This window comes from Streptomyces celluloflavus, from assembly GCA_000720995.1.
Classification (GTDB): domain Bacteria; phylum Actinomycetota; class Actinomycetes; order Streptomycetales; family Streptomycetaceae; genus Streptomyces; species Streptomyces celluloflavus.
This window is the reverse complement of sequence record JOEL01000007.1, coordinates 1-57,671: the sequence shown is the minus strand read 5'-3', so window position 1 is coordinate 57,671 and position 57,671 is coordinate 1. Positions and strand designations below refer to the sequence as shown.

Sequence of the window (57,671 nt, the reverse complement as noted above, 5' to 3'; positions counted from 1 at the left end):
GGCCGACTATCCGGGCTGGCCCGCGGCCCCGCTGGCGGCCCGATGACGGCTCCCGCGGTGATCGCGGGAGCGCCGGCCGAAGCGGTCGACCACCGAAGCCAGGACCTGAGGGGGCGCGTATGACGAGTGCACGGGAGCAGTACGGCGAACCGGCGCAGGAGCGCGGTGCGGCCGCGCTCGCCGCGGCGTCCGGCCGGGTGGCCGTGACGGCCGAGGGCCTGCCCGAGTGGCTGGCGCCGGTGGCCCGCGCGGCCGCCACCATCGAACCGCGCCAGCTCAGCCGCTTCCTGCCGCCCGAGAGCGGCGGCCGGCAGTCCGCGGTGCTGATCCTTTTCGGCCATGGTGCGCGCGGCCCCGAGCTGCTCCTCATGGAGCGCGCCGGCACCCTGCGTTCGCACGCCGGCCAGCCCTCCTTCCCCGGCGGCGCCCTCGACCCGGAGGACGGCGACCCCGAAGCCGGCGGCCCGGTGCGGGCGGCGCTGCGCGAGGCCCAGGAGGAGACCGGGCTCGATCCGTCCGGTGTCCAGGTCTTCGGTGTGCTGCCGCGGCTCTACATCCCCGTCAGCGGCTTCGTGGTGACGCCCGTACTGGGCTGGTGGCGCGAGCCCAGCACGGTGGGCGCGGTCGACGAGGCGGAGACCGCCCGGGTGTTCACGGTTTCCGTGGCGGATCTCACGGATCCCGCTCACCGAGTGACCACCCGTCACCCCAGCGGCCACGTCGGGCCAGCTTTTCTGGTCGAGGATGCCCTGGTCTGGGGTTTCACGGCCGGCGTGATCGACCGGATCCTGCACTACGCGGGGTGGGAGATTCCATGGGACCGCGCCAAGCAGGTCCCGCTCGACTGGCGGTCGTGAGAGCGTGTCGATCGTGAACGTCCTGGACATCCTGCTGCTGCTCGCGGCCGTGTGGTTCGCCGTCGTCGGCTATCGGCAAGGTTTCGTCGTCGGCATCCTGTCCGTGATCGGCTTCCTCGGCGGCGGCTTGATCGCGGTCTATCTGCTGCCCGTGATCTGGAACAAGGTCACCGAGGACGCCACACCCGGTACCTTCGCGGCCATCGGCGCGGTCGCCATCGTGATCGTCTGCGCGTCCGTGGGCCAGGCGCTCACCACGCACCTGGGCAACAAGCTGCGGCGCCACATCACCTGGTCACCGGCGCGCGCGCTGGACGCGACCGGCGGCGCGCTGGTCAACGTGCTGGCGATGCTGCTGGTCGCCTGGCTGATCGGCTCGGCCCTGGCGGGCACGTCCCTGCCGACGCTGGGCAAGGAGGTGCGGAACTCCAAGGTGCTGCTGGGCGTGTCCCGGGTGATGCCGCCGCAGGCCGGCACCTGGTTCGCGGACTTCTCCGCCGTCCTCGCGCAGAACGGCTTCCCGCAGGTCTTCACGCCGTTCTCCAACGAGCCGATCACCTCGGTGCCGCCGCCCGACCCCAAGCTGGCCAACAGCCCGGTCGCGGCGCAGGCCAGGGGCAGCATTGTCAAGATCGTCGGTACGGCTCCCAGCTGCGGCAAGGTCCTCGAAGGCAGCGGTTTCGTCTTCGCGCCGCACCGTGTGATGACCAACGCCCACGTCGTCGGCGGTGTCAACGAACCGACCGTCCAGGTGGGCGGCGAGGGCCGCACCTACGACGCCAAGGTCGTGCTCTACGACTGGGAGCGCGATATCGCGGTGCTCGACGTGCCCAAGCTGACCGCCCCGGCGCTGCGGTTCGCCGCCACGGACGCGGGCAGCGGCAAGGGCGCCATCGTCGCCGGCTTCCCGGAGAACGGCGGCTACGACGTCCGCCCCGCCCGTATCCGCGGCCGTATCCAGCCCAACGGACCGGACATCTACCGCCGGGGCACGGTCAGCCGCGACGTCTACTCCCTCTACGCCACCGTCCGCCCGGGTAACTCCGGCGGCCCGCTGCTGACCCCCGACGGCGAGGTCTACGGAGTCGTCTTCGCCAAGTCCCTGGACGACGCCAACACCGGCTACGCGCTGACCGTCGACGAGGTCCACCAGGACATCGTCAAGGGGCGGACAGCCGTGCGGCGGGTCGACACCCAGGGCTGCGCGATCTGAGCGCCGGGCGGTGCGGAGGTCGCGAAGACCGGCCCGCGCCGCCCGTGCGGATCAGCCGCGGGGATGGCGCAGGCGCGCGCTCATCCAGCGCGCTCTGCGGCGCAAGATACGCGGGATGCCCATCGGGTGCGCGGAGTCGGGGGAGTCGCCGGACCCGAGGTCCGAGGTGTCCCTCTCCCGAGTGCCCACGGCAGCGGCACTGCTGCGGCGGTTGCGTGCCACGTCACGGTAGTCGTGCGTCCAGCCCATACCCTCGACTCTGCCCGTGGCCCAAGGTCCGTAACCGCCTCGGGAGCCGCCAATTGGCCTATGCGCCAGGCAATTGGCTGTTCGTCAGACGAACGTTCGGAGCATCACCCAAGGCCGCCGGCCCGCCGGGCTCACCGGTCCGGTTCGGGGTCCTTGAGCCAGTTGACGAGCTCGGCGGAGAACGCCTCCGGATCTTCCTCGTGCGGGAAGTGGCCGAGTCCGTCGAACAGGCGCCAGCGGTACGGGGCCTCGACGTACTCACCGGAGCCGGCCGCGCTGCGGGTGCGCATGACCGGGTCGAGCGAGCCGTGCAGATGCAGCGTCGGCACCCGCACCGGCATCTTCATCCGCCGGTTGAACTGGATGCCGTCGGGACGGGCCATCGACCGGACCATCCAGCGGTATGGCTCGATCGAGCAGTGCGCCGTGGAGGGGATGCTCATCGCGCGCCGGTAGACCTCGATCGCGTCGTCGTCCGGCAGCTGCGGCCCCGACCAGTCGCGGATCATCCGCCCCACCAGCGCCGCGTCGTCCGCCGTCAGCCGGCGCTCCGGCAGCCAGGGCCGCTGGAAGTTCCAGACGTGCGAGCTCTGCACGCTCTGTTTGACGTCGGCGAGCATCGCCGAGCGCCAGCGCCGTGGGTGCGGCATCGAGGACACCGCCAGTCGGCGCACCAGCTTCGGCCGCATCACCGCCGCCGTCCAGGCGAGATAGCCGCCCAGATCGTGCCCGACGAGTGCCGCGTCCGGCTCGCCCAGGGAGCGTATGACGCCGGTGATGTCGAGGGCGAGGTTCGCCGGGTCGTAGCCGCGCGGGGTGCGGTCGCTGCCGCCGACGCCCCGCAGGTCCATCGCGACCGCGCGGAAGCCGGCGTCGGCGAGCGCGGGCAGCTGGTGGCGCCAGGTCCACCAGAACTGCGGGAAGCCGTGCAGCAGCAGCACCAGCGGGCCGTCGCCCATCTCGGCGATGTGGAAGCGCGCGCCGTTCGCCGCGACGTCCCGATGCGACCAGGGGCCGTCGATCCGTACGACCGAGGCGGTGCTGTCGGGGACTGTCATACCGACGAGCGTGTCACAGACTCCAGGACCGGGTGGTCCACGGGCTCCGCCCGCGGGTGCGGCCTGGCCTTCTGGAGCACGGCGGCCGTCTCCTTGGCGGAGCTGATGGTCTTCTCCGGCTTCTTGATCTTCTTGAGCTTGGCGAGCGCGATGAGCACCAGTACCGCGGCGATCACCAGGAAGGCGCCGCCCACGATGAGGAAGGACCAGGCGAGCCCGAGCCCGAGATTGTGGATGCCGTACGCCGCCGCGAAGCTCAGCACCGGCAGTGCGAACATCCCCAGCACCCCGGCCACGATGAAGGCGGCGCTGCCGATACCCGCCCGCTTGGCGTCCTTGCGGATCTCCGCCTTGGCCAGCGCGATCTCGTCGTGCACCAGCGCGGACATCTCGGCGGTGGCCGAAGCCACCAGCTGCCCGAGGCTGCGGTCCGCGCCGTCGTCGGCTGTGCTCATCGCCGTCTCCCTCATCTCTTCACCGGATGCAAAGCCTCTCAGATCATGCCGGACCATCGTCCCCGGCATGGGTGCTGGAGGCCACTTCGGCAAGGCGCCGGTGTTCGGCGGCCTTCGCTTCGAGGATCGCGGCCATCCGCAGGTGGTACTCCGGCTTGTCGAGTTCGTAGATGTCGGGGATGCCGTCCAGGTCCTCGTCCCGCTCCTCGTCCTCGCAGAGCCTCTTGTACTTGGTGTTGCGGATCTTGAGGAGGATCCCGGCGAACACCGCGGCGATCAGCGAGCCGAGCAGCACCGACGCCTTGATCTCGTCGGCCAGTGCCGGATCGTCGGAGAAGGCCAGTTCGCCGATGAGCAGCGAGACGGTGAAACCTATGCCGGCCAGTGAGGCGACGGCGAAGACGTCCGGCCAGCGGAGGTCGGGGTTGAGCTTCGCCCTGGTGAAGCGGGCGGTGAACCAGGTACCGCCGAAGATGCCCAGGGCCTTGCCGACGATCAGGCCGAGGACGACGCCGAGCGTCTCGGGCCGGGTGAAGACGTCGTGCACCGCGCCGTCGGATATGGAGACGCCCGCGGAGAAGAGGGCGAACAGCGGCACCGCGAGGCCGGCCGAGAGCGGGCGGACCAGGTGCTCGATGTGCTCGCCGGGGGAGTGCGCCTCGCCGTCGCGGCGGGTGCAGCGGAGCATCAGGCCCATCGCGACGCCCGCGATCGTGGCGTGCACCCCGCTGTTCTCCATCAGGCCCCAGATGACCAGGGCCAGCGGGACGTAGATGTACCAGCCGCGGACGCCCTTGCGGAGCAGTACGTAGAAGATCACCAGGCCGACGACGGCGAAGCCGAGCGCCAGGAAATTGATCTTCGAGGTGAAGAAGACCGCGATGATCAGTATCGCGAAGAGGTCGTCGACGACCGCGAGCGTGAGCAGGAAGGCGCGCAGCGCGGACGGCAGCGAGGTGCCGATGACGGCAAGGACGGCGAGCGCGAAGGCGATATCGGTGGCGGTGGGGACCGCCCAGCCCTGGAGCGAGCCGCCGCCGAAGGTGTTGACGGCGGCGTAGACGAGCGCGGGCATCGCCATACCGCAGATCGCGGCGATCACCGGGAGGGCGGCGGCCTTGGGGTCGCGCAGCTCGCCGGCGACCAGTTCGCGCTTGAGCTCGATGCCGGCGACGAAGAAGAAGACGGCCAGCAGGCCGTTGGCGGCCCAGTGCTGCACGGAGAGGTCCAGCCCCACGGAGGCGGGGCCGAGGTGGAAGCCGCGTATCGCCTCGTAGCTGCCGGAGAAGGTGTTTGCCCAGATCAGGGCCACGACTGCGGCGATGAGGAGAAGGACCCCGCCGACGGTTTCGGCGCGTAGTGCGTCGGCGATGAATGTCCGCTCGGGCAGGGACATCCGTCCGAGGAAGAGAGAACGACGGTTGGTGGGCGCGCTCACGCGGTGACCTCCGGCCCTTCGGCAGCTGTGTACGGCTGTTGCAGTTGCCGACCAGACTTCCCGGCGCACCCAGAGTTTCTTAGCGTGTCATTGACGCGGTGATTACTTTACCTGGCGTGCGCAAGGGGCTATCCGGTGCCCATAACTTTACGGGCATATCGGGCGCAAGGCCGCTGGGGTGACAGGCCGGGCGGGGAGCCCGGGTGCCGGGCGCGGTGGGACGCCCGGCCTGGGCTGCCGGGAACGCCGGAGGGGGCACCGGCCGCAACGGCCGATGCCCCCTCGCGTACGGACCCGCTCAGTCCTCGCCGGGCGTGCTCGGCAGCTTCGCCTGGATCAGGTCCATGACGGAGGAGTCGGTGAGCGTGGAGACGTCGCCGAGATCGCGGTTCTCGGCCACATCGCGCAGCAGCCGCCGCATGATCTTGCCGGAACGCGTCTTGGGCAGCTCCGCGACCGGCATGATCCGCTTGGGCTTGGCGATCGGGCCGAGCTGCTGGGCGACGTGCGCGCGCAGCTCGTCGACCAGGCCCGCGCCCTCCTCGACGCCGCCGCGCAGGATCACGAAGGCGCAGATGGCCTGGGTGGTCTGCGGATCGGTCGCGCCGACGACGGCGGCCTCGGCCACCTTCGGGTGCGAGACCAGCGCCGACTCGACCTCGGTGGTGGAGATGTTGTGGCCGGACACCAGCATCACGTCGTCCACCCGGCCGAGCAGCCAGATGTCGCCGTCGGAGTCCTTCTTCGCGCCGTCACCGGCGAAGTACTTGCCCTCGAAGCGGGACCAGTACGTGTCGATGTAGCGCTGGTCGTCGCCCCAGATGGTGCGCAGCATGGACGGCCAGGGCTCGGTCAGCACGAGGTAGCCGCCGGCGCCGTCGGGGACCTCCCGGGCGTCGTCGTCCACCACGGTCGCGGCGATACCGGGCAGCGCGACCTGCGCCGAACCGGGCTTGGTCGCCGTCACACCCGGCAGCGGGCTGAGCATCATCGCGCCGGTCTCGGTCTGCCACCAGGTGTCGACGATCGGCGTCCGGTCGGCCCCGATGTGCTTGCGGTACCAGATCCACGCCTCGGGGTTGATCGGCTCGCCGACCGACCCGAGCAGGCGCAGCGAGGACAGGTCGTACTTCGCCGGGATGTCGTCGCCCCACTTCATGCAGGCGCGGATCGCGGTCGGCGCGGTGTAGAGGATCGTGACACCGTACTTCTGCACGATCTCCCACCAGCGGCCCTGGTGCGGGGTGTCCGGGGTGCCCTCGTAGAGCACCTCGGTCGCGCCGTTGGAGAGCGGGCCGTAGGTGATGTACGAGTGGCCGGTCACCCAGCCGACGTCGGCGGTGCACCAGAAGACGTCGGTCTCCGGCTTGAGGTCGAAGACCGCGTGGTGGGTGTACGACACCTGGGTGAGGTAGCCGCCGGTGGTGTGCAGGATGCCCTTGGGCTTACCCGTCGTCCCGGAGGTGTAGAGGATGAAGAGCGGGTGCTCGGCGTCGAACGCCTCGGGCGTGTGCGTCGGGCTCTGCCGCTCGACGAGCTCGTGCCACCACACGTCCCGGCCCTCGGTCCAGGTGCCACCGGCCTCGGCCAGGTCCTGGCCGGTGCGGCGTACGACGAGAACGCTGCGGACGTTCTCCGTACCCGGCTTGGTCAGCGCCTCGTCGACGGCGGGCTTGAGGGCGGACGGCTTGCCGCGGCGGTAGCCGCCGTCGGCGGTGATCACGACGCGGGCGTCGGCGTCGTTGATCCGGGTCGCCAGCGCTTCCGCGGAGAAGCCGCCGAAGACGAGGGAGTGCGGGGCGCCCAGCCGGGCGCAGGCCAGCATGGCGATGACCGTCTCCGGGATCATCGGCATGTAGATGGCGACCCGGTCGCCGGTGTGCACACCCAGCTCGATCAGCGCGTTCGCGGCCCGGGAGACCTCGCGCTGGAGCTCGGCGTAGGTGATCGCCCGGGAGTCACCGGACTCGCCCTCGAAGTGGATGGCGACCCGGTCGCCCAGGCCGTTCTCCACATGCCGGTCCACGCAGTTGTACGCGACATTGAGTTTGCCGTCGGCGAACCACTTCGCGAAGGGCGCGTTGGACCAGTCGAGTGTCTGGGTGGGCGGGGTCTGCCAGGTCAGGCGTTTCGCCTGCTCGGCCCAGAATCCCAGCCGGTCCTCCGCGGCCTGCTCGTACGCGGCTGCCGTGACGTTGGCGTTCGCGGCCAGATCGGCGGGCGGGTCGAACCGCCGCTCCTCTTTGAGCAGGTTGGCCAGGCTTTCGTTGCTCACGACATCTCCCATTCCCAGGGCATCCCATGTGTCCCAGGTCATAGCTCATCAGCCCATGGCACGCATGACAAGGGGTGTCCGGGAAAATTGGTGTAGACCTGTCTGGATTCGCAGGTCAGGCGGTCACCGGTGCGGACTCGGCGCGGACCGCGGAGAACCGGCCGGTGCTCTCGTCCAGCACGTACGCCTGGGCCTCCGCGACGTGGAAGTACATGCCGTGCAGCGTGAGGGAACCCTCGGCGACCCGGCGGGCCACGCAGGCGTGCGCCCTCAAGTGGTCGAGCTGCTGCATGACGTTGACGAGTGCGAGCCGCTCGTGGTCGTCGGTCACCGGCCGCTCGGCGAGGGCGACCTCGCCCCGTCCCAGCCGCCCGATCCGCTGCATACGGGCCAGACTCGGCCGGCCGTGCCGCAGCCAGCGGGCGAGCGGGGTGGCGGTGGCCGGTGCGCCCGGGTCGGCGCCGGTCGCCGCGGAGCCGAGCAGCACCTGCATCGCGCCGCACCCCGAATGGCCGCACACCGTGATCGAACCGACCCTCAGCACCTCCACCGCGTACTCGACCGCCGCGCCGACGGAGTCGCAGGAGGCGTCCGAACCGGGCGGCGGCATCATATTGCCGACATTGCGGACGGTGAAGAGATCGCCCGGACCACTGGACGTGATCATGCTCGTGACCAGCCGGGAGTCGGCGCAGGTGAGAAAGAGCTGGGTGGGCCGCTGGCCCTCGCGCGCCAGCCGGGCCAGTTCCTCGCGGACCAGCGGGGCGGTGTGACGCTGGAACGCGCTCACCCCGCCGAGCAGTTGGCTGCCGCTGCTCTCGGGCGCGGCGGCGAGGGCCGGGGTGGGGTCGGCGCCGTGGTGATTGCGCCACGGTGTCCACGGCAGGCAGACGGGGGGATCGGCCGGTTCGATGATCGGCCGGCCCGAACGGCCGCCCAGCGTCACCCGGCCGCCGCGCGCCCGGTACCCGGCCGACCAGGACCGGAGCGCCTCGTAGGCGGCGTGATCCATGAACGAACCGCACAACTCGACGACGACATCGGACCGTTCCGGCACCAGCGCCAGCGCCCGGGTCAGCCGTCGCACCGCCAGAAACGTCAACTGCCCACTGACGCGCACCCGGTGGCCGTCGGACTCCTCGGTGACGGTGACCCGGGTGTGCGTCAGCCGGCGCAGCGCCAGGAAGACCGCGACCGCGATGCCGGTCACGACACCCTGGAGGGCACCGAAGACGACGACCCCGCCCAAGGTGGCGGCGTACACCGGGAATTCACGGTGCTGCTGGACGTGCCGGATGTGCGCGAAGCTCACCATCCGTACGCCGACGGCCATCACCAGTGCGGCGAGCGCGGCCAGCGGGATCAGCTCCAGCATCCCGGCCAGCAGCCCGGCGCAGAGCAGCACCCATGCGCCGTGCAGCACGGTGGCGCGCCGGGTGACCGCCCCGGCCCGCACATTCGCCGAACCGCGCAGCGCGCTGCCGGAGACCGGCAGGCCGCCCAGCAGCCCGGACACGATGTTGGACACGCCCTGGCCGGCCAGTTCGCGGTCGAGGTCCGCCCGGCCGGCCGGAGCGTCCGGCCGCTCGGCGGCGAGCCGGTCCACCGCCACCGCCGACAGCAGCGACTCCAGGCCGGCGACGAGGGTGACGGTCAGCACCGCGGCGGCGAGGGCCGGCGCCGAGGCGTCCGGCAGCGCGGGCAGTTCCGGCGCCTGCCAGGGCGGCAGCGCGACGCGCGGCACCGCCGCGCCCGCGCTGACGGCCGTCGCGGCGAGGACGGCGGCCAGGGGGGCCGGGACCGTCCGCAGCAGGCGCCCGGCGCGGCCCGGCAGATGGCGCCAGCCGGTCAGTACGGCGACGGTGAGGGCGCCGATCAGTACCGCGGCGGCGTGCGGATGCTCCAACTGGCGGGGCGGCGCGGCGACACTCTCGAGCACGGAGCTGTCCGGGCTGCCGCCGAGCACCACATGGAGCTGCCCGACCGCGATGGTGACGCCGATGCCGGCGAGCATGCCGTGCACGATCGCGGGGCTGGCGGCCGGCGCGGAGCGGGCCACCCGCAGCGCTCCCAGGGCGAGTTGGGTGATACCGGCCAGGACCGTGATCGCGCAGGTGGCGCGCCAGCCGTAGCGCTGTACGAGGTCGGCGGTGACGACCAGGAGTCCGGTGGCCGCCCCGCTGACCTGGAGCGGAGCGCCGCCGAGCAGCCCGCCGACGATCCCGCCGACGGCCGCGGCGACGAGCCCGGCCCGGAGCGGGGCACCGGTGGCGAGGGCGATCCCGAGCGAGAGCGGGACGGCGAGCAGAAAGATGACGACCGACGCGGAGAGATCCCGGCGCCATACCGGGCGAGAGACGCCTCTCGTACGCGGTGCCGGGCGCGATTCCGTACGCGGCTTTGTGAGGGGCACGCGACGGGGCGCCGAACGCCTCGGCTGCGGCGGTGACTTCTCGGTCTGCGACATTCCCGTCTCCTCCGGGGCGACGCGGTCGCGCGGGGCGCGATCGTGGGGCGGCGGTGTACTGCGGCGGGACGCGAGCCACCGACGCCCGTCGCGGTCCGTGACGGTCAGGTGACTCTCCAGCATTGGTAAACGGATCGTAATGACACGTAAAGGCGAAGAGAAGTTCTTTCGGGCAGGCGGGCCGTTCATTCCACCTATCGGGTGAATATGATGACTAATGGCTTGTCGTTTTAATCCCTCTTCTTGGTGTATGGGATCTTGTGGGCAGTTTTTCCGATTGATCCCTTCGGAGGGTGCTCACGGCACCAGGAATGAGGTGGCTGATGACAGCCGCACCGACGATCACGGCGCGGATCGCCGCCGCGATGGCGCTGGCCGCCGTCGCCGGCTGCGCCGGGGCCGCGCAGGACGAACCGGCCCAGCACACCAGGAAGGGGCGGGCCGCGCCCAACGCCGCGCAGAAGATCAGACTCATCGGCGACGGCTCGACCGCCTACACCGGAGCGCAGCCGCACCAGCCCAGGCCCGTACGGCTCAGACCGGGTGAACGGCCCCCGCAATTCGTGGTGTTCTCCTGGGACGGCGCGGGCGAGGACAAGCAGAAGCTCTTCTCGCACTTCCGCGAGGTCGGCAAGAAGTACGACGCGACCATGACGTACTTCCTCAGCGGCGTCTATCTGCTCCCGGAGACCAAGAAGGAGCTCTACAACCCGCCGCAGCACGCGGCCGGCGCGTCGGACATCGGCTTCAACGACCTCAAGGGAATCAAGGACACCGTCACGCAGGTCCGCGGTGCCTGGGAGGACGGCAACGAGATCGGCACCCACTTCAACGGGCACTTCTGCGGCCCCGACCGCGGTGTCGGCACCTGGTCCACGGAGGAGTGGAAGAGCGAGATCCAGCAGGCCGAGTGGTTCGTGAAGAACTGGAAGACCAACTCCGGCATCCAGGGCGAGAAGCCGCTGCCCTTCGACTACGGCAAGGAGCTGGTCGGCGGCCGTGCGCCGTGCCTGGAGGGGCAGCGCAACCTCATCCCCGCCGCCAAGGAGATGGGCTTCCGCTACGACACCAGCTCGCCCGGCGGCCTCCAGATCTGGCCGCAGCAGATCGACGGCGTCTGGGACTTCCCGCTCCAGCAGATCCCGGTCCCGGGGCGGGCCTTCGAGACCCTCTCGATGGACTACAACTTCCTCGCCAACCAGTCGGGCACCTCCAGCGGCGACCCGTCGATGCACGAAGCGTGGGGACAGCAGATGCGCGACGGCCTGCTGCAGGGCTTCGAGCGCGCGTACAACGGCAACCGCGCGCCGATGTTCGTCGGCGACCACTTCGAGTCCTGGAACGGCGGCGCCTATATGAAGGCCGTCGAGGACACCATCAGGACCGTCTGCCCGCAGCGGGACGTACGGTGCGTCAGCTTCAAGCAGCTGAGTGACTGGCTGGACGTCCAGGACCCGAAGGTGCTCGCCAAGCTGCGGGCGCTGCCGGTGGGCGAGGCGCCGAAGGACGGCTGGGCGTCCTACCTCTCCGACGCACCGGCCGCCGCTTCCGCCCCGTCCGCACCGGCGGCGCCCCGTCCGGAGGGGGGTGAGCGGGCCGGTTCGGACGACTAAATCACGCGGGCTGGGGAGCGGCCGCTCCCTCGAAGAGCACGAAGGCGGGGTCGACCTGGGCCGCCAGGTCGGCGCCCGTCTTCGCGTTGCCCCAGCTCTCCGCGTTCTTCAGGTGGAAGTGCACCATCTGGCGGGTGTAGCGCTCCCAGTCGCGGCGCTCGTACGCGGCGTCGGCGGTGGTGTGCAGCGTCTCCAGGGCCCGCCGGTTGGTCTCCTCCAGATCCGCGAACCGGGCCGGGCGGCCCTTCTCCATCGCCCGCACCCAGTCGGAGTACCCGACGGTCACCAGCAGGTCGTCGCCCACCTCGGCACGGAGGAACGCGAGATCGTCCGGGCCCTGCACCTTGTTGCCCACGACCTTCAGGGTGATGCCGAAGTCCCGGGCGTACTCCTTGTACTGGCGGTAGACGGCGATGCCCTTACGGGTGGGCTCGGCGACCAGGAAGGTCAGGTCGAAGCGGGTGAACATCCCGGAGGCGAAGGAGTCCGAGCCGGCCGTCATGTCGACGACGACGTACTCCTCGCGGCCGTCCACGAGGTGGTTCAGGCACAGCTCGACCGCGCCGACCTTGGAGTGGTAGCAGGCCACCCCCAGATCGGACTCGGTGAACGGGCCGGTCGCCATCAGCTGCACGGAGGTGTCGTCGAGGGGCACGGTCCTGGCGCAGGCGTCGTAGACGGGGTTGCGCCCGCCGACCCGCAGCAGCCGCGAGCCCTCGCCGGGCGGGGTGGTCTTGATCATCGTCTCGGCGGACGGGATGCGCGGATTGCTGCCGCGCAGGTAGTTCTTGATCAGCGGGAGATGGGCGCCCATCGCGGGGAGCGCGGCGGCGTCCTTCTCGGCCAGGCCGAGGGCGGCGCCCAGGTGCTGGTTGATATCGGCGTCCACCGCGATGACGGGGACGCGGGCCGCGGCGAGATGCCGGATGAACAGGGAGGACAGGGTGGTCTTGCCGCTGCCGCCCTTGCCTACGAAAGCGATCTTCATGTTCACCAAGGGTAATCGTCATATTGCATGCGGTGAGACGTTTCCGTGAGGAAGACCACTCCTTCGGGGGGTTCCGCCCGGTGGTGCGTAGGGTCGTGCCCATGGCTGCACTCTCCCGGGGGACGACCCCCGCACCCCCGAACGCGAGTGGAGATCCGCTCGCGGCCCTGGCGGCACTCCCCGGGGTCGCCGACTCCGTGGACGCCGTCCGCAAGGGCGTCGACCGGATCTACGGGCACCGGATCATGCGGCGCCGCAGCAGCGAGGTCAGCGCCGAGGCGGCGCTGCGCGGAGCGCGCGGTTCCGCGGCGCTGGCGGGGGCCGACTGGGCGCTCGAAGAGGTGCGGCGGCGCACCGACTTCGGCGTCGACGGCGAGCCGCGGACGGTCGGCGCGGCGCTGCGCCTGACGGCCGAGGCCGGGCAACTGCTCGGCGTGTGGCGGCAGTCGCCGCTGCGGGTGCTGGCGCGGCTCCATCTGGTGGCGGCCGGCGGCGGCGCGGCGGACGACACGGTGGGGCGTCCGCGGCTGGCGGCCGAGCCGGTGGACGAGCCGCTGGTCGAGCTGGCGCTGCCGACCGCCGGCGAGGTGGCCGGGCGGCTGGACGGGCTGGCCCGGATGCTGCTGGCGGGCACCTCCGCACCGGCCCTGGTGACCGCCGCGGTGGTGCACGGCGAACTGCTCGCGCTGCGGCCGTTCGGCTCGTACAACGGACTGGTCGCGCGGGCGGCGGAGCGGATCGTGCTGGTCGGCAGCGGACTGGACCCGAAGTCCATCTGCCCGGCGGAGGTCGGGCACGCCGAACAGGGGAGCGCGGCCTACGTGGCCGCCCTGGAGGGCTACGTCTCGGGGACGCCGGAGGGCGTCGCGGCGTGGATCGCGCACTGCGGACGCTCGGTCGAGCTGGGGTCACGGGAGAGCACCGCGGTCTGCGAGGCGCTGCAACGCGGCACGGCCTGACCGGCCGAGGGCGCGGGACTCGGACCCGCGCCCTCAACTCACCTGACTCCGAACGGGGTTGCGGCGGTACCTGATGCTGATAGGTACCGCCGCTGGCATGTCCACCGGGTTACCATGCGTGCACGGTGTTTGCCCATCAGGTCGGAATTCTCGGTCCGGTTACCTGGTGCGGCTGGCCCGTAATCGACGGGTCGGCGTCGCGTGGGTGCCCGATATTCATACTTCGGTCCGTGGGCCTTACTGCGTGATGGGTAATCCTCTCGGATGTCCTTGGTCTCGCGGGCCGTCAACTCCTTTGTACTACCAATACGGGGCAAGCGGAACCCCGCGCCTCAGATCTTTACTTGTGCCTTCAAACGCGGGCAATCCGGGCGAGGCGCTCCCTCGCCGTCCTGCGCCGGCTCGTGTACCAGACCAGGCCCGCGGTGGCCGCGGCCGCGCCCACCGCCGCAGCGACGGCGAGCACCGGGCGCGAGGGCATCGACAAGGCCGGCAGCCGCTGCTTGAGCGGGACCGGCCGGTTGAACGACAGCACCGGCCAGTCGCGGGCCAGCGCCTCGCGGCGCAGCGTCCGGTCCGGATTGACCGCGAAGGGGTGCCCGACCGATTCGAGCATCGGGACATCGGTCGCCGAATCGCTGTACGCGTAACAGCGGCCGAGGTCGTAGCCCTCGGACGCGGCGAGCTCGCGGACGGCCTCCGCCTTGGTCGGCCCGTAGGCGTAGTACTCGATCTCGCCCGTGAAGCGGCCGTCCGCACCGACGACCATCCGGGTGGCCACGACCCGATCGGCCCCCAGGAGTTCGCCGATCGGCTCGACGACCTCGGCGCCCGAGGTCGAGACGATCACGACATCGCGCCCGGCGGCGTGGTGCTCCTCGATGAGGGAGGCCGCCTCGTCGTAGATGATCGGGTCGATCAGGTCGTGCAGCGTCTCGGCGACGATCTCCCGGACCTGGGCCACGTCCCAGCCGCGGCAGAGCGAGGACAGATATGCGCGCAGCCGCTCCATCTGGTCGTGATCCGCGCCGCCGACGAGATACACGAACTGTGCGTACGCGGTGCGCAGTACGGCCCGCCGATTGATCAGGCCGCCTTGGTAGAACGACTTGCTGAAGGTCAGCGTGCTCGACTTTGCAATGACGGTCTTGTCCAAGTCGAAGAACGCGGCAGTGCGGGGGGTCGAGTGAGGTACGGAGTGGTTTTCCACGGGGCGAGCATAGGCGCCCACCATTCGGCGTAAGGTCTGGCGCGTGGGTTTGCCTGAGAAGGCTCTCGGGTACACCATGGAAGTCACGGATCGTTCGCGACCGTGCTAACCCGGTCCGGCTCCTCCCCCCCCGAGTCGGCCGAGGGGACGACCCCCGCTCTCCCCCCCGGCGGGGGTCGTCGCATGTCCGGACGCGTTTTGCGCCGTCGGGCAGGGGGGCTGCCACTCCCGTTCCGCCATCGTCGCCGTCTCCGACGACGCGTGTCATCCGCTACGCACGGTAGTCATCGGGATGCGCTATGGAAGTCCCTTCCGCTTCTCAGAACTTCTCGGAAGTCACCTCTGTCAGCCGTGTCGGTATAGGTGATGGGGATATTCACAGCGGCTGAGTTGTCCACAGATTTGGACCAAGATCCACGGGATTTTCCGGATCGCTGCACCGTAAAAGTCCGCGAGTTCGCGGATGTACGAGTTGTGTAGCGATAGGGGGACGGAACGTGGCCGGAACTACGACATCGGATTGGCCGGATCGGACCGGCGAAGAGCGGGGCGGACCGCTCATCGTCACCGAGGACGAGCGACTTCTCGACGATCTTCTGCGGCTCTGCGCGGCGGCCGGTGCGCTGCCGGAAGTGGCGCACGGACTGCCCGCCCGCGAAGGCGGCTGGGAGACGGCGCCCCTGGTGATCGTCGGCGACGACTGCGCGGCCCGGATGCGCGGCGCCGAGCGCCGGGCGGGCGTCGTCCTCGTCGGGCGGGACGCGGACGACCCCGCGGTGTGGCGGCTGGCCGTCGGCATCGGGGCGGAGCAGGTGCTGACGCTGCCCGACGGTGAGCGCTGGCTGGTGGACCGCATCGCCGACGCGGCCGAGGGCGTCGGCGAGCCGGCGCTCACGGTCGGCGTCATCGGCGGCCGGGGCGGCGCCGGAGCGAGCACCCTGGCCTGCGCGCTGGCCGTCACGGCGGCCCGCGCGGGGCGGCGCACCGTGCTCGTGGACGGCGATCCGCTCGGCGGCGGCCTCGACGTCCTGATGGGCGGCGAGCGGGAGAAGGGGCTGCGCTGGCCCGCCTTCTCCACCTCGCGCGGCCGGGTGGCCTGCGGCGCCCTGGAGGAGTCGCTGCCGCGGCTGCACTCCCTGCGGGTGCTCAGCTGGGACCGGGGCGCCGAGGTCGCCATCCCGCCACCGGCCATGCGGGCGGTCCTGGCCGCGGCGCGGCGGCGCGGCGGTGTCGTGGTGGTGGACCTGCCGCGCCGGGCCGACGAAGCGGTGGCGGAGGCGCTGGCGCAGGTGGACGTCGGACTGCTGGTGGTTCCCGCGGAACTCCGGGCGGTCGCGGCGGCGCGGCGGGTCGCGTCCGGCGTCCAGATGGTGCTGCGCGACCTGCGGGTAGTGACACGCGGCGGACCGGGGTCGCGTGAGGCCCTGGAGGCGGACGAGATCGCCCGCCTCCTGAAGCTCCCGTTGGCCGGGGAACTCCCGTGGGAGCACGGCCTGTTGGATGATCCGGCGCGCGGCGTGCCGCCGGGGGCGGATGTGCGCGGCCCGCTGGCCCGGTTCTCGGCGGCGTTCTGGGAGCGGACGCTGGGCGGCGGCCACGGGGCGGCCGGTGGTGGCGCGGCGCGGAGCGGAGCGCCTTCGGGGGGCCCGGTATGAGCGGGGCACTGCTGGAACTGGTGCGGCGGCGGCTGGCCGAGACGGGGGCGGAGCCGACGCCGGCCCGGGTGGCGGTGGCACTGCGCGCGGAGGGGAAACTCCTGGGCGACGCCGAGGTGCTGGGCGTGGTGGCCGCGTTGCGGTCCGAGATGGTGGGCAGCGGACCGCTCGAACCGCTGCTGGCCGCGCCGGACGTGACGGATGTGCTGGTCACCGCCCCGGACGAGGTGTGGGTGGACCGGGGCGGCGGGCTGGAGCGTACGGCGGTGCGCTTCCGGGACGCGGCGGCGGTGCGCAGGCTGGCCCAGCGGCTGGCGGCGGTGGCCGGGCGCAGGTTGGACGACGCCCGCCCGTGGGTGGACGCCCGGCTGCCGGACGGTACCCGGCTGCATGCCGTGCTGCCTCCGGTGGCGGTCGGCGGGACCTGCCTGTCGCTGCGGGTGCTGCGGCCCCGCGCCTTCGGCCTCGCGGAACTGGTGGCGGCGGGCACGGTCCCCCCGGGCGGCGACCGGCTGCTCCGCGCGGTGCTGGCGGCCCGGCTGTCGTTCCTGGTCAGCGGCGGTACGGGCTCGGGGAAGACGACACTGCTCAGCACACTGCTGGGGCTGGTGGGCCCGGCCGAGCGGATCGTGCTGGCCGAGGACTCGGCGGAGCTGCGGCCGGACCATCCCCATGTGGTGCGGCTGGAGACGCGCCCCGCCAACCAGGAGGGCGCCGGACTGGTGACGCTACGGGACCTCGTACGGCAGGCGCTGCGGATGCGGCCGGACCGGCTGGTGGTCGGTGAGGTGCGCGGCGCCGAGGTCACGGACCTCCTGGCGGCCCTCAACACGGGCCATGAGGGCGGCTGCGGCACCGTGCACGCCAATGCCGCCTGCGATGTCCCCGCGCGCCTGGAGGCGCTCGGCTCCACCGCGGGACTCGACCGCGCGGCGCTCCATAGTCAGCTCGCGGCCGCGCTCTCGCTGGTGATCCATCTCGTCCGCGACCGGGACGGCCGCCGCCGGATCGCCCAGATCCACGTCCTGGAACGGGACCCCGCCGGGTTTGTGGTGACGGTCCCGGCCGCACGGTGGGCTCCGGACGGCTTTCGGGAGGCGCCCGGCTGGGGGCGGTTGATGCGCCTCTGCGAGCGGGGCGGGTGAGCCGGGGTGGCGGATGGGCGGGTGGCTGCGGGGACGAGAGGGACGGGCGAGACGAACGGGAGGGCGGGGTGGCGATGTGGGTTTCGGGGTGGGCGGTGCTCTGCGCCGGGGCTGCGGGCTGGTGGGGCGTGGGCGGCCGCGAAGGGCTGGGGCAACGGGTGCGGGCGGTGTTCGCCCGAGCCGCGGGCCCGGACGAGGGCGGGGGTACGACGGCGCGATGGTGTGCGCGGGTGCGGAGGTGGATCGAGGCGCGGGCGGTGAGGGAGGGCCCGGGGCGGCGCTGGCGCCTCGGACGGTGGGGGACGGTCGGGCGGGAGGCGTGGTGCCTGCCGGTGGGAGCCGGGATCGGGGTGCTGGGCGGATCGGTGCTCCCGGTGCTCGCCTCGGTGGCGGCCGGGTGCGTCGTCCGCCGGTGGCTGACCCGCCGCGCGGTGGAGCGGGACCGGGACCGGCGGTCCGCGGCGGTGATCGGGCTGTGCGCGGCGGTGGCGGGCGAACTGCGGGCCGGACGGCAGCCGGCCCAGGCGCTGCTCGCGGCGGGAACACCGGATCTCGGGGCGGCGGGCTCCGCGGTACTGGCGGCGGCGCGGTACGGCGGCGATGTGCCCGGGGCGCTGCGTACGGCGGCGCGACGGCCCGGGGCCGAGGGGCTGACGGGCGTGGCGGCGTGCTGGCAGGTCGCGGCGGAGGGCGGGGCCGGACTGGCCGCCGGACTCGAACGGATCGCGGCCGGCCTCGCCGCCCGGCGCGACCAACGCGAGGAGCTGCGCGCGCAGTTGGCGGGTCCGCGGGCCACGGCGCTGATGCTCGCGCTGCTGCCCGTGTGCGGCCTCCTGATGGGCAGCGCGCTCGGCGCCGATCCGTTGCGGGTGCTGCTGCACACCCCGGCCGGCTGGGGCTGTCTGGTGATCGGCGGGTTGCTGGAGTGGGGCGGGGTGGCCTGGACCGCACGGATCGTCGCCGACGCGACACCACCGGAGCCCCGAGGCCCTGACATACGGAACCGGTAGCGGAAGGCAGCGGCGTAGGCAGAACGCAGGAGCAGTAGCGAGGGACGACGGAGAGGGCGGGAGGCGAAGCGCGATGTACATGGGTCCGGAAGCCGTCCACAGGCTGGGGGTGGCGGTCGCGGCCGCGTTGGTCGTGCTCTGCGCCATGGCGCTGGTGCACGAGGTGCGCCGTGGGCGGGCCGTCCGGCAGCGGGCGCTGGGCGCGCTCGGCGGCGAACAGGACGGACTCGCCGTGGGCGACCGCGCCCGGCCGCGCCGGAGCACGGCCGCCGGGTGGCGGAGCCGTGGGCGCAGAGCCCTGTACGCGGCCGAGGGCGGCGGAGCGAAGGACGGCGGTCGGCAGGACGGCGGCCGGCAGGACGGTGATCCGCGGACCGGTCACCGGGGGAGCGGTGGGCTCACGGTGTGGTGGGGGCCGTTGGGGGTGGTCGTCTTCGTGGCCGTCCTCGTGGGCGGAGCGGGCGGCATCGTGGCGGGACTCGCCGCGGGGTACGGCGCGCACCGCTGGCTGACGCGGCAACGCGCCGTTGCGGCCAGGCAGTTGGCGCAGGACAGGGTCCGGGCCGAACTGGCGCCGGCCGGGGACCTGCTAGCCGCCTGCCTGGCGGCGGGGGCCGGGCCGCAGGAGTCCGCCGAGGCGGTGGGGCGGTCGCTGGACGGCCCGGTCGGCGAGCGGCTGCGCCACGTGGCGGCGGAGCTGCGCCTGGGTGGCGAACCAGCCGTCGTATGGCCGCGGTTGGCCGCCCTGCCCGGAGCCGAAGGGCTGGCGCGCTGCATGGAGCGCGCCGGGATATCCGGGGTGCCGGCCGTCGAGTCAGCCTCACGGATCGCCGCGGAGCTCCGTACGGAGTGGGGCAGGACGGCGGCCGCGCGGGCCCGGCGGGCGGGGGTGCTGGTCACCCTGCCGCTGTCGGCGTGCTTCCTGCCCGCGTTCCTGACGCTCGGGGTCGCGCCGGTGCTGATCGGTCTGGCGGACGGACTGCTGGGCCGTAACTGATCCGCAGGGGAGGCGAGTTCGAGTGAAGGGGGCGAGTCCGGGCGAGTTCGAGCGGGGCGAACCGAGCGCGATTGAACGCAATCGAGTTGAAACGGAATCAAGCGAAACCAAGCGAGCTCAAGCGGAATCAAGGGGGACGGCGATGTTTCGACGGTGGGGTGCACGGCTGCGTGCGGCGGGGGCGGACCGGGGGATGACCACGGCGGAGTACGCCATGGGGACGCTCGCCGCGTGTGCCTTCGCGGCGGTGCTCTACAAGGTGGTGACGAGTGGAGCGGTCCAGGCGCTGTTGCGATCGGTGGTCCAAAGGGCGCTCGATGTGCAGTTCTGACCGATCGGGCGCGGGGGCGGTCAGGGGTGCCGGGTGGCGTGGTGCCCGGCGGGCGCGGGGCGCGGCCGGTGCCCCGGCCTCCCGTGCGGGGCCGCGCCACCCCGCTCCCGCAGTCCGCAATGCCCGGCGGACCGGCCGCGACGCGGGCTTCGTGACGGCGGAGGCGGCCCTGGTGATACCGGTTCTGGTGGCGGTCGTGGCGGCGCTGATCTGGGGCCTGATGGCGGTCTGCGCCCGGATCGAGTGCGTGGACGCGGCACGGGCCGGGGCGCGGGCGGCGGCGCGGTCGGAACCGCGGGCGGCGGTGTTCCGGGCGGCGCACGGCGCGGCCCCACGGGGTGCGCGGGTCGCGCTGGCGCGGGAGGGCGACCTCGTACGTGTACGGGTCGAGGCAGATCTTCCGGGTGTGGGACGGCTGACAGTGCGGGTCGGCGGGGAGGCGGTGGCTCTTGCGGAGGAGACCGTGGGGCGATGAGGGGTCGGCGACGGTCTGGACGGTCTTCGCGATGGCGGCCCTCTGCGCTGTCTTCGTGGCACTGATCGGCCTGGGCCAGGTCGTGACCGCACGGCACCGGGCGGGTGGCGCCGCGGACCTGGCGGCGCTGGCCGCCGCGGACCACGCTCGCGAGGGCCCGGCCACGGCCTGCGCGGCGGCGCGACGGGTGGCGGCCGCACAGCACGCCCGCCTGGTGCGCTGCTCCCTGTCCGAGGCGGTCGCCGATGTCTCGGCCGAGGCGGGCAGACACCCGTTCACCTCCCGGGTACGGTCCCGGGCCGGCCCGCCCACGGCCGTATCCGGGGGTCCGCCCACGGCCGAACCGGGGGAGCAGCCGGGCCAGGAGGAGCAGCCGGACCAGGAGGAGCTGCTGGACCGTGAGAAGTGGCCGGACCAGGAGGCGCGGCCGGACCGGAGGACGCAGGCCGGGCCACGGGTGCCGCGGTGAGTGCGTGGTGAATGCCTGGTGAGGGCAGTGAGGAGGCCGCAGTGGAGCCGAGATGAGGGCGCAGGGAGGGCCGGCGGGGCCGCGCGGCGGTGGCGGCGGGGCCGGGCGGCCGGTGGGGGCGGCGACGACGCCGACGTGCCGCTACGACGGCCGTGGGCGGCTGCGGGCGTACGGCCGGAGAGGGGTGCGAGCTCCGGGCAGCCACACGGTCCCGTAAGCCGCCCGCCCCGTCATCGCTCGCCCCACCGACCGTCCGCCCCACCGACCGTCCGCTCCACCGGCCGTCCGTCTCACTGGCCGTCCGCTCCACCGGCCGTCCGCTCCACCGGCCGTCCGTCTCACTGGCCGTCCGCCCCACCGACCGTCCGTCCCACTGGCATCCGTCCCATGGCCGCCCATCCCACCGGCCCCGCGACGCGACCGACGCCCGCCTCCCCGTCGCGTTCCCCCGGCCCCGGCCAGGCCCCACAGGACCTAGGGGGCCACCGCTCCCCGCAGAAGCTCTGTGAGCAGCCGGACCGCTCCCCGTTTGTGGAGGGGGTCGTTGCCGTTGCCGCATTTGGGGGACTGGATGCAGGACGGGCAGCCGGCGTCACATTCGCAGGAGGCGATGGCATCGCGGGTGGCGGTCAGCCAGTCGGCCGCCGTGTGGAAGGCGCGTTCGGCGAAGCCGGCGCCGCCGGGGTGGCCGTCGTAGACGAAGACCGTGGGCAGGAGGGTGTCCGGATGGAGCGGGACGGAGACGCCGCCGATGTCCCAGCGGTCACAGGTGGCGAAGAGCGGCAGCATGCCGATGGAGGCGTGCTCCGCGGCGTGCAGGGCGCCGCCCAGCTGCTCCGGATTGACGCGGGCGGCGTCGAGCTGGTCCTCGGTGACCGTCCACCACACCGCGCGGGTGCGCAGCGTCCGCGGCGGGAGGTCCAGCTTGGTCTCGCCCAGGACCTCGCCGGAGATCAGCTTGCGGCGCAGGAAGGAGACGACCTGATTGGTGACTTCGACGGAGCCGAAGCAGAGCCGGGCGTCGCCCCAGGGGATCTCGGTGTCGGTTTCGAGGACGGAGACGGCGGTGGTGTCGCGGGCGGTCGTGGAATAGGGCGGGTTGGCCTCCTCGACGAGGGCGACATCGTCCTCCAGGTCGAGGCGCTGGACGAGGTACGTACGGCCCTGATGGAGGTGGACGGCCCCGTCGTGGACGGTGGTGTGCGCGGCGCCCGCGTCCACGGTGCCCAGCAGCCGCCCGGTGCCGGCCTCGACGATCTGCACCGGCGAACCGCCCTGGCCGCGGATGTCGGTCAGGTCGGCGGCGCGCTCGCGGCGCGTCCAGTGCCAGGCGGTGGCGCGCCGGCGCAGCAGACCGGCGGTCTCCAGCTGCGGCAGCAGCCCGGCGGCCGCGGGCCCGAAGAGCGCGAAATCGGCTTCGGTGAGGGGGAGTTCGGCGGCGGCCGCGCACAGATGCGGGGCGAGGACATAGGGGTTGTCCGGGTCCAGGACGGTGGACTCGACCGGCTGGTCGAAGAGCGCCTCGGGGTGGTGGACGAGATAGGTGTCCAGCGGGTCGTCGCGGGCCACGAGGACGGCGAGGGCGCCCTGCCCGGAGCGGCCCGCCCGCCCGGCCTGCTGCCACAGCGAGGCGCGGGTGCCGGGATAGCCGGCGATGACCACCGCGTCCAGCCCCGAGACGTCCACGCCCAGTTCGAGCGCGGTGGTGGCGGCCAGGCCGAGCAGCTCGCCGCTGTGCAGCGCGCGTTCCAGGGCGCGGCGCTCCTCGGGAAGATAGCCACCGCGGTACGCGGCCACCCGCGACGGCAGCGAGCGGTCCACCTCCGCGAGCCGCTCCTGCGCGATCAGCGCGATCAGTTCGGCGCCCCGGCGGGAGCGTACGAAGGCGACGGTGCGGACGTCCTGGACGGTGAGGTCGGTGAGCAGATCGGCGGTCTCGGCGGTGGCGGTGCGGCGGACCGGTGCGCCCTGCTCGCCGTGCAGTTCGGTCAGCGGCGGCTCCCACAGCGCGAAGACCAACTCGCCGCGCGGCGAGGTGTCCTCCGTGATTTCCGCCACGTCCAGCCCGGTCAGCAGGGTGGCCGCACGGGCGGGTTCCGCGGCGGTGGCGGAGGCCAGCAGGAAGACCGGCGCGGAGCCGTAACGGGCGCAGACGCGCCGCAGCCGGCGGATGACCTGCGCCACATGGGAGCCGAAGACGCCGCGGTAGGTGTGGCATTCGTCGATGACGACATAGCGCAGCGCGCGCAGGAAGGAGGACCAGCGGGGGTGGGCCGGGAGGATGCCGCGGTGCAGCATGTCGGGATTGGTCAGGACGTAGTTGCCGTACTGGCGTACCCATTCGCGTTCCTCGACGGGGGTGTCACCGTCGTAGACCGCGGGCCGGACGGCCGTGCCGAGCGGGGCGGCCAGCGCGCGTACGGCCCGCCGCTGATCGGCCGCCAGCGCCTTCGTGGGGGCCAGATACAGCGCCGTGGTGCCCCGTCCGTTGGGCGCCTCGGAGCCGTCCAGGAGGGTGGAGAGGACCGGCGCGAGATAGGCGAGGGACTTGCCGGAGGCGGTGCCGGTGGCGACGACCACCGACTCGCCGCGCAGCGCGTGTTCGCATGTCCGTGCCTGGTGGGCCCAGGGGCGATCGATTCCGGCCGATCGGATGGCACCGATCACTTCCGGCCGGATCCGCGCCGGCCAGTCGGCATGGCTGCCGGTCCGCGGGGGCAAGTGCTCCGTATGAGTGATGCGCGCAGCGCGGGTCGCTCCCCGGGTGAGGCGGTCGAGAATCATGCCCGGGGAGGGTCGCGTGCCCGCGTCCGGCGGGAGTGGATCGGAGGCCATTGGCATCGAGTGTGTCACCGGAGTGACCGACAATGCTGACAAGGCGTCGTGCACGCCTGCCGGTAAGTGATTGAATGCCATCGCGGCTGCCGATCCGCCCCTACCTTCGGTGGGGAGGCCCCAGGGGGGCGACCGCTCGATAGCAAGGTGCTGGAGGATCCGTGGACCTGTCCCTGTCGACCCGGACCGTTGGCGACCGTACGGTCGTCGAGGTCGGTGGCGAGATTGATGTATACACCGCGCCCAAGCTGCGGGAGCAGCTGGTCGAGCTTGTGAACGACGGAAGCTACCACCTCGTGGTGGACATGGAACGTGTCGACTTCCTCGACTCCACGGGACTCGGCGTGCTGGTGGGCGGGCTCAAGCGGGTGCGTGCCCATGAGGGCTCGCTGCGCCTGGTCTGCAACCAGGAGCGCATTCTCAAGATCTTCCGTATCACCGGACTGACCAAGGTGTTCCCGATTCACACCTCGGTCGACGATGCCGTCTCAGCGACCGACTGACGGTTTCACGGTGCCCCGCGCTCCGGCGCGGGGAGGAAGTAGTGGGGGGATCCGGACGTGACGGTCCGGCCCCCTGCGTCGCACGCCCGCATACCAAGGGGGATGGCATGGCCACCGTCGAACTTCGCTTCAGCGCCCTTCCCGAGCACGTCCGGACCGCGCGTCTGGTCGCGGCCGCCGTGGCGAGGCGCGCCGGGGTGGACGAGGCCGTGCTGGACGAGGTGCGGCTCGCCGTCGGTGAGGCGTGCAGCCGCGCGGTGGGGCTGCATGTCAGCAACGGCATCGTGGCGCCGGTGCGGGTCGTCCTGGTCGAGGACGAGAAGAAGTTCTCGATCGAGGTGGGCGACGAGGTGCCCGGCGGCGCCGGTGAGCGTGCGGACGGCGCCGTGGAGAGCGGCGACGCCGAGGGCGACGACGAGATGGGCCTCGCGGTCATCAGCGGGCTGGTCGACGACGTCGAGGTGACCTCCGGTGAGCACGGCGGCGTCATCCGGATGAGCTGGCCGACGGCACCGGCTCCGGCTCTGCCGTGACGAGAGCGGCCCCGGCTCTGCCGTAGTGCGTCTGGGATGGTCCGTAGTACCCGGTGGGTGGCGGACCGAAGCGCCGGCTCTCCTTCGCTGAACGGCGTGCGCCGGCAGACCGGTTTCCGGCAGGCTGGAATTCGTCCACGCGGCCGGTGGTGAAGAAACGTTGCGCCTGCCACGGTGCGGCAGCGGTTCGGCGCCGCGGTGGGAGCGGGCGGACGCCTGCCGACGCGGTACGGGCGGCAGCGGTCCGGGCCCGACCCGCCAGGATCAGGACGTGATCTGACGATCCGTCGGGTGTTCTCCGGCCGTTCGGCGGGGCGGTGGACACGTCACAGGTCACCCGTTCGGCGGTTGTCAGGGGTTGATCGTCTCCATTGCCGCGCGGGCCGCGGCAGGTCCGGATTTCCGTTCGCGCGTCTTTGAGCAGCGGCAATCAGTAGGACACTGAGATCATCGGGTAGTGGTCAGCTAATTCTTCGCTTTCCTTCGTCCGGGTTAATTCTGCGGGCGCAGTCCTTTTGATCTTCCCGGCCACAGGCGAATTCCCTTTGCCGCGCACTGTTTTGATCTGGTGCGGCTCCCTACAATCCGTCCACATCTTGCTCAGGACGCCTGAGCGTGCTTCCGCGCGCCCATGTGCCAAACGTCAAGGAGGACGAATGGCGGGGCCTTACACCCCTCAGTTGCTGGAAACCCCCTCTTTTCTGGCCGGACCGTCGTTGACGACCGGCAACCGCGACATCGTGCTGGTGATCGCCGTCGTCGCCCTGGCGGCGCTGGCCGTCGCGGCGGTGCTGGTGCGTCAAGTGCTCGCGGCCGGCGAGGGAACCGACAGTATGAAGAAGATCGCGGCCGCGGTGCAGGAAGGCGCGAATGCCTACCTCGCCCGGCAGTTGCGCACTCTCGGCGTATTCGCCGTCGTGGTGTTCTTCCTGCTCATGCTGCTGCCCGCGGACAATTGGACGCAACGCGCGGGGCGCAGCGCCTTCTTCTTGATCGGCGCCGGATTCTCGGCGGCCACCGGCTATATCGGCATGTGGCTCGCGGTGCGCAGCAATGTGCGCGTCGCGGCCGCCGCGCGGGAAGCCACGCCGGCCGAGGGTGATTCCCAGGAAAAGGATCTTACGGCGGTCTCGCACAAAGCCATGAAGATCGCTTTCCGCACGGGCGGCGTCGTCGGCATGTTCACGGTGGGGCTCGGCCTGCTGGGCGCGTCCTGTGTGGTGCTCGTGTACGCCGTCGACGCACCCAAGGTGCTGGAGGGCTTCGGTCTGGGTGCTGCGCTGATCGCGATGTTCATGAGGGTCGGCGGCGGCATCTTCACCAAGGCCGCGGACGTCGGCGCCGACCTCGTCGGCAAGGTCGAGCAGGGCATCCCCGAGGACGACCCGCGGAACGCCGCGACCATCGCGGACAACGTGGGCGACAACGTCGGCGACTGCGCGGGCATGGCGGCCGACCTCTTCGAGTCGTACGCCGTGACGCTGGTCGCCGCGCTCATCCTGGGCACGGCCGCCTTCGGCAACGCCGGACTCGCCTTCCCGCTGCTGGTCCCGGCCATCGGCGTGCTCACGGCCATGATCGGCATCTTCGTCGTCGCACCCCGGCGCGCCGACCGCAGCGGGATGACCGCCATCAACCGCGGCTTCTTCATCTCCGCGGGCATCTCGCTGGTCCTGGTGGCCGTCGCGGTCTTCACCTATCTGCCGTCCTCCTACCGGGACCTGGCCGGCGTCACCGACGAGGGGATCCTCGCGCAGCGCGGCGATCCGCGGATCCTGGCGCTGGTGGCGGTCGCCATCGGCATCGTGCTCGCCGCGCTGATCCAGCAGCTGACCGGCTATTTCACCGAGACCAGCCGGCGGCCCGTGCAGGACATCGGGAAGACCTCGCTGACCGGCCCGGCCACCGTCATCCTCTCCGGTATCTCGATCGGCCTGGAGTCGGCGGTCTACTCGGCGGTGCTGATCGGACTGGCCGTCTACGGGGCGTTCTTGCTGGGCGGCGCGTCCATCATGCTGGCGCTGTTCGCGGTGGCGCTGGCCGGTACCGGTCTGCTGACCACCGTCGGCGTGATCGTGGCGATGGACACCTTCGGCCCGGTCTCCGACAACGCGCAGGGCATCGCCGAGATGTCCGGTGACGTCACCGGTGCCGGCGCGCAGGTCCTCACCGACCTGGACGCGGTCGGCAACACCACCAAGGCCATCACCAAGGGCATCGCCATCGCGACGGCGGTGCTGGCGGCGGCCGCGCTGTTCGGCTCGTACCGGGACGCGATCGCCACGGCCGTACGCGGGGTGGGCCGGGCCGCGAGCGGGATGGGGCTGAGCCTGGACATCTCGCAGCCCAACAACCTGGTCGGGCTGGTCCTCGGCGCCTCGGTCGTCTTCCTCTTCTCGGGGCTGGCGATCAACGCGGTGTCGCGGTCGGCCGGTGCGGTGGTCTTCGAGGTGCGCCGGCAGTTCCGCGAGCGCCCCGGGATCATGGACTACTCGGAGCAGCCGGAGTACGGGCGGGTCGTCGACATCTGCACCAAGGACGCGCTGCGCGAACTGGCCACCCCGGGGCTGCTGGCGGTGCTCACCCCGATCGCGGTCGGCTTCTCGCTCGGCGTCGGTGCGCTCGGCTCGTTCCTGGCGGGCGCGATCGGCACCGGCACCCTGATGGCGGTCTTCCTCGCGAACTCCGGTGGTGCGTGGGACAACGCCAAGAAACTGGTCGAGGACGGTCACCACGGCGGCAAGGGCAGCGACGCGCATGCCGCGACGGTCATCGGTGACACCGTCGGCGACCCGTTCAAGGACACCGCGGGTCCGGCCATCAACCCGCTGCTGAAGGTCATGAACCTGGTGGCCCTGCTGATCGCGCCGGCCGTGGTGAAGTTCTCGTACGGCGCGGACAAGAGCGTCGGTGTGCGGATCGCGGTCTCGGTGTTCGCGCTCGCGGTCATCGTCGGCGCGGTCTACGTCTCCAAGCGGCGCGGTATCGCGATGGGCGACGAGGACAGCTCCGGCAGCTCCGAGAAGCCCGAGGATCCCAAGAAAATCGCCAAGTCGACAAAAACTGTGGTGGCGTCCTAGCCGACCGGGCCCCGGGGCCCGGTGACGGCTCAACGGGCGGATGGACGACGCGTGGGACGCGCGCCGGCCACCCGCCCGTTCCCGTGCACGGGTGGCCCTGCGCCCCTTGGTGCAAATGGCGGTAAATACCAACAACGGATGCCGTACGGGATGCCCGACTCGCGGCCGAGGCCCTTTCGGCGTGTATGTTCCGGGGCCGAGAGCCATGGAAGGGACCAATCCGGTGAACAAGAAGCTTGTGGCTGCGCTGTCCGGCGGTGCGGCACTGATGCTCGCGCTGACCGGTTGCAGCGAGGACAACGGCAAGAAGCTCGACGACTGGGCCAAGAAGTTCTGCGACCCGGCGCAGGCCCAGTTCAAGCAGATCCAGGACGCCAATGCCGCCATGCAGACGGCGGACGAGGGCAGTACGGACTCCAAGAAGGTCCAGCAGACCGATTCGGCGGCGTTCCAGAAGATCTCCGGCGCCTACGCGTCGCTGGCCAAGTCCCTGGACCAGGCAGGCCCCCCGCCCAGCGAGGGCGGCGAGCAGGCGCAGAAGAACGCGGTCAACGAGCTCAACTCCCTCTCCAAGGGGTACGCGGACCTCAAGAAGCAGGTCGACGGCCTGAACACCGGGGACAAGCTCAAGTTCGCGGACGGGCTGCGGAACCTCTCCAACGGCATCAACAAGCTCAACAAGCAGAGCGAGGACGCCTTCAAGAAGCTGGAGTCCGGCGACGTCGGCAAGGCCATGGCCGCCCAGAAGGGCTGCCAGAACCAGAACGCATCCGGCTCCCCGTCGTCCGGATCGTCCTCGAAGGCGTAGCGGACCGGCCGGGCGGACCGGCCCGGCGACAGCGCTCCGGCACCGGCCCGGCGACGCGCCCTCGGGGGGCGTGGCGCCGGGCCGGTGCCGATTGTCGGTGGTTGCCCCGACAATGGGGGCGTGAGTACGCACCTCCCCACCGCAACCGCCCAGGACCCCGAGAGCGGCGCCCGCACCGACCGGCTGCGCGCGGCGCTGCTGGCCGCCGACTTCACCGCCGACGGCCTGCTGGAGCTGCTCGGCGCGTCCGCCTACGCCGCGCTGGCGCGCAGCGAGACCGTCCCCGCGCTCCGCGCGACCCGCGGCGACAGCCCGCTGGAGACCCTGGTGCGGCTGTTCCTGCTCCAGCGTCCGGCGCCGTCGCGGCGGGCGCGGGCCGCGCTGCCGGTGGCGGACTGCCTCGCCGACGGCTGGCTGGTGCAGGACGGCGACGAGGTGCGCGCCACCGTGGACGTCCGGCCGTACGGCGGCCCCGAGGGCCAGGACTGGTGGATCGTCTCCGACCTGGGCTGCGCGGTCGGCGGGGCGGGCGGCATCCAAGGCGCCCGGGGAGCGGACCGCACGCAGCTGGTGCTCGGCGTGGGCGGCGCGTCCACGACCCTCGCCGGGATCACCGTCCGCACGCCCGTCGCCAAGGCGCTCGACCTCGGTACGGGCTCCGGTATCCAGGCCCTGCACGCCGCCCGGCACGCCACCCGCGTCACGGCCACCGACCTCAACCCGCGGGCCCTGCGGATCGCCGCGCTGACGCTGGCGCTCTCCGGGGCGCGGCCGGCCGAGCTGCGCGAGGGCTCGCTGTTCGAGCCGGTCGGTGCGGAGACGTACGACCTGATCGTGTCCAACCCGCCGTTCGTGATCTCGCCCGGCCTTCCCGACGGGGCCCGGCTCACCTACCGGGACGGCGGAATGGGCGGCGACGACCTGTGCCGGACCCTGGTCCAGCAGTCCGCGGCGCATCTGTCCGACGGCGGATACTGCCAGCTGCTGGCCAACTGGCAGCACGTGGCGGGCGAGGACTGGCACGACCGGCTGCGTTCGTGGGTACCGCGCGGCTGCGACGCCTGGATCGTGCAGCGCGAGGTGCAGGACATCACGCAGTACGCCGAGCTGTGGCTGCGGGACGGCGGCGACCACCGGGCGGACGCCGACGCGTACGCCGCGCGGTACGACGCCTGGCTCGACGAGTTCGAGGCGCGCGGTACCAAGGCCGTCGGCTTCGGGTGGATCACGCTGCGCAAGTCCGGCTCCGACACCCCCTCCGTCACGGTCGAGGAGTGGCCGCACCCGGTCGAGCAGCCGCTGGGCGACACGGTCGAGCGGCACTTCGCCCGCCAGGACTATCTGCGCACCGCCGACGACGCGGCGCTGCTGGCCGGGCACTTCAAGCTCGCCGACGAGGTGGTGCAGGAGCAGGTCGGGCTGCCCGGGGCGGAGGACCCGGAGCATGTGGTGCTGCGGCAGAACCGCGGGATGCGCCGAGCCACGAAGGTGGACACGGTCGGCGCGGGCTTCGCCGGGGTGTGCGACGGCTCGCTGCCGGCCGGGCGGATCCTGGACGCCATCGCCCAGCTCGTCGGCGAGGACCCGGTGCTGCTGCGGGACCGTACGCCGGAGTCGATCCGGCTGCTGGTCGAGCAGGGGTTCCTGGAGCCGGTGCCCGCGCCGCGCTGAGACCGGCGGCCGGGGCGGTGCGGCGCCCGCGGCGGCAGGCCGCGGCCGGGTGCCGGTGTCCGTACGGGCCGGGGCGGGCGTTCATCCGGCGTTCGCCCGGCAGGCGTCCGGGGGTGCCACGCTGCCCGCATGGAGAGCGGACCCGAGGCATTCGCCGGTGCGGCGTTCGCGCTGTTCGGCGCCGGACTGCTGCTGTGGACGGGCGTACGGGTCCGGGCCGGTGAACCGGTCGCCGACGGCGTCGCCCCGCGGGGCGCGGCGGTGACGGGACTCTGCTTCGGGGCGGCGTTCCTGGTGACGGGGTGCCGGCTGCTGGGCTTCTGGTAGCGGAGCGTCCGGATCCGGCCAGCCGCCCGGCTCCGCCCGGCGGCACCGTCAACTGCCGCACGGGGAGAGCGGGTTCACTTCCGGCCAGTTCCGCCGCGGAAGCCCGTAACGTCCCGGAACGGAGCAACCTTCCCGCCGCATCGGCCGTGTTCCTCAATGAAGGTCATAACCCGCCCATCAGTGAGGAACCTGACATGAACCGTGCACTTCGCTTCGCCACCGTCGGCGTGGTCGCCGTCGCCCTCCTCGGCGGAGGCGCGGCCGGCGCGTTCGCCGCTCCGGCGCACCTCCACTCGCCCGCCTCCGTCGTCGCCACCGCCCCCGCGAAGCCCGCGCTCACCGCCAAGGCCAGCGCGACCTCGGTCCAGGCGTGGCAGGAGTTCCGCGTCAGCGGTGTCGCCACGGGCATCAAGGCCGGTACGAAGGTCACCGTCCAGCAGAAGCAGGGCGCCAAGTGGGTCTCGCTGCCCGCGCAGGCCCCGGTCAACACCAAGGGCGCCTACTCGGTGCGCGTCAAGCTCGGCATCAAGGGCGTCAACCACCTGCGCATCGGTGCCGGCACCACCGTCTCGCCGGAGGTCACCGTCACCGTCCGCTGACGCGAGCGCGCCGGCGTACGCAGGCCGGCGCGCCCGGCCCGTTCGTCGTCAGCCGACGAGATTGCGGGCGACCATCCACACCGCGGCAATGCCGAGCACCACGGCATTGCCGCGGGCGGTCAGCCCGGTCCGGACGGACCGCCCGCGCAGACCGGCTGCCAGTTGGCGCGCGACCAGCCAGGCGACGGCCGGCACCCCCAGGGTGAGCAGTACGGCGTTGTCGTGGAACGCCGCCACGACATCGCCGTGCATCAGGTCGTACGCCATCCGCGTGCCGCCGCACACCGGGCACAGCAGGCCGGTCGCCCAGTGGAACGGGCAGGGGAGCAGCAGCTGCCCGGACTGGTGCGGGTCGGTGTGCCACAGGTAGACGGCGCCCGCCGCGCCGACGCCGAGCGCGATACCCGCCCGGCGCAGCGTCCGCCTCCGCACCGATGCGGCGGTCGGCGCCGGGGCGGGGCCGGGCGGCCCGTAGGGACTCACACGCTCAGCGACCGGGCGTAGTTGACCTGGTTGAACACGTACATGACCTGTTCGGGCGACTGGACCGGGATCATCGTGGAGTGGTGCCGGCCGCCGCTGTGGACCGCCACCTGGACGAAGCCGGTCGTAGTGCGTTCCTTCATCAGCAGGAAGAGCAGACCGAGCAGGCAGAAGAGGAAGAAGACGATGGCGAGCACGACCGCGTGCGTCGGGATCCGCTCCTCCGTCCGCGACATGTCCGTCGCCGTCCAGACCGCGCCCCGGAGCGGCATCGGACCGGCCGGTGTCATGATCGTGTCGCCGGTCACCGCGATATCGCCGAGGGACAGCGTCATACCGGCGCCCCCCGGCGGCTGCTGCCCCTGGTACCCGCCTTGGTATCCGCCCTGATACCCGCCGGCCGCGGGCGGCGGCGGGGCGGCGTGGCCCGGGTAGCCGTAACCGGGCTCCGGACCGGCCTGCGGATAGCCGTAGCCCGGCTCACCGGGCCGGCCGCCCTGCGGATGGCCGTAACCGGGATCCGCGGGCCCGCCGTCCCGCGGTGTGGCGTACGGATTCCCGTCCGGCTGTTCCGGCGGTGGTCCGGGGTACTGGTGCGCCATGAGTGATCTGACCCCCGAGAGTGTGTGATGACGGCGGTTCCCGGCTCCGGTAGGGAGCCGTGCCGGAGCCCATCCTGCCAGCCGCCCGGAGCGCCGGATCAAGACGCCGACGGCATCCGCGGCCGCTTCGTGACACGGCCCGGGACCCGGGCGGCGCCGGTGGCCGTGGCCGCCCGGGGAGCCGTCACGGTCCGAGATCGCCGACGGGTGCGGGGCGCGTGCCCGGTGCGGGGCGGGCGGCAGGAAGACATGTAGTCGGGTTACCGTTCGAGTGGCGTTGCGGGGTTTCTCCGTTTGACACGGGGGCGGGAGGTACCGTCACACTCCGCAGCGTCAAGCGTCATCGCAGTCTGCCCCCGGCATCCGGCCAGGGGGTTCCCCAGACGTCGACCGGAGAGAAGAGCGAAGTTGTCCCCGACCAGCGAGACCGCACAGGGCGGCGGCCACCGCCGACTCGTTATCGTCGAGTCGCCTGCCAAGGCGAAGACGATCAAGGGCTATCTCGGCCCTGGCTATGTGGTCGAGGCCAGCGTCGGACACATCCGTGACCTTCCCAACGGCGCGGCCGAGGTCCCGGCGAAGTACAAGGGCGAGCCCTGGGCCCGCCTCGGGGTGAACGTCGACGCCGATTTCCAGCCGATCTACGTGGTCAACAGCGATAAGAAGGACCAGGTCAAGAAGCTCAAGGGGCTGCTGGCCGAATCCGACGAACTCTTCCTCGCCACCGATGAGGACCGCGAGGGCGAGGCCATCGCCTGGCACCTCCAGGAGATCCTCAAGCCCAAGGTCCCGGTCCACCGGATGGTCTTCCACGAGATCACCAAGGACGCGATCCGCGAGGCCGTCGCCAACCCCCGCGAGCTGAACCAGAAGCTGGTCGACGCCCAGGAGACCCGCCGCATCCTCGACCGCCTCTACGGCTACGAGGTCTCGCCGGTCCTGTGGAAGAAGGTCATGCCCCGGCTGTCGGCCGGCCGGGTGCAGTCCGTGGCGACCCGGCTCGTCGTCGAGCGGGAGCGCGAGCGCATCGCCTTCCGCTCCGCCGAGTACTGGGACCTCACCGGCACCTTCTCCACCGGCCGCACCGGCGACGCGAGCGACCCGGCCACCCTCACCGCCCGCCTGACCACCGTCGACGGCCGCCGTATCGCGCAGGGCCGCGACTTCGGCTCCGACGGCCGGCTCAAGAGCGACGCCGTCCTCCACCTGGACGAGACGCACGCACGGGCCCTGGCCGCGGCGCTGGAGAACACCGACTTCGCGGTGCGCTCGGTCGAGTCCAAGCCCTACCGCCGCTCGCCGTACGCCCCGTTCCGTACGACCACCCTCCAGCAGGAGGCCAGCCGCAAGCTCGGCTTCGGCGCCAAGGCCACCATGCAGGTGGCGCAGAAGCTGTACGAGAACGGCTTCATCACCTATATGCGTACGGACTCCACCACGCTCTCGGACACCGCGGTCGCCGCGGCCCGCGCGCAGGTGACGCAGCTGTACGGCGCCGGCTACCTGCCGGACAAGCCGCGCACGTACGCCGGCAAGGTCAAGAACGCCCAGGAGGCGCACGAGGCGATCCGCCCGTCCGGCGACCGCTTCCGCACGCCCGCCGAGACCGGACTCACCGGCGACCAGTTCCGGCTGTACGAGCTGATCTGGAAGCGGACCGTCGCCTCCCAGATGAAGGACGCGGTCGGCAACTCCGTCACGGTCAAGATCGGTGGCCGCGCCGCCGACGGCCGGGACGCCGAGTTCAGCGCCTCCGGCAAGACCATCACCTTCCACGGCTTCCTGAAGGCGTACGTCGAGGGCGCCGACGACCCGAACGCCGAGCTGGACGACCGCGAGCGGCGGCTGCCGCAGGTCGCCGAGGGCGACGCCCTGCTGGCGCGGGAGATGACCGTCGACGGCCACGCCACCAAGCCGCCGGCCCGCTACACCGAGGCCACGCTGGTCAAGGAGCTGGAAGAGCGCGAGATCGGCCGCCCCTCGACCTACGCGTCGATCATCGGCACGATCCTCGACCGCGGCTATGTCTTCAAGAAGGGCACCGCGCTCGTCCCGTCGTTCCTCTCCTTCGCCGTGGTCAACCTCCTGGAGAAGCACTTCGGCCGGCTCGTCGACTACGACTTCACCGCCAAGATGGAGGACGACCTCGACCGCATCGCGCGCGGTGAGGCGCAGGCCGTGCCGTGGCTGCGGCGCTTCTACTTCGGCGAGGGCGAGGCCGAGGGCGTCGCCTCGGACGCCGGCAACGGCGACGGCGACCACCTCGGCGGCCTGAAGGAACTGGTCACGGACCTGGGCGCGATCGACGCCCGGGAGATCTCCTCGTTCCCCGTCGGCAACGACGTGATGCTGCGGGTCGGCCGCTACGGTCCGTACGTCGAGCGCGGCGAGAAGGACTCCGAGGGCCACCAGCGCGCGGACGTCCCCGACGACCTCGCGCCCGACGAGCTGACCGTGGAGTACGCGGAGGAGCTGCTGGCCAAGCCGAGCGGCGACTTCGAGCTGGGCACGGACCCGGAGAGCGGCCACCAGATCGTGGCGAAGGACGGCCGCTACGGCCCGTACGTCACCGAGATCCTGCCCGAGGGCACCCCGAAGACCGGCAAGAACGCGGTCAAGCCGCGCACCGCCTCGCTCTTCAAGTCGATGTCCCTGGACACCGTCACGCTGGCGGACGCGCTCAAGCTGATGTCGCTGCCGCGCGTCGTCGGCACGGACGCCGAGGGCGTGGAGATCACCGCGCAGAACGGCCGCTACGGCCCGTACCTCAAGAAGGGCACCGACTCGCGCTCGCTGGAGACCGAGGACCAGCTCTTCGGCATCACTCTCGACGAGGCACTGGCGATCTACGCGCAGCCCAAGCAGCGCGGCCGGGCCGCCGCCAAGCCGCCGCTGAAGGAACTGGGCACCGACCCGGTCAGCGGGAAGCCGGTGGTGGTCAAGGACGGCCGGTTCGGCGCGTATGTCACCGACGGTGAGACCAACGCGACGCTGCGCCGGGACGACGACGTCGAGACGGTCACCCCCGAGCGGGGCTACGAGCTGCTGGCGGAGAAGCGGGCCAAGGGGCCGGCGAAGAAGACCGCCAAGAAGGCGCCGGCCAAGAAGGCACCGGCGAAGAAGACGGCGGCCAAGAAGACGGCCGCCAAGAAGACCGTGGCGAAGAAGACCACCGCGGCCACGGCCACCGCCAAGAAGACGGCCGCGAAGAAGGCCACGGCGAAGAAGGCCACCGCGAAGACGGCGGCGGCGAAGCCGGCGGCCGAGGACTGAGCCGGGGCCGCGCCGGGACGGCCCGGGGCCGCGGCGGGCAGGCAGGACAAGGGCGGGCAAGGCGGACGGCGTTCCGCCGGGCCCGCCCGTTTGTTCGGCCGGTCGCCCGCCGGAGCGCGCCGTCCCGATAGGCTGGCAGGATGACGCGTGCCGAGCAGCCACCGGTCGTGACCCCCACTTCAGGCGCCCTAGCCGCGGATTCCCGCGAGCGCGCCGTGCGAGCCCTGCTCCGCTTCCCCCCACTGAAGCGACTGTGGAGTGCCCAGCTTGTCGGGGGCATCGGCGATGCCCTGTCCCTGTTCGTCCTGGTACTGCTCGCCCTCCAGGCGGCGCTGTACACACCGGCGGGCGGCCAAGCCGTCTTCGGCGGTGGCTACCGGGGCGTGGCCTTCGCGGTCACCGCGGTCTTCGCGGCCCGGATACTGGCGGCACTGCTCTTCGGCGCGGTCCTGCTGGGACCGCTGTCGGCGCTGACCGCGCCCGGCGGACCGCTCGACCGGCGCTGGACGATGATCGGCGCGGACGGGCTGCGGCTCGTGCTGCTGGTCGTCGCCCCCCTGTGGATCGACTGGACGCCGGGCAGCGCGCTGATCTGGCTCCTGGCCACGGTTTTCGTCACCGGCGTCGCCGAACGCCTGTGGACCGTCGCCCGGGAGAGCGCCGCGCCCGGCCTGCTGCCCGCGCCGCCCCCGGAGGGTGCCGCCGTACGGCCGCTGCCGGACAATCTGGACGCGCTGCGCCGCCTCTCGCAGCGCACCACTTTCGTCTCGCTGCCCCTCGCGGCCGCCGCACTGGTGGTCGTCGCGCTGGTCGGGAAGCTGCTGGCGACCGGTATCGACTGGTTCGGCGCCCACCAGGCCGCGCTCGGCTCGTACGTCGCCGCGGGGCTGTTCGCCGCCTCCGTGTCGATCCTCTACTTCATCGAGTTCCCCGGGGTGCCGACGCCGCGGCCGCGCTCCCCGCTGGAGGGCCTGCGCCGGCCGACGTCCGCGCCGGCCGAGGGCAAGGACCGTACGGCCGCCGACCGGGGGCGCACGGGCGCGGTCCCGCTGCTGGTACTCGGCTGCGCGGCGGTGGCCGCCGCGATCGCCGCGGCCGTCTCGCTGGCCGTGCTGGACGCCTTCGACCTCGCCGGCGGCCCGGCCACCTTCGCGCTGCTGGTGGTCGCGCTGACCGGCGGACCGGTCGCCGGTATCCGCGGCGCCCGCAAGGTGCTGCCCGGCCTCTCCCGGCGCCGGCTGCTCGCCCTGGCCATCGCCGTGACCGGCCTCGCACTGCTGGCCATGGGGCTGGTCCCGGACACGACGACGGTGCTGCTGCTGGCGCTGCTCGCGGGCGCGGCCGCCGGCGTCGCGGCCAACACCGGCCATGTCCTGCTGGAGCAGGAGGCCGAGGAGCCGCGCGCGGCCCGGATGACCGGGCATCTGCACGCCGTCGTACGGCTCGCGGTCGCGCTGGCCGCCCTCGTCGCGCCGCTGCTGGCGGCCGCCATCGGCCCGCACCGCCTCGGTACCGCGAGCTTCGACGTCGCGTACGGCGGCGCGGCCTTCACCCTGATGCTGGTCGGCGCGCTGCTGCTGCCGGTCGCCGCCTGGGTGCTCGGCAAGGTGGACGACCGGCAGGGCGTACCGCTGCGGCGCGATCTGCGCGAGGCGCTGCACGGCGGCGAACCGGACCGGGCGCCCGCCGCCACCGGTTTCTTCATCGCCCTGGAGGGCGGCGACGGCGCCGGGAAGTCCACCCAGGTCGAGGCGCTCGCGGCGTGGATCCGCGGCAAGGGCCACGAGGTCGTGGTGACCCGCGAGCCGGGCGCCACCGCGATCGGCAAGCGCCTGCGCTCGATCATCCTGGACGTCTCGACGTCCGGGCTCTCGGACCGGGCGGAGGCGCTGATGTTCGCCGCCGACCGCGCCGAACACGTCGGCAGCGTCATCCGGCCCGCCCTGGAGCGCGGCGCGATCGTCATCACCGACCGCTACATCGACTCCTCGGTCGCCTACCAGGGCGCCGGGCGCAACCTCGCGCCCACCGAGATCGCCCGGATCTCGCGCTGGGCCACCGACGGACTCGTCCCGCATCTGACGGTGCTGCTGGACGTCTCGCCGGAGACCGCCCGGGAGCGCTTCACCGAGGCGCCGGACCGGATGGAGTCCGAGCCCGCCGAGTTCCACCAGCGGGTACGGGCCGGCTTCCTGGCACTGGCCGCCGCCGATCCGGCGCGCTATCTGGTCGTGGACGCGGGCCAGGAGCCGGAGGACGTCACCAAGGTCGTACGGCACCGCCTGGACCAGGTCCTGCCGCTCTCCGAGACCGAGCTGGCGGCCCAGGAGGCGGCCCGGGAAGCGGCCCGGAAGGCCGCCGAGGAGGAGGCCCGGCGCAAGGCCGAGGAAGCGGCCGCGCGCAAGGCGGAGGAAGAGCGGCTGGAGCGCGAGCGCCAGGAGCAGCTCGCCAGGCTGCGGGCCGAGGAGGCGGAGCGCGAGCGCCGCGAGGCCGAGGAGGCCAAGGCCCGGGAGGCCGCCCGGGAGGCGGAGGAGGCCCGGCAGCGCGCCGAGGAGGCCCGGCAGGCGGCGGAGAAGGAGCGCAAGCGCCGCGAGGCCGAGGAGCGGGCCCGGCAGGCGGAGCAGGAGCGGCTGCGCAAGCGGGCCGAGGAAGAGGCGCGGCTGCGCGCCGAGGCGGCGGAACGCCGCCAAGAGAAGCAGCGCAAGGCCGAGGAGGCCCTGCTCCGCGCCGAACAGGCCCGGATCGCGGCGGCCGAGGCGGCAGCCGCGGCGGAGGCCGAGGCGGCGAAGAAGGCGGCGGCCGCAGCGGCGGCGGCCGAGGCACCCACCACGGAGACGCCGGTCACGGACCTGCGGAAGCGGGTGGCGGGGGAGAACGAGGAGAACGGCGGGGCCGGCGGGACCGGTGAGGGCCGCGGCCGGGGTGGTGCCGGTACGGATCATCCGGGTTCGGACAGCGAGCGGACGGCGTCGTTGCCGCGGCCCGAGGTGCGGGACGTGCCCGGGGCGGCGGACGAGACGGCGGTGCTGCCGCCGGTGCGTGACGGGCGAGACCACCGCGACGGGTATGACGGGCAGGGCAGTCAGGGCAGCCGCGACGCGCGTGATGCGTGGGACGGCCATGACGGGTGGGGCGGCCGAGGCGCCCATGGCGGCCGTGGTGGCGACGACGGCCGTGGCGCCGCCGCGGACGGGGCGGAGACCACCGTCCTGCCGCAGCCCGGTGCCCAGCGGGGTCCGCGGCCCGGCGGCGGTGCGGACGCGGTGGACACCGCCGTGCTGCCGCCCGTGCGGGCCGGTGGGCACGAAGCCGCTCACGGGACCGGCCACGGGTCCGGCCACGGCACCGCGCACCGGACGGCGGTGCGGAGCGGCGACCCCGTCGACCGCGTACCGCCGTGGCTGTTCCGTGCGGAGGACGTGCCCGACGCGGCGGCCCGGCAGCGGTCGGCCGCCGAGTCGGGTGTCGAGCGGACCCGCGAACTGCCGCAGATCGACCCGGCCACCGGCCGTCCCGCCCCGGCACCGCAGCGCCGCCCCCGCCCGCAGTGGGCGGAGGAGACCCCGCTGGACGATCTGCCGACGCTCGCCGACGAGCTCCTCGGCCCGCGCGGCGACGGGCTCCCGGCCGACGGCACGGACGAGACCGACGACCGCCACGGCCGGGGCCGCCGGGGCCGGCGCGGCTAGCGGGCTTCCGGGGCACCACCGAGAAACGGCCGCGGCCGCAGCCGAAACGCTGCGGCCGCGGCCGTTTCCGCGCCGGGCCCCGGCCTCGGATACCGTTTCGGACGCCGCCCGGACCCGTCCCCGAACAGCTCCCGGCCGGCTCCGCGGACTCGTTTGTCAGTGGGGTGCACCACAATGGGTCGGACGCGGGGCACAGCACCGCGCACGGGCCGGGTGCGCGGCGCGTACGGCAGGGCGGTACGAGGTGTACGGCCGGTCGTCCGGGTGAGTGGACGCGGTGCGGACGGATGGACGGATGGACGGGCGTCGCACGGCGGGCGCCACGCGTATGACGCCCGGTAGGAGACGGCACCCGCCATGACAGGCGGCGTGCCGGTGCGCTCGGCACGGCGTACGGCACGGCGTGGGGCACGGCGTACAGCACGGTTTACGGCACGGAGCAGGACGGACAGGAAGGGCGGGCAGCGATGGCGGTATGGGACGACGTGGTCGGCCAGGACCGGGTGACGGCGCAGCTCGCCGCGGCCGCGCGCGATGCGGACGCCATCGTGACCGCCGACAGCGCGCTCGCCGGCGCGCCGCGGGACACCCCGGCCCCGGCCGGGCAGACCGGTGCGTCCCAGATGACGCACGCCTGGCTGTTCACGGGCCCGCCCGGCTCCGGCCGGTCCACCGCGGCCCGCGCGTTCGCCGCCGCCCTGCAATGCGTCAGCCCGGACCGCGCGCTCGGCGGCGCCCCCGGCTGCGGCTTCTGCGACGGCTGCCACACCAGCCTGGTCGGCACCCACGCCGACGTCGAGATCGTCCGTACGGACCTGCTGTCCATCGGCGTCAAGGAGACCCGCGACCTGGTCCGCCGGGCCGCCCTCTCACCGGCCGGCGGCCGCTGGCAGGTGATCGTCCTGGAGGACGCCGACCGCCTGACCGAAGGCGCGGGCAACGTCCTCCTCAAGGCCGTCGAGGAACCCGCGCCGCGTACGGTCTGGCTGCTGTGCGCGCCCTCCATCGAGGACGTGCTGCCCACCATCCGCTCGCGCTGCCGCCACCTCACCCTGCGGACGCCGCCGGTCAGCGCGGTCGCCGACGTCCTGATCAGGCGGGACGGCATCGAGCCCGCCGCCGCCGAGGCCGCGGCCCGCGCGACCCAGGGGCACATCGGCCGGGCCCGCCGGCTCGCCACCGATGAGCGGACCCGTGCCCGGCGCGCGGCCGTCCTCAAGCTGCCGATGCGCGTCGACGACATCGGCGGCTGCCTGAAGGCCGCCCAGGAGCTGATCGACGCCGCGGGCGAGGACGCCAAACAGGTCGCGGACGAGGTCGACACGAAGGAGACCGAGGAACTGCGCGCCGCGCTCGGCGCCGCGGCCGGTACCGGCGGCCGGCTGCCGCGCGGCACCGCGGGCGCCATGAAGGAACTCCAGGACAAGCAGAAGCGCCGCGCCACCCGGACCCAGCGCGACAGCCTCGACCTGGCCCTGAGCGACCTCACCGGCTTCTACCGCGATGTCCTCGCCCTCCAGATGGGCGCCTCGGTCCCGCTCGCCAACGACGAGGTCCGCGACAACATCCAGCGCATCGCCGCCTCCTCGACCCCGGAGCGCACGCTGCGCCGGATAGAGGCGGTGATCGCCTGCCGCGGCGCCCTGGACCGGAATGTGGCCCCGTTGCTCGCGGTCGAGGCGATGACCGCCGCCCTCCGCGCCGGCTGACCACCCCGCCACGGGCCGCCACCCCGCCGCCCCGAAGCCAATCGCACACTCACGGTCCGGGTCCGGATACGCTCCGTCGAACGGCATCGCCCGACCACGGCCACCAGCAGCCCCACCCGCCCCCTCCACCGCCACGGCCGACCACCGCCCTGGCCGGCCGCCGCCACCCCGCCCGCCCACCGCCATCCCCTTCACCATCGCCATCGCCCCGGCTCGTCTCGCGTCCCACCAGGTGGCCGAAGCCGAAGCCGACCGAAGTCGAACCTGAACCCGAAGCCGAACCCGAAGCCGAACCAGGGACCGAGGGACCGCCCATGGCCACCAGCCGCCTGCTCCGCTCCACCGCTGCCGTCTTCGCGGCCACCGCTCTGCTGATCTCCGGTTGCTCAGCCCAGAACTCCGCCACCGACACCTCGACACCCCCGGACCGCACCAACGGGGCGAAGGACGAGAACACCGCCCCCGACAGCTCGGTCCCGGCCCTCCAGCCGCTCCCCGCCGCCATCCCGGCCGACCTCAGGCCGTACTACGACCAGAAGCTCAGCTGGCGCGACTGCGGCGTCTCCGGATTCGAGTGCGCGACGATGAAGGCGCCCCTGGACTACGCCGCGCCCAGCGCGAGCACCGACCTGAAACTCGCCGTGGCCCGCAAGAAGGCCACCGGCCCCGGCAGCCGCCTCGGCTCCCTCATGGTCAATCCGGGCGGCCCCGGCGGTTCGGCGATCGACTACCTCCAGCAGTACGCGCCGCAGCCGGCGGCGGTCCGGGCGCGCTACGACATGGTCGCGATGGACCCGCGCGGCGTCGCCCGCAGCGAACCGGTCGAGTGCCTCTCGAACCAGCAGATGGACTCCTACACCCAGACCGACCAGACCCCCGACACCCCGGCCGAGGTCAACAAGCTCACCACCGCCTACCGCGACTTCGCCCAGGGCTGCGAATCCCACTCCGGCAAGCTGCTCCCGCACGTCTCCACCGTCGAAGCGGCCCGTGACATGGATGTGCTGCGCGGCGTCCTGGGCGACAAGAAACTGACCTACGTGGGCGCCTCCTACGGCACCTTCCTGGGAGCCACCTACGCCGGCCTCTACCCCTCCCGGTCCGGCCGGCTCGTCCTCGACGGCGCCATGAACCCCGCGCTGAACTCCCGCACCACCAGCCTCGACCAGACCGCCGGCTTCAACACCGCCTTCACGTCCTTCGCCGCGGACTGCGTCAAGAAGAGCGACTGCCCGCTGGGCACCAAGAGCGCCGACGACGCCGGCCGACAGCTCTCCGCCCTCTTCAAGAAGCTGGACGCGCACCCGGCCGCCACCGGCGAGAGCCGCCCCCTCACCGAGTCCCTCGCCACCACGGGCGTCATCGCCGCCATGTACGACCAGAAGGCATGGCCCGTTCTGCGCGAATACCTCGCCCAGGCGGAGAAGGGCAACGGCCGCGGCCTGCTCACCCTCTCCGACAGCTACTACGAGCGCTCCCCGGACGGCGCCTACGCCAACCAGATGTACGCCAACCCCGCGGTCAACTGCCTCGACCTGCCGCCCGCCTTCACCACCCCCGACCAGGTCCGCGCCGCCCTCCCCAGCTTCCGCAAGGCATCCCCGGTCTTCGGCGACAACTTCGCATGGGCCGCCCTGAACTGCGCGTACTGGCCCGTCAAGGCCACCGGCAGCGTCCACCGCATCGAGGCCAAGGGCGCCGACCCGATCATCGTCGTCGGCACCACCCGCGACCCGGCCACCCCCTACACCTGGGCCAAGGGCCTCGCCGCCCAGCTCTCCAGCGCCACCCTGCTCACCTATGTGGGCGACGGCCACACCGCCTACGGCCGCGGCAGCCAGTGCATCGACACCGCGATCAACACCTACCTCCTCGAAGGCACCACCCCATCCAAGAACACGCGCTGCACGTGACCCACCCCACCCCGCCAGCCGCCCCCTGACCAGCCACTGAACCGGGGACAGAGCACCCCTCGGCGATGTGTAGACTAGGCCGCGCAACACGCCGCCTTAGCTCAGTTGGCCAGAGCAACGCACTCGTAATGCGTAGGTCTCGGGTTCGAATCCCGAAGGCGGCTCGGATTAACCCCAGGACTCACTCGCCGTGACCTGGGGTTTTTCTTTTGCCGGGACTCGGCAGGGCGGAACTCGATGATCTTCGCGCCGTCCTGCGTGCCCGTTGCGTGCCCATCCTGCTCGGCAGCCGCTCCGGTCCGCCCGGCAAGCTGCGCGAGTGCCATCTGCGCGAGGTCCTCGACCGAGCGGCCGTCGCGCTCGGCGGCCTCGACGATCTGCGCGACGAGATGATCGAGAGCCAACTGCGCGACCTGCTCGACGCGAGGCTCGACGGTCGCCTCGGGCGGCGTCGGTTCCGGGCGCCGAGTCCCGCCGCGCGGCACCACGGCGGCTGTCGCCTCGGCGGCCTCGCGAGCAGCCTTCGGCATGACGGACTGATAGATATCCCGGGTGATCCGGCTCTCACTGTGGCCGAGGGTCTCAGACACGATCTTGATGTCGACGCCGGCGGCGAGCATGAGCGATGCGGCGACGTGCCGCAGATCGTGCAGCCGGATCGGGGGAAGGCCCGAGAGTTCGACGAGGCGCTCGAAATAGTCGGTCAACCACCCGGGGTGGATGAACGACCCGTCGTGCATGGTGAACATGCGGCCCGAGTCGACCCACGCCTCGCCGTACGCGATTCGCTCGGCATCCTGCCGCGCGGCCTGCTCGTCGAGTACCTCGTCGGTGTACTCGTCGAGGTCGATAACGCGCTCGCCGCTGTCCGTCTTCGGAGCGTTCTCTACAACCTCCCATCCGTCTTGCACGAGCTGTGTCGCGATGGTCAGCGTTCCCGCAGCGCGGGCCCGGTCCGTGCGGCGCACGCCGCACGCCTCGCCGCGGCGCAGACCTCGGAAAGTGATCAGATGGAACAGCCCGTACAGACGCTCGCCCGTGTCGGCGAGGAAGTCGAGGAACTGCCCGGCCTGTTCCCGCTCTTTAGCGAATGCCCGCCGTACCGCCTCGTCGTCAGTATGTACGGCGCGAGCGAGGAGTCCTTCGACGCGCTCACCCAGCGGCGCGGAGCCTGGAAGGCGTTCCGCCGTGGCATGGACGCCGCCCGTGCCGCAGGGCTGCCGCTGCGTATCAACATCGTCGTCACCGAGGACAACGCGCGCGAGGCCGACGCGATGGCCGCGCTCGCTCGGGAGTGGGGCGTGGAGCACCACGCGTACACCAACATGACCCCGACGATCTACGGCGGCGGCGAACCCCTCCTCGCCCAGTCCGCAGAACACCTTCGCCAGCGCAAGCCATTCGCCGGATGCAACGCCGGCCACACGTTCTTCCATGCCGACCCGCACGCCAGGGTCTCGATCTGCAAGGTCGGCCGTGACGACCAGATCGACCTCATGGCCGAAGGCATTGAAGGACTGCGACGGCTCGGCACGATCGCCGACCGCCTGATGCTTCGCACCGGAGGGTGCGAAGGCTGCGCCCTGTCCGGCACATGCCGGGTCTGCCGTCCCCTGGCCAAGCACTACCAGGAGGCCAGGGCGCCGCTGCACAGCTACTGCCAGCACGGAGACACGGAGAAAAAGAAGGTGACCCCATGACGTCCCGACCCGTACCGGTACCGATCCTGACTGGTCCGCCCAGCGGTGCCCGCCGCGCGGCGCCCCGGGTGGCTTAGGCCGCCGTGACGCTCGTCGCGGACTTGGACGACGTCGTCGAGAGCGCCGAGTGCTCCTGCGGCGCCGGCGACGACAACCCCCACTGATCCAGACCCCCACCCCGACGGTGCTCCGGCCTGTCCCTCCGACAGGCCGGAGCACCCTCACGTACAGCGCTAAGGTGCCCGCATGCTCTTCCGCTGGGACTGGCTTCGCCCCGTGCTCACCGCACCGGTCGTGCCCACCCTCGGCCCCGTCCACCCCCACGTCCTGACCGTGGACCTCTTCGAAGCCACCCTGGTCGCGGCCGCCTCTGAGCGCCACTTCCTGCCGTACGACAAGGATCGCCGCTGGGGCACCGAGAAGCAGGAGGCCGTACTCCTCGACGATGTGGTGCACCACCCCGACCACACGCTCATCCGTACTCTGCTGCCCCGTGGCCGGGGAGCGGTGAAGGTCTTCGCCTACGGCCACCGGGGCGACATCCTCGACCAGGCCGCCGAACTCGCAGCCAAACTCGGTACCGTCCACGGAGCGGCCTTTGCCCGTGTCGTCCGGCCACTAGGCCCAGAGACCACGCATCCATGTGGCGTCCGTATCCAGCTCCAGGACTTCACGGCGAGGCACTGTCCCGCCTCTGCCGGCCCCGTCCGTCGACTCGACGACTGGCCCGCCCACATCCGCGGCACCTTCGCCCAGACCGCGGCCGACGGCTTCGTCTTCCTTGACCGCCAGATGAAGGCCAAGGGGTGTGGGCCGGTCATTGTCGCCGCGCTGGAGGAGAGTGTCGTCGGCGCCATCGGCCCCATGGAGATCCGCCTCGACCCCACCGGCGCTGCTCAGCTCATGCCACAGTACTTCGGCGTGCATCCGCAGGCCCGCGAGCACGGCCTCGGTCGCCACCTATGGCGCGCTGCTATGCACTGGGGCCAGACGCACGGCGCGTCCTATCAGATCCGCCAAACCGAAGTCGGCGGCGCCTCAGACCACTTGTGCCGTGCCGAAAGGCTCACGACGCTCGGGTTCGTGCTTACCCGGATATTGTGACTCGCGCTGCTTTATGCGCCGATTCCATGGTCGTGTTGTCGTCGGCAGCTCTGACCTCTATCGATCCGGCCATATGGCAGCGGTCGGGCCCGGATGATTTTTGGTGATCGGAACCGTAATAACCCCACAGCGCAAAGTTGATGCGCTAAGTCTGCCTGCCGCACAGCCTCTCCGAGCGCCTGGTGCACCCCGACTGGCTTCCAGCGAAGACACGCATGACCAGTGCTGCCAGCCTGCCATCGTTCACTACCCGTCGACCGCCTTCAGCGATATCTCGAGGACCACCGTCACGTCCTCACGGTCCTGAACGCCACCGCCACGCGGTACGCCCAACCGCAGGGCCTCTTGCGTCGACGGCGATGGACGTCGGCCGTACCCACGAGATCACTTACGACTTGACAACGACCCGCCATGGGAGCAGTTCGGATTAACGCTCCGAAACGCCCCAGTCGGCGGAAGGCCGTCCAGGCGAAGGTGCCGCTCAGCCCCTTCTGGTGCTCACCGTTGTAAATGCACACGCGGGAGGCGTGCCGTACCGAAGGGCGAGCTTGATCCATGGAGTGCCTCGGCTGAAGCTAGATCTCCTGATAGGTCGCGATTCGGTCAATTCTTCGACGTGACGGCGGGGATGTTATGGGTGAGTGCGAGGTCTAAGGGTAGGGAAATGTGCAGGAAATGAGCCTATGGAGTCAAAAGTTACTGCCGGGTCGTGAGCGAGAGTGCACCTCTATGATTCTCGCCAAGCTGTGTGCATCAGGTGACACCTGCGGCTTCGTGCATGTGTAGTGACGTCATGAATGATCACGGGGGCGCGCGAACTCCATGGGTCGACGAGGGACTCAAGCGCAGGCTGAAGGCCCTGGCCTGCACAGCGCCCTTGCATGAACTCGATATTCGTAAAGTGAAACTACCGTGGCTAGAAGGTGCTCAGTACCAAATGGCCGAGGTGGCTCTGCAGATCATCGATCACGTGGCTATCGCGATGGACTACGACACTGGAGCGAACCACGAACAGGTCCTGCTCAGGGCTGCGGGTTTCGTCGGCTGGCAGGCGCCGGACCGTCCGGCCGATGAGCACACGCGGGTCGCCGGATGGGTGCTCGACTCCCTGATCAACGTTCGCGACACGGACAGAGGCTTCCGCCGCTACTACGGAGAAGTGGACGGGGCGGGCGCGTATGCGCTGAGGAAGTGGGACTTCAAGCTGATCGAGGAGCGTTCGGACAGCAATGGGGACCTGTATCTGCGTGCCTCCAACGAGGCGCTGAACGTTCTGGTCGGTGCGTTGGACACCGATGTGGAATCAGCTCAGATCGCCGCCGAGGTGAGGTTGCGCAATCTCATCGGCAGAGGGCGGCTGGCCGATGCGAAGGCCGTGGCCGAGCAGGCCCGCATCCGCACCATTCAGTACGCGGAGATCATCCGTGCACAACTCGACGCCACGAGCCGCAATGTGACGACGGTCGACTGGGCGGACGAGATACCGGACCTTCTCAACGAGGCTCTGGACCACGTCGACCACCGGCTCCAGGAAGAGTCCGCGATCGCCCGGTCCGTTTCTACCGAACGTGACCAGTCCGAGGATCCGGCTCGCAGGAGACAGGCTGCCGACCTCGTAGACATTTTGGAGGACTGCGTTCGCCGGCACACCCGGCTGCAGACCCGTTTGCGTGGCGCTCGCACGCTCTTTCTCGACGAACAGGACCGCCAACAGTTCTCTGGCACCGCCCTCAGAGCTCCGGTGGACGTGTACGGCGACCTCCTTCAACCGGTGCTCGGGCTCACGCTGGCCGATGCTTCCCGTCCGGTGCGGTCCTTCTACGAGCATTCAGTGGGGCCGACGATTGATGACCAGTTCTGTCTGGCCACGCTGGTTCCCGCGTTGCTCGCTCCGTCACCCGAACGAGCCCGGTTCACGGGCGAGGAGGAGGAGCCGGAGCTCGTCCCGGTCGTGGAGGTGCGCGGGTACACCGACGAGCAGCAGCACGTCGCCGAGTCCCTGCTCGATCTCTGCGACGAAGCACGACCGTTGTCCGAACTGCTGGAGGAGGCCGCCACGCATGATCCAGAACTTCCTGACCTACTGGTGTTGTTGGCGTTGCGGGCTTTCAGCCCGCAACTGGGCGCGGCGTTGAGCGAGGGGGCCGACCGCGTCCTGCTAGCCGTATCGGCAGGCACCCCCTTGGACAGTCAGGGGTTCGAGGGCGATGACCTGTTGCTGACGTCTGCGGCGTTCGATCGAGTGGCTCTGGACGCCGACCGTCTGGAGAGGCACGGCGGATGATCACGACCATCGAGACCATTGCCGACGACGTGGAGGCCGCGGGCAGGCTCGTCGGCTACGGCTTCAGACCCAAGGTGCGACCCGTGCGCGACAGTGCCTACGCGGCACTCGTGAAGCGCTACGCCGAGGATCCGGACTTCGAGACGCTCGTCACTCGGCTCGCGGCGGGGATGGGGCTGAGGGTCATCGCGGTCACCACGCGTGCCGGAATGGTGCACACCGCGTTGCCAGGATCGGCCTTCGAGACTCGGATGGACCAGTACGCCCGGCAGGTGCGGATGCGGGAGAGCCGTGAGGCCGAACGCATCCTGTACGGCATCACGCACCTGGCTGTCGCGGCCCTGGCCTTCCCCCGGCCCGAGGACTTGGCCGATGACGGCTATCAGGGCAAGGTCCGGGTGTCGTCCATCGACAGGCTCGTGCGATCGGTGTGCCGGGTGCTGGCGGAGCGCGTCGCCGAGAGCGAGGAGTCGCAGGATCCACCGGCCGATGCCCTGGAATTGGAGAGGGCCTGGCGGGCGTACGAGCGTCGGCCCGAAGTCGCCCCCACCAAGGCCGGACGATCAGGGGCATCAGCCACCCGCACCCTCATTGGCCGGGCCCTTGCGCACCTTATCGACCGTGGAATGTTCCACCAGGGCAGAGTCGACTCCGAGGACGGGGAGAAGATCTTCCTCGCCACTCACCGCTACCAGGTTCATGTGCGTGAACTCGCCAGTACACGCGCCTACGGGGAACTGGCGGAACTTGGGGTGCTGCCTCCCATCACTGGGACCCGGACACTCCGCACCACCAGTGCCGAGACGCTGTACGACTAGGAGAACCGTATCCATGTACGAGCTGTCCCGTGTCCGGTTGAGAACAGTCGGACCGGCCGGTGCCCGCTTCCACGACGTCACTCTGGACCTCAGCGGCGCGGGACGCCCAGTGGGCGCTGAGCAAGGAGCCCTCTTCGACACCGCCGCCACCCACCGGCCCTCGCCCGCCAGCCTGATTCTGCTGGAGAACGGGGGTGGGAAGTCCGTGCTGCTCAAGCTCGTCTTCTCCGTCGTCCTTCCCGGACGTCGCCACACCGTGGGCACGACCAATACGCGCGTCGTGGAGAAGTTCGTCATGCCCAAGGACGTCTCCCACATTGTTCTGGAGTGGATGAACCCGCTCACCGGGGAACTGCTGCTCACCGGCAAGGTGCTGGCCTGGCGTAACCAGGTCGCCTCCGAAGTCTCCGACAACCTGCGCGAACGCTGGTACTGCCTACGGCCGAGTGACGAGATCAACCTTGGCACTCTCCCTATGGCGGTCGGTACGAAGTCGCGCACCCTGGATACATACCGGGACGAGCTCCAGGAGGCGTACGCGGCTGACCAGAGCCTGGCCCTGTACTGGACACGGCATCAGGGCGACTGGACGAATCGGCTGCAGCTGCTTGAGCTCGACCCCGAACTCTTTCGCTATCAGCGGGAGATGAACGTCGACGAAGGTGAAGCGGCGAACTGGCTCAAGCTTGATTCGGACGTGAAGTTCGTCGATTTCCTGCTGCGAGCGATCGTCAAGTCCGATGAGATGGACGCTCTGGCGGCGCTGGTCACCGAACATGTGGAGCGGCTCGCCGGCCGTGGGCTGCTTCTCACCGAGCGGGAGTTCGTCGCAGGCGCGCTCGATCTCCTGGGTCCGATCGCTCAACAGGCCGAAACTGCCCGGAAGTCGCGGCGTCGAGCGGAACAGGCCGCTCGCGACGTCGCGGAACTGGGCGGCCGGCTTCGGGTGCGTGCGCGGAACGAGCATGGCGTAGTGCTTGGGCGGCGAGCAATGCTAGTCAAGTCGCAAGAGGAACTTGATGAGCTGACTCGTGCCGCCGAAGGTGCCAAGGCTGTCGTCGCTGAACTGAGGCGCCACTTGGCCGACTTGAAGTACCAGGGGGCTCAGCGGGAGCTGACGGCTATCGAGAAGGGACTGTCCGGGGCGCGAGCCCTTGTTGAGGCGTGGCGAGAAACTTCGACAGTGCATGAGTACGACGACAGCATCGCCCAGGTCAAGGCGTTGACCGATCTCATCGGCGCCGAGGAGGAGAAGGCGCGTCCCGCACTGGAAGAGCGCGACGTCGCGGCCCGCCGCCTGGCGCGCAGCCTGTGGGCGACAGCTGACGAGGCTGCCCAGACCGCCTCCGACGAGCTGAAGCAGGTCTCGACGCGGGAGAAGGAGAAGAGCGCGGCACAAGAGCGTGCCCGCGCGGCGCACCGGGATGCCACGAAGGCCGAAGGCGAGGCCGCCAGATTCGACCAGTTGATCACGCGTCTGAGTGAGGACGTTGAGGCAGCTGTCGCCGACGGTCTGCTGCATGACGCTGCCGCGCTGCCCCGGACCGTGGAGACCGTTCAGGAAGAACGCGACAACACAGCCCAGCGCGTCACAGACCTGGAACGAGAATGGGCGGAACTCGCAGACCGAGAGGCCCTCGCGCAGGACGAGTTGCGGAAGGCCGAGTCGAAGGCGGGCGACTTGCGTGGGCGTCGTGAACAGCTCTCCGTCCGCCTGGACGAGGCCCGGACACAAACAGCGCGCTTGGAGACGACCCCCCGGCTCGTGGCGCTCCTCGACGTGCTGGACATCGACCTCGAACGCGACGTCGCCTCGCTCCTGGAGGCATTGAACACCACACGCCGTGAGGCCGAACGAGAACGGGCTGAGCTGAGGTTCGCCGAGTCCATTGACGAACAGGCACGCCTCGCCTTGGCTGCGGGCGACCTCCTGCCGCCCGCCCAAGTGGTGTCCGATGCCTGTAAGGCTCTTGAGGACGCCAAAGTGGTCGCGGTCCCGGGATGGCGCTACCTCGCAGCCATCCCCGATACCGACCGGCGACGAGGCATCGTGGAGCGACTGCCGCATCTGGCCGCGGGTATCCTCCTCCACGATCCTGACGACATCGACCGGGCCCGGGACGTACTCACGGCACTGCGTCCCCAACCGACTGTCTTCGTGCCGGTTGCGACAACCAGGACCTTCACCGACCCCGAGGCCGAACTGACAGACGGCGTCGAGGTGGTGATCCCGCCCCACCCCGCCCTTTACGACGTGGACGCGGCGGCCGCCGAGCACGAGGCGATCGACGCCCGGCACGCCGTACGCAGCGCCCGGGGCGAAGAGCTGTCGGTCCGCATCGAGCAGGATGGCAACCTGACCTACGCTCTCACGGACTGGCGGACGCGCTACCCCGAAGGCAGCATCCCCGCGCTGACGGAAGAACACTCCGGCGTGGTGCGCGAGCTCACAGCCGCCGATGCGAGGGTGACCGAACGCGAGGAAGTGCTTGAGACGCTCCAGGAGCGGCGGCAGAAAATCAAGGAGGAGCTGCCGCCTCTGCGTGAGACTCGGGACTCGCTCGCCAAACGGCTCGAACGTCTCAAGGAACTCGCCGACCGCAACGGCCACCTGCCGGAGTGGATGGAGCAGGCTTCGTCACAGAAGGAGAGGATGCGGGAGCGCCAGGAAGCTGCCGGGAAGGCGGAGGATGAGGTCACCGAGTTGCAGAAGCTCGTCACGGAGCATCAACGCAGAGCGGACGAATACCAACGCACCGTGCGTTTCGTCAACGACGAACGGGCCAAGCTGCCCGGGAGCGAGGACGTGCGCCGTTCCGATCCCGTTCCCGAACTCTCCGCAGCCTTGCTGCGGAGCACCTACGACCAGGCCGCGGCACGCTATCTCCGTGTTCAGGTCGGGAGCGACCTGTTGGAAGAGCGTGAGCGAGCCAACGAACGTGCCGCCAAAGCGAAGCAGGGCTACTACAAGCTCTCCGAGGAACTCCGCGGCAGGGCGGCCGCACTACTGAAGAGCCCCGAGGGCTCCGATGAAGCGGCACGGGCGACGGCTCTGGAGAGCGCGGACCAGGCGGTACGGGAAGCCGAGACCGTTGCACTCAAGGCGGCAGTGGCCGCGTCCCGCTGTGCGGACGAACTGACAGCTGCAGAAGGTCGCGTGACGACCCCGGTGAAGCTTCCTGAATACCCGGCCGATATCCAGTTCTGCGCCGCGGCCGTCGAGGAAGCCGGTCAACGGCAGACGTCGAGCGTTCGTAAGGCGGCGGACCAACAGGAAGTGCACACCAGGCTTGGACATCAACTGGAGGGTGCCGAGGCATCGGCCAAAGCCTTCCAGTTCATCGTCGACGGATTTACCAAGGACGTGGCCGAAGGCGACGACGAGGCCGCCGACATCGCGCCCTACGAAGGGGATGCGGGCGCTGCCCAGGACCTTGTCACCCGGCTGACCAAGGAACGTGGGACACGTGAAACGAATGCCCACACCGACGAACAGACTCTACGCACGGCAACGGAGAGGCTCACACGCCATGCCGGCGCCGAGGAGTTCAAGGACCTGCACGTTCGCGTGCAGACACAGATTCGTACCGCGGGTTGGGAAACGGTGGCGACCCGTGCCACGGAGTGGTCCGACGCTCTCAGGCCGCGCCTGCGCGCTCTGAATGAGGAGATCGACCAGACGGAGCGGCATCGCACACTGATCGTGCGGAACCTCAAGGCACAGGTCGACAAAGCATTGGCACTGTTGCGCCAGGCGCAGCGGATGTCGCGGCTGCCGGCGAGCCTGGACGACTGGGCCGCTCAGGAATTCCTCCGCTTCCGCTTCACCCCGGCCCAGGACGACTCCGCGCACCTGCACATCGGCGAGGTCATCGATGAGGCGGCGAAGGGCCGTACCGCGGACGGGCGGTCTGTGCGCAGGGACGGGATGTCGTTGCTGCTCGCGGGGGTGAGGGCAGCAGTGCCCAGAGGGTTCCGGATCGACATGCTCAAGCCCGACGCCGTGCTGCGCAACGAGCGCATCAGGGTCTCCGAGATCAAGGACGTCTTCTCGGGCGGGCAACACCTCACGGCAGCCATCCTCTTGTACTGCACCATGGCCGCCCTGCGGGCGAGCAACCGGGGAAGGGAGAGGGACACGCACTCCGGTGTCCTGTTCCTCGACAATCCGATCGGCCGGGCCAACGCGGACTACCTGCTCGCCCTCCAACGCAAGGTCGCCGAGGCACTGGGCGTGCAACTCATCTACACCACAGGGCTGTCCGACGACGGCACACTGAAACGCTTCCCCCTCATCCTGAGGTTGCGCAACGACGCCGATCTCCGGGCGGGGCGCAAGTATCTGACCGTGACCGACCGGATCCAGGAGACGCTAGACGCGTTGCCCGAGTCGGACGGCACGGGCAACGTCACCACCACCAGAATCTTCAAGCGAGAGACGGAGGATGGGCACACCCGTGAAGCACAGGCAGAGTGAGTTCATCCGGCACCTGAGAGCCGGCGCCACCGAGGCGGGCTGGAAAGGCGCACGCAGGACGCGCGTAGTGCTGGACGACATTTGGATCGCATTCCGGAAGGTGAACAACCGTAATCCGGACGGCGAATTCGAACCCCTGCTCATGTCGAGGCTGTTGGACGAACTTGAAGAGCAAGGCCTGATCGAGCAGATGAAGCAACGCACCCGGGACAAAGTTTCTCTGCCTCTCAAGATCTGGCTGTGCGCCACCGCACCCCCGCGACCCCCCGCACCGCCCATGCCACACTGGCACCCCGATCTCTACCGGCTCGCCAGGGAGTGGCCGACGGCCACCCCGAAGCAGCGCTCCGCGTACGTGGCCGTCAACCATTGGCTGATGAGCGATCCGGACCTTTTCCCTGTGCCGCTCCGGGAACGGGCTCTGGAGATCTTCGGAACGTACGGGAGCGAAGCGGACTTTCCCATGCCGGAGAAGACCTTCGACACCCTGCGCTCGGGGCCGATCTTCGGCGAATCCGACCGGCTGCACACGACGCTGCGGACGTTCACGACGCACCCGCCGCTGCTGACAGAGTCGTTCCTGACCGAAATCGGGGACGGCTACTACCAACGTGTCGGCGGCGGAGACATCCTGCTCGTGGTCGAGAACTCGGCCACCTGGTGGTCTCTCGTGCACAGCCTCCCCGACAACCACCGGCTGGGGTACGTCGCCTGGGGGCTTGGCGGCACATTCCGTGCCTCGGTCAACACACTTGCGGACAGGCATGGCATTGCGGAGATCCGCTACTTCGGCGACCTCGATCTCAGCGGGATCCGCATCCCGTACGCGGCATCCAAGACCGCCAGCGAGCGGGGCCTTCCAACGGTCCAGCCCACTGAGCGACTTTACGGCGCGCTACTGGAACTTGGACGCGCACGAGGCGCGAAGGAGAGGGCCATCGATGCGGGGGAGGCTCATGCTCTGGTCCAGTGGATGTCTGCGGCGCACCGGGTGAAGGTGGTCAGCCTCCTCGTCGCCGGTCAGCGCCTGGCACAGGAGTGGGTCAGCTACCGATACCTGACCCGCAATACGGCTTGGCATGCCGACCTCGTTTAATCAGCTGGGTAACTGGTCGTAACACAACAGGAAGCGCCGACGCGAAGGGCAGAAAGCGCAGGCGAAGCGGTGTCGCCTCGAGGAGATGTAGAAGCGGTTCAAGTCGACTCCTGACCTCGTGCGTAGGGTCGGGATTGCGTGAGCGATGCGTGAGCGGACGGGACAGCACCTGTTGGATTGCGCAGCATGTCAGTGAGATTGGCAAGTCCCTGACCAGGAAGAACCGGACCAATAGGGATCACGGAGCAGCACCCGTCACGATCATGCAGGCCCTCGTAATGCGTAGGTCTCGGGTTCGAATCCCGAAGGTAGCTCTGTAGAAGCCTCAGGATTTACTCGCCGTGACCTGGGGCTTTTGTTTTTCCGGGGTGTGGCTCGGGGCATGGTCCTCGCAGATACCCACGGCCACAAACCCCACCAACTCCTCAAGGAAGCCGCAGCCCGGCAGAACTGGCCACTGTCCGCCAACCCGCCGGTTTCCTGATCGGTAAGTCATGGGCGCTGCCGACAAGGTCAGAGAGATCGTCCAGGACCTCACGGGCATGTGGTGGCCCGAGGGTGACGAAGGCGAACTCCGTGAGGCAGCCCGCGCGTGGCGCACCTTTGCCGACGATGTCGAGGACTGCATGGCGGCCTGCCACAAGAATGCCCAGGACGTCGTCGACAACGACAAGGGCGTCGGTAATCGAGGCGTTCGGCGCGTTCTGGAAGAAGTGCCACGGTGGCGGCAAGGGCTATTTCGACGATGTCGCCTCCGCTGTGGGGGACATTGCAGTCGCCAGTGGTGGCGGGCTGGCCCGGGCCCGTGGCGGGCTGCGAGGCCCCGGCTTCGCTTCGCGAAGGTGGCCCTGTGCGAACCGGCCCCCTGGAGTCGCAGCTTTACTCCCCTGACCTGGGGAAACACAGGGCGAGAGAGGGCCGTACGGGACGCTCCTGGGGCGTTCGCGTGGCGGGCCCGGAGGGTTCGGGGCATGTTGGATGGAGAGCCGTATTTCCGGAGGGATGGGCTAGCGGGGCATGCCTGACGCGGGCGCCGTCGTCTGCGGGTGAAGGAACGGGAGGCTCCCGCATGCTGCGGAGATCTACGCGGACGGCCGCCGTCGGGGTCGTCCTCCTGGCCGCGGCGGCGGTGCCGTCATCGGCGTGGTCGTCCGCGTCGGCGTTCGTGCCCGGAGCGGGGGCGCGGTGGGACGCGGGGGCGGGTGGCGCGCCAGTGGTGATAGCGCATCGCGGGGCCTCCCGTTACGCGCCGGAGAACACGCTCGCCGCGGTGGACGCGGCGCACCACCACGGATTCCTCTGGGTCGAGAACGATGTACAGCGCACCAGGGACGGGCAATTGGTGGTGCTGCATGACGCGACACTGGAGCGGACGACCGACGCAGCGAAGATGTTTCCCGGACGGGCGCCGTGGCGGGTCGGTGACTTCACGGCCGCCGAGATCGCGCGGCTGGACGCCGGCAGCTGGTTCGGGAAACGCTTCGCGGGCGAGCGGGTACCGACGCTCGCGGACTATCTGCGCCGTGTGGACCGCAACGGCCAGCGGCTGTTGCTGGAGCTCAAGTCCCCCGAGAAATACCCGGGAATCGAGGCACAGACCATCCGCGAATTGCGAGAGCTGGGGTGGCTGGATCACGCGCACATCAACAGCCGGCTGATCGTTCAGAGCTTCTGTGTGCGGTGCGTGCGGACGGTGCACGAGCTGGTGCCACAGATGCGTACGGGAATTCTCGGCGCACCCGCCGTGAGCGAACTGGCGCACTGCGCGCGGTTCGCCGACCAGATAAACCCCCCTATATCCGCCCTCAGTTCGCGCTGGATAGCGTCCGTGCACCGGCTGCGCGGCCCGCACGGCAGACCGTTGGAGATCTACGCGTGGAACGCGGCGAAGGACGCGAGCGCGCGGACGGCTGCGGAGCGGGGCGTCGACGGCATCATCGTTTAGACAGGGCGTAGTTGGTGAGGGTCTGGCGTCCGCCTCTGCCGCCCGGCGTCCATCCCGAGAAAGCCTGTGAGCAACGGTTTTCCCATATCTGACCACCGAAGGGTGCCGCCCCACCGGCCACGGCAGATGCCGGACGAGACGCTTGGTGGTCGTACGGCACCTGCCGCGTCCACCGGAGATGCGGTGCCATCCGGACTCCCAACGGGCGCTCCAGTTACAGCGGTTCCTGTGGTTCCAGCGGCTTCCGTGGCACCTTCGGTTCCTCGCGTACGGGCCCCGTCTGCGGCCGGAACGCCGTCCCTCGTACGGCGGCGGACGGCGCGTATCGCTCATCGCGACATCCGCCTCACCAGGCGCATGACAGGATGAGCAGTCGTGACGATTCGGGTGCTGGTCGCGGACGACCAAGAGATGGTGCGCCGGGGCCTTCGGCGGATTCTGGCCAACCAGCCGGACATCGAAGTGGTCGGCGAGGCCGCGGACGGGGTGGCCGCGTTGGAAGCGGCGCGGGTGCTCCGCCCGGATGTCGCGCTGGTCGACATCCGTATGCCGCGCATGGACGGCCTGGAGGTCACCCGCCGTCTGGCGGAGGGGATTCCCGCCGACGGTACGCATCCGGAGACGCGAGTCCGGGTTGTGGTCGTGACGACCTTTGACCTCGACGAATACGTGTATCCCGCGCTGCGTTACGGTGCCGCAGGCTTTCTCCTCAAGCGTTCCGGGGCCACGCTTCTGGTGGAGGCGGTACGGGCGGCGATGGCCGGGGACAGCCTCATCAGCCCGTCGATCACCGTACGGCTGCTCCAACACGTCACGGGTAACCGGCCCGCCGGGAAACATTCCACCGGGACCCGTTCCGTGGGGAGGCGTACTGAGGGCCGTTCCATCGGGGACCGGCCCGCTACGGACCGGCCCACCGTGCCGCGGGCCCTGGAGGCGCTGACCGAGCGCGAGACGGAGATCGCCGGCCAGGTGGGCGAGGGCAAGACCAACGCGGACATCGCGCGGGACCTCTTCATCTCGGCAGGCACCGTGAAGACCCACGTCGCCAGCATTCAGCGCAAGCTCGGCGTACGGAACCGGGTCGGCATCGCGGTACACGCCTGGGAGATGGGGTACGTGGGGCGGGAGCGGCCCGAGTGGTGACGTCCGGCAGCGACGGACGGACACGTGGACGGGATGCATGGACCGGACACATGGACCGGACACATGGACCAGGCACATGGACCAGGCACATGGACCAGGCACTTCGGACGTCGCCGCACTCTGATCCATCCCCGCACTCAGGACGCGCCCGCACGCAGGATGTCCCCGTCCCGTCCCGCTTCGTTACACCCCACCCCACCCCACCCCACCCC

The 57,671-nt window shown here is 71.0% G+C and carries 41 protein-coding genes, 1 tRNA gene and 2 pseudogenes (1 of these 44 running past the window's edge); 32 read left to right on the top strand and 12 right to left on the bottom strand.

Features of this window, described 5'->3' with window-relative positions:
- From nth to IH09_RS08735, 3 genes are all read left to right on the top strand, one after another.
- Positions 1 to 46 carry the end of an endonuclease III gene (nth, locus tag IH09_RS08745; RefSeq protein WP_190233238.1) on the top strand. Its footprint begins 893 nt before the window's first position, so only the last 46 of its 939 coding nucleotides appear in the window; its start codon lies beyond the left edge, outside the window; it ends in the stop codon at positions 44 to 46.
- Positions 47 to 119: 73 nt separating this feature from the next.
- Entirely contained in the window at positions 120 to 857 is a 738-nt protein-coding gene (locus tag IH09_RS08740; RefSeq protein WP_052855541.1) for an NUDIX hydrolase, read from the top strand.
- 13 nt (positions 858 to 870) lie between these two features.
- A complete protein-coding gene (locus IH09_RS08735; protein WP_052855643.1) occupies positions 871 to 2,070 on the top strand; it encodes a MarP family serine protease in 1,200 nt (399 codons plus the stop codon).
- Between the two features lie 51 nt (positions 2,071 to 2,121).
- Here IH09_RS08735 and IH09_RS39705 read toward each other — a convergent pair whose 3' ends face one another.
- From IH09_RS39705 to IH09_RS08710, 6 genes are all read right to left on the bottom strand, one after another.
- Positions 2,122 to 2,319 carry a hypothetical protein gene (locus IH09_RS39705; RefSeq protein WP_094793793.1) on the bottom strand — a complete coding sequence of 66 codons (198 nt, stop codon included), beginning with the start codon at positions 2,317 to 2,319 and terminating at the stop codon, positions 2,122 to 2,124.
- Positions 2,320 to 2,450: 131 nt separating this feature from the next.
- Positions 2,451 to 3,377 (bottom strand): alpha/beta fold hydrolase, encoded by a 927-nt coding sequence (locus IH09_RS08730; RefSeq protein ID WP_052855540.1) that lies wholly within the window; start codon positions 3,375 to 3,377, stop codon positions 2,451 to 2,453.
- Positions 3,374 to 3,832, bottom strand: coding sequence for a phage holin family protein (locus IH09_RS08725; RefSeq protein ID WP_052855539.1), 459 nt, complete (start codon positions 3,830 to 3,832; stop codon positions 3,374 to 3,376). The genes IH09_RS08730 and IH09_RS08725 overlap by 4 nt, the downstream gene beginning before the upstream one ends.
- A 43-nt stretch (positions 3,833 to 3,875) precedes the next feature.
- Positions 3,876 to 5,270 carry a Na+/H+ antiporter NhaA gene (nhaA, locus tag IH09_RS08720; protein WP_052855538.1) on the bottom strand — a complete coding sequence of 465 codons (1,395 nt, stop codon included), beginning with the start codon at positions 5,268 to 5,270 and terminating at the stop codon, positions 3,876 to 3,878.
- 298 nt (positions 5,271 to 5,568) lie between these two features.
- Positions 5,569 to 7,545, bottom strand: a complete 1,977-nt coding sequence (gene acs / locus IH09_RS08715) for an acetate--CoA ligase (protein ID WP_052855642.1) — start codon at positions 7,543 to 7,545, stop codon at positions 5,569 to 5,571.
- Between the two features lie 115 nt (positions 7,546 to 7,660).
- Complete coding sequence (locus IH09_RS08710) at positions 7,661 to 10,012, bottom strand: SulP family inorganic anion transporter (protein WP_052855537.1); 2,352 nt, start codon at positions 10,010 to 10,012, stop codon at positions 7,661 to 7,663.
- Positions 10,013 to 10,335: 323 nt separating this feature from the next.
- On the opposite strand from IH09_RS08710, the gene IH09_RS08705 reads away from it, so the two are divergent.
- Positions 10,336 to 11,625, top strand: coding sequence for a polysaccharide deacetylase family protein (locus tag IH09_RS08705; RefSeq protein WP_052855536.1), 1,290 nt, complete (start codon positions 10,336 to 10,338; stop codon positions 11,623 to 11,625).
- Between the two features lies 1 nt (position 11,626).
- Here IH09_RS08705 and IH09_RS08700 read toward each other — a convergent pair whose 3' ends face one another.
- Complete coding sequence (locus IH09_RS08700; RefSeq protein WP_052855641.1) at positions 11,627 to 12,613, bottom strand: ATP-binding protein; 987 nt, start codon at positions 12,611 to 12,613, stop codon at positions 11,627 to 11,629.
- A 101-nt stretch (positions 12,614 to 12,714) separates the two neighbouring features.
- Between IH09_RS08700 and IH09_RS08695 the strand changes: the two genes are divergently transcribed.
- Positions 12,715 to 13,572: a Fic family protein gene (locus IH09_RS08695; RefSeq protein ID WP_052855535.1), complete on the top strand. Its 858-nt coding sequence runs from the start codon at positions 12,715 to 12,717 to the stop codon at positions 13,570 to 13,572.
- A gap of 352 nt (positions 13,573 to 13,924) precedes the next feature.
- On the opposite strand, the gene IH09_RS08690 is transcribed toward IH09_RS08695, so the two are convergent.
- Positions 13,925 to 14,806 carry an HAD family hydrolase gene (locus tag IH09_RS08690; RefSeq protein ID WP_052855534.1) on the bottom strand — a complete coding sequence of 294 codons (882 nt, stop codon included), beginning with the start codon at positions 14,804 to 14,806 and terminating at the stop codon, positions 13,925 to 13,927.
- Positions 14,807 to 15,279: 473 nt separating this feature from the next.
- Here IH09_RS08690 and ssd point away from each other — a divergent pair, with 473 nt between their 5' ends.
- The 7 genes from ssd (at position 15,280) to IH09_RS08655 (ending at position 20,864) form a co-directional block, all read left to right on the top strand.
- Positions 15,280 to 16,437 carry a septum site-determining protein Ssd gene (gene ssd / locus IH09_RS08685; protein ID WP_052855533.1) on the top strand — a complete coding sequence of 386 codons (1,158 nt, stop codon included), beginning with the start codon at positions 15,280 to 15,282 and terminating at the stop codon, positions 16,435 to 16,437.
- Positions 16,434 to 17,582, top strand: coding sequence for a TadA family conjugal transfer-associated ATPase (locus tag IH09_RS08680; RefSeq protein WP_052855532.1), 1,149 nt, complete (start codon positions 16,434 to 16,436; stop codon positions 17,580 to 17,582). The genes ssd and IH09_RS08680 overlap by 4 nt, the downstream gene beginning before the upstream one ends.
- Before the next feature lie 74 nt (positions 17,583 to 17,656).
- Entirely contained in the window at positions 17,657 to 18,592 is a 936-nt protein-coding gene (locus IH09_RS08675; RefSeq protein ID WP_052855531.1) for a type II secretion system F family protein, read from the top strand.
- A 73-nt stretch (positions 18,593 to 18,665) separates the two neighbouring features.
- Entirely contained in the window at positions 18,666 to 19,589 is a 924-nt protein-coding gene (locus tag IH09_RS38870) for a type II secretion system F family protein (protein ID WP_240150996.1), read from the top strand.
- A gap of 142 nt (positions 19,590 to 19,731) precedes the next feature.
- The gene (locus IH09_RS08665; protein WP_052855530.1) at positions 19,732 to 19,920 is read left to right on the top strand and encodes a DUF4244 domain-containing protein; all 189 of its coding nucleotides are present in this window, start codon (positions 19,732 to 19,734) and stop codon (positions 19,918 to 19,920) included.
- 151 nt (positions 19,921 to 20,071) lie between these two features.
- Positions 20,072 to 20,395 carry a TadE family type IV pilus minor pilin gene (locus IH09_RS36795; protein ID WP_244934144.1) on the top strand — a complete coding sequence of 108 codons (324 nt, stop codon included), beginning with the start codon at positions 20,072 to 20,074 and terminating at the stop codon, positions 20,393 to 20,395.
- Positions 20,370 to 20,864 carry an Rv3654c family TadE-like protein gene (locus IH09_RS08655; RefSeq protein ID WP_318279411.1) on the top strand — a complete coding sequence of 165 codons (495 nt, stop codon included), beginning with the start codon at positions 20,370 to 20,372 and terminating at the stop codon, positions 20,862 to 20,864. The genes IH09_RS36795 and IH09_RS08655 overlap by 26 nt, the downstream gene beginning before the upstream one ends.
- Positions 20,865 to 21,338: 474 nt before the next feature.
- Here IH09_RS08655 and IH09_RS08650 read toward each other — a convergent pair whose 3' ends face one another.
- Positions 21,339 to 23,780 (bottom strand): DEAD/DEAH box helicase, encoded by a 2,442-nt coding sequence (locus tag IH09_RS08650; RefSeq protein WP_110952165.1) that lies wholly within the window; start codon positions 23,778 to 23,780, stop codon positions 21,339 to 21,341.
- Between the two features lie 80 nt (positions 23,781 to 23,860).
- On the opposite strand from IH09_RS08650, the gene bldG reads away from it, so the two are divergent.
- The 7 genes from bldG to IH09_RS08615 all read left to right on the top strand — a co-directional run bounded on the left by bldG (position 23,861) and on the right by IH09_RS08615 (position 31,220).
- Positions 23,861 to 24,202 (top strand): anti-sigma factor antagonist BldG, encoded by a 342-nt coding sequence (gene bldG, locus IH09_RS08645; RefSeq protein WP_049716377.1) that lies wholly within the window; start codon positions 23,861 to 23,863, stop codon positions 24,200 to 24,202.
- Positions 24,203 to 24,309: 107 nt separating this feature from the next.
- Positions 24,310 to 24,735 (top strand): ATP-binding protein, encoded by a 426-nt coding sequence (locus IH09_RS08640; RefSeq protein WP_052855528.1) that lies wholly within the window; start codon positions 24,310 to 24,312, stop codon positions 24,733 to 24,735.
- A gap of 656 nt (positions 24,736 to 25,391) precedes the next feature.
- Positions 25,392 to 27,815, top strand: a complete 2,424-nt coding sequence (locus tag IH09_RS08635; RefSeq protein ID WP_052855527.1) for a sodium-translocating pyrophosphatase — start codon at positions 25,392 to 25,394, stop codon at positions 27,813 to 27,815.
- 223 nt (positions 27,816 to 28,038) lie between these two features.
- Complete coding sequence (locus IH09_RS08630) at positions 28,039 to 28,623, top strand: hypothetical protein (protein WP_052855526.1); 585 nt, start codon at positions 28,039 to 28,041, stop codon at positions 28,621 to 28,623.
- A gap of 120 nt (positions 28,624 to 28,743) precedes the next feature.
- A complete protein-coding gene (locus tag IH09_RS08625; RefSeq protein ID WP_052855525.1) occupies positions 28,744 to 30,294 on the top strand; it encodes a DUF7059 domain-containing protein in 1,551 nt (516 codons plus the stop codon).
- A 129-nt stretch (positions 30,295 to 30,423) separates the two neighbouring features.
- Positions 30,424 to 30,621, top strand: coding sequence for a hypothetical protein (locus IH09_RS08620; RefSeq protein ID WP_052855524.1), 198 nt, complete (start codon positions 30,424 to 30,426; stop codon positions 30,619 to 30,621).
- A 194-nt stretch (positions 30,622 to 30,815) separates the two neighbouring features.
- Entirely contained in the window at positions 30,816 to 31,220 is a 405-nt protein-coding gene (locus IH09_RS08615; protein ID WP_052855523.1) for a hypothetical protein, read from the top strand.
- 48 nt (positions 31,221 to 31,268) lie between these two features.
- Here the strand turns inward: IH09_RS08615 and IH09_RS08610 are convergent, their stop codons facing one another.
- Both IH09_RS08610 and IH09_RS08605 read right to left on the bottom strand, forming a co-directional pair.
- Complete coding sequence (locus tag IH09_RS08610) at positions 31,269 to 31,703, bottom strand: DUF2752 domain-containing protein (protein ID WP_052855522.1); 435 nt, start codon at positions 31,701 to 31,703, stop codon at positions 31,269 to 31,271.
- Positions 31,700 to 32,305 (bottom strand): hypothetical protein, encoded by a 606-nt coding sequence (locus IH09_RS08605; RefSeq protein ID WP_052855521.1) that lies wholly within the window; start codon positions 32,303 to 32,305, stop codon positions 31,700 to 31,702. The genes IH09_RS08610 and IH09_RS08605 overlap by 4 nt, the downstream gene beginning before the upstream one ends.
- Before the next feature lie 408 nt (positions 32,306 to 32,713).
- On the opposite strand from IH09_RS08605, the gene topA reads away from it, so the two are divergent.
- The 5 genes from topA to IH09_RS08580 all read left to right on the top strand — a co-directional run bounded on the left by topA (position 32,714) and on the right by IH09_RS08580 (position 43,053).
- Positions 32,714 to 35,578, top strand: coding sequence for a type I DNA topoisomerase (gene topA, locus IH09_RS08600; RefSeq protein ID WP_052855520.1), 2,865 nt, complete (start codon positions 32,714 to 32,716; stop codon positions 35,576 to 35,578).
- Positions 35,579 to 35,718: 140 nt separating this feature from the next.
- Positions 35,719 to 39,267, top strand: coding sequence for a dTMP kinase (gene tmk / locus IH09_RS08595; protein ID WP_052855519.1), 3,549 nt, complete (start codon positions 35,719 to 35,721; stop codon positions 39,265 to 39,267).
- Between the two features lie 467 nt (positions 39,268 to 39,734).
- The gene (locus IH09_RS08590; protein ID WP_052855518.1) at positions 39,735 to 40,976 is read left to right on the top strand and encodes a DNA polymerase III subunit delta'; all 1,242 of its coding nucleotides are present in this window, start codon (positions 39,735 to 39,737) and stop codon (positions 40,974 to 40,976) included.
- A gap of 314 nt (positions 40,977 to 41,290) precedes the next feature.
- Positions 41,291 to 42,889, top strand: a complete 1,599-nt coding sequence (locus tag IH09_RS08585; RefSeq protein ID WP_052855517.1) for an alpha/beta hydrolase — start codon at positions 41,291 to 41,293, stop codon at positions 42,887 to 42,889.
- Positions 42,890 to 42,979: 90 nt separating this feature from the next.
- A tRNA-Thr gene (locus IH09_RS08580) sits at positions 42,980 to 43,053 on the top strand.
- A 426-nt stretch (positions 43,054 to 43,479) separates the two neighbouring features.
- Here IH09_RS08580 and IH09_RS39700 read toward each other — a convergent pair.
- Positions 43,480 to 43,908: pseudogene (locus IH09_RS39700) on the bottom strand (tyrosine-type recombinase/integrase); the annotation flags it as partial.
- A 45-nt stretch (positions 43,909 to 43,953) separates the two neighbouring features.
- Between IH09_RS39700 and IH09_RS08570 the strand changes: the two are divergent.
- The 8 genes and pseudogenes from IH09_RS08570 to IH09_RS08535 form a co-directional block, all read left to right on the top strand.
- A pseudogene (locus tag IH09_RS08570) lies at positions 43,954 to 44,589 on the top strand (radical SAM protein); the annotation flags it as partial.
- A gap of 246 nt (positions 44,590 to 44,835) precedes the next feature.
- Positions 44,836 to 45,693 (top strand): GNAT family N-acetyltransferase, encoded by an 858-nt coding sequence (locus IH09_RS08565; RefSeq protein WP_052855516.1) that lies wholly within the window; start codon positions 44,836 to 44,838, stop codon positions 45,691 to 45,693.
- A 793-nt stretch (positions 45,694 to 46,486) separates the two neighbouring features.
- A complete protein-coding gene (locus IH09_RS08560) occupies positions 46,487 to 47,977 on the top strand; it encodes a hypothetical protein (protein ID WP_052855638.1) in 1,491 nt (496 codons plus the stop codon).
- Positions 47,974 to 48,795, top strand: coding sequence for a hypothetical protein (locus IH09_RS08555; protein WP_052855515.1), 822 nt, complete (start codon positions 47,974 to 47,976; stop codon positions 48,793 to 48,795). Before IH09_RS08560 ends, IH09_RS08555 begins: the two co-directional genes overlap by 4 nt.
- A 13-nt stretch (positions 48,796 to 48,808) precedes the next feature.
- Positions 48,809 to 53,272, top strand: coding sequence for a coiled-coil domain-containing protein (locus IH09_RS08550; protein ID WP_052855514.1), 4,464 nt, complete (start codon positions 48,809 to 48,811; stop codon positions 53,270 to 53,272).
- Positions 53,253 to 54,368: a hypothetical protein gene (locus tag IH09_RS08545; protein ID WP_052855513.1), complete on the top strand. Its 1,116-nt coding sequence runs from the start codon at positions 53,253 to 53,255 to the stop codon at positions 54,366 to 54,368. Before IH09_RS08550 ends, IH09_RS08545 begins: the two co-directional genes overlap by 20 nt.
- 1,069 nt (positions 54,369 to 55,437) lie before the next feature.
- Positions 55,438 to 56,313 (top strand): glycerophosphodiester phosphodiesterase, encoded by an 876-nt coding sequence (locus IH09_RS08540; RefSeq protein ID WP_052855512.1) that lies wholly within the window; start codon positions 55,438 to 55,440, stop codon positions 56,311 to 56,313.
- A 375-nt stretch (positions 56,314 to 56,688) separates the two neighbouring features.
- Positions 56,689 to 57,459: a response regulator gene (locus IH09_RS08535; protein ID WP_052855511.1), complete on the top strand. Its 771-nt coding sequence runs from the start codon at positions 56,689 to 56,691 to the stop codon at positions 57,457 to 57,459.
- Positions 57,460 to 57,671 lie beyond the last annotated feature (212 nt).

Coding starts and splice junctions, on each gene's coding strand:
- IH09_RS08740 (WP_052855541.1), top strand. CDS start 120: ATGACGAGTGCACGGGAGCAGTACGGCGAACCGGCGCAGGAGCGCGGT.
- IH09_RS39705 (WP_094793793.1), bottom strand. CDS start 2,319: ATGGGCTGGACGCACGACTACCGTGACGTGGCACGCAACCGCCGCAGC.
- IH09_RS08730 (WP_052855540.1), bottom strand. CDS start 3,377: ATGACAGTCCCCGACAGCACCGCCTCGGTCGTACGGATCGACGGCCCC.
- IH09_RS08725 (WP_052855539.1), bottom strand. CDS start 3,832: ATGAGCACAGCCGACGACGGCGCGGACCGCAGCCTCGGGCAGCTGGTG.
- IH09_RS08710 (WP_052855537.1), bottom strand. CDS start 10,012: ATGTCGCAGACCGAGAAGTCACCGCCGCAGCCGAGGCGTTCGGCGCCC.
- IH09_RS08705 (WP_052855536.1), top strand. CDS start 10,336: ATGACAGCCGCACCGACGATCACGGCGCGGATCGCCGCCGCGATGGCG.
- IH09_RS08700 (WP_052855641.1), bottom strand. CDS start 12,613: ATGAAGATCGCTTTCGTAGGCAAGGGCGGCAGCGGCAAGACCACCCTG.
- IH09_RS08695 (WP_052855535.1), top strand. CDS start 12,715: ATGGCTGCACTCTCCCGGGGGACGACCCCCGCACCCCCGAACGCGAGT.
- IH09_RS08690 (WP_052855534.1), bottom strand. CDS start 14,806: ATGGTGGGCGCCTATGCTCGCCCCGTGGAAAACCACTCCGTACCTCAC.
- IH09_RS08680 (WP_052855532.1), top strand. CDS start 16,434: ATGAGCGGGGCACTGCTGGAACTGGTGCGGCGGCGGCTGGCCGAGACG.
- IH09_RS08675 (WP_052855531.1), top strand. CDS start 17,657: ATGTGGGTTTCGGGGTGGGCGGTGCTCTGCGCCGGGGCTGCGGGCTGG.
- IH09_RS38870 (WP_240150996.1), top strand. CDS start 18,666: ATGTACATGGGTCCGGAAGCCGTCCACAGGCTGGGGGTGGCGGTCGCG.
- IH09_RS08665 (WP_052855530.1), top strand. CDS start 19,732: ATGTTTCGACGGTGGGGTGCACGGCTGCGTGCGGCGGGGGCGGACCGG.
- IH09_RS08650 (WP_110952165.1), bottom strand. CDS start 23,780: ATGGCATTCAATCACTTACCGGCAGGCGTGCACGACGCCTTGTCAGCA.
- IH09_RS08640 (WP_052855528.1), top strand. CDS start 24,310: ATGGCCACCGTCGAACTTCGCTTCAGCGCCCTTCCCGAGCACGTCCGG.
- IH09_RS08635 (WP_052855527.1), top strand. CDS start 25,392: ATGGCGGGGCCTTACACCCCTCAGTTGCTGGAAACCCCCTCTTTTCTG.
- IH09_RS08620 (WP_052855524.1), top strand. CDS start 30,424: ATGGAGAGCGGACCCGAGGCATTCGCCGGTGCGGCGTTCGCGCTGTTC.
- IH09_RS08615 (WP_052855523.1), top strand. CDS start 30,816: ATGAACCGTGCACTTCGCTTCGCCACCGTCGGCGTGGTCGCCGTCGCC.
- IH09_RS08605 (WP_052855521.1), bottom strand. CDS start 32,305: ATGGCGCACCAGTACCCCGGACCACCGCCGGAACAGCCGGACGGGAAT.
- tmk (WP_052855519.1), top strand. CDS start 35,719: ATGACGCGTGCCGAGCAGCCACCGGTCGTGACCCCCACTTCAGGCGCC.
- IH09_RS08590 (WP_052855518.1), top strand. CDS start 39,735: ATGGCGGTATGGGACGACGTGGTCGGCCAGGACCGGGTGACGGCGCAG.
- IH09_RS08585 (WP_052855517.1), top strand. CDS start 41,291: ATGGCCACCAGCCGCCTGCTCCGCTCCACCGCTGCCGTCTTCGCGGCC.
- IH09_RS08565 (WP_052855516.1), top strand. CDS start 44,836: ATGCTCTTCCGCTGGGACTGGCTTCGCCCCGTGCTCACCGCACCGGTC.
- IH09_RS08560 (WP_052855638.1), top strand. CDS start 46,487: ATGAATGATCACGGGGGCGCGCGAACTCCATGGGTCGACGAGGGACTC.
- IH09_RS08555 (WP_052855515.1), top strand. CDS start 47,974: ATGATCACGACCATCGAGACCATTGCCGACGACGTGGAGGCCGCGGGC.
- IH09_RS08550 (WP_052855514.1), top strand. CDS start 48,809: ATGTACGAGCTGTCCCGTGTCCGGTTGAGAACAGTCGGACCGGCCGGT.
- IH09_RS08540 (WP_052855512.1), top strand. CDS start 55,438: ATGCTGCGGAGATCTACGCGGACGGCCGCCGTCGGGGTCGTCCTCCTG.